Source organism: Bacillus sp. EB106-08-02-XG196 (assembly GCF_013396335.1).
Lineage (GTDB): Bacteria > Bacillota > Bacilli > Bacillales > Cytobacillaceae > Neobacillus.
Window position 1 is genome coordinate 24671 of record NZ_JABWSY010000013.1, and the last position, 57671, is coordinate 82341.

Annotated in this window: 59 protein-coding genes, 1 other RNA gene and 2 other annotated features (1 of these 62 cut by a window edge); of the genes, 11 read left to right on the plus strand and 49 right to left on the minus strand. The window is 39.0% G+C overall.

The genetic code is table 11. The annotated features are described in order from the left end of the window. Window positions 1-119 precede the first annotated feature (119 nt). The gene (locus tag MLOOGBEN_RS19720) at window positions 120-674 is read right to left on the minus strand and encodes a CvpA family protein (RefSeq protein WP_179159990.1); all 555 of its coding nucleotides are present in this window, start codon (window positions 672-674) and stop codon (window positions 120-122) included. 3 nt (window positions 675-677) lie between these two features. Beyond that, entirely contained in the window at window positions 678-941 is a 264-nt protein-coding gene (gene zapA, locus MLOOGBEN_RS19725) for a cell division protein ZapA (protein WP_179159991.1), read from the minus strand. A gap of 259 nt (window positions 942-1200) precedes the next feature. Here zapA and rnhC point away from each other — a divergent pair, with 259 nt between their 5' ends. Continuing rightward, window positions 1201-2139 (plus strand): ribonuclease HIII, encoded by a 939-nt coding sequence (gene rnhC / locus MLOOGBEN_RS19730; RefSeq protein ID WP_179159992.1) that lies wholly within the window; start codon window positions 1201-1203, stop codon window positions 2137-2139. A gap of 823 nt (window positions 2140-2962) precedes the next feature. Here the strand turns inward: rnhC and pheT are convergent. The 3 genes from pheT to MLOOGBEN_RS19745 all read right to left on the minus strand — a co-directional run bounded on the left by pheT (window position 2963) and on the right by MLOOGBEN_RS19745 (window position 7555). Next, window positions 2963-5377, minus strand: coding sequence for a phenylalanine--tRNA ligase subunit beta (gene pheT / locus MLOOGBEN_RS19735; RefSeq protein WP_179159993.1), 2415 nt, complete (start codon window positions 5375-5377; stop codon window positions 2963-2965). 15 nt (window positions 5378-5392) lie between these two features. Continuing rightward, the gene (gene pheS / locus MLOOGBEN_RS19740; protein ID WP_179159994.1) at window positions 5393-6430 is read right to left on the minus strand and encodes a phenylalanine--tRNA ligase subunit alpha; all 1038 of its coding nucleotides are present in this window, start codon (window positions 6428-6430) and stop codon (window positions 5393-5395) included. Between the two features lie 74 nt (window positions 6431-6504). Continuing rightward, window positions 6505-6744 (minus strand) — a binding site (T-box leader). 61 nt (window positions 6745-6805) lie between these two features. Then, window positions 6806-7555, minus strand: a complete 750-nt coding sequence (locus MLOOGBEN_RS19745) for a TrmH family RNA methyltransferase (protein WP_179159995.1) — start codon at window positions 7553-7555, stop codon at window positions 6806-6808. Between the two features lie 111 nt (window positions 7556-7666). Between MLOOGBEN_RS19745 and sspI the strand changes: the two genes are divergently transcribed. Next, window positions 7667-7873, plus strand: a complete 207-nt coding sequence (sspI, locus tag MLOOGBEN_RS19750) for a small acid-soluble spore protein SspI (RefSeq protein WP_179159996.1) — start codon at window positions 7667-7669, stop codon at window positions 7871-7873. 165 nt (window positions 7874-8038) lie between these two features. Here sspI and MLOOGBEN_RS19755 read toward each other — a convergent pair whose 3' ends face one another. Both MLOOGBEN_RS19755 and MLOOGBEN_RS19760 read right to left on the minus strand, forming a co-directional pair. Then, the gene (locus MLOOGBEN_RS19755; RefSeq protein WP_179159997.1) at window positions 8039-9124 is read right to left on the minus strand and encodes a M42 family metallopeptidase; all 1086 of its coding nucleotides are present in this window, start codon (window positions 9122-9124) and stop codon (window positions 8039-8041) included. A gap of 52 nt (window positions 9125-9176) precedes the next feature. Beyond that, a complete protein-coding gene (locus MLOOGBEN_RS19760; RefSeq protein WP_179159998.1) occupies window positions 9177-9668 on the minus strand; it encodes a dUTP diphosphatase in 492 nt (163 codons plus the stop codon). A 103-nt stretch (window positions 9669-9771) separates the two neighbouring features. Here MLOOGBEN_RS19760 and MLOOGBEN_RS19765 point away from each other — a divergent pair, with 103 nt between their 5' ends. Further along, entirely contained in the window at window positions 9772-10152 is a 381-nt protein-coding gene (locus tag MLOOGBEN_RS19765) for a sigma-w pathway protein ysdB (protein ID WP_179159999.1), read from the plus strand. A 4-nt stretch (window positions 10153-10156) separates the two neighbouring features. On the opposite strand, the gene MLOOGBEN_RS19770 is transcribed toward MLOOGBEN_RS19765, so the two are convergent. The 24 genes from MLOOGBEN_RS19770 to MLOOGBEN_RS19885 form a co-directional block, all read right to left on the minus strand. Next, window positions 10157-10744 carry a TVP38/TMEM64 family protein gene (locus MLOOGBEN_RS19770; RefSeq protein ID WP_179160000.1) on the minus strand — a complete coding sequence of 196 codons (588 nt, stop codon included), beginning with the start codon at window positions 10742-10744 and terminating at the stop codon, window positions 10157-10159. Window positions 10745-10942: 198 nt separating this feature from the next. Further along, on the minus strand, window positions 10943-11206 hold the full coding sequence (locus MLOOGBEN_RS19775) for a DUF1294 domain-containing protein (protein WP_179160001.1): 264 nt from the start codon (window positions 11204-11206) through the stop codon (window positions 10943-10945). A gap of 56 nt (window positions 11207-11262) precedes the next feature. Continuing rightward, the gene (rplT, locus tag MLOOGBEN_RS19780; protein ID WP_133367531.1) at window positions 11263-11619 is read right to left on the minus strand and encodes a 50S ribosomal protein L20; all 357 of its coding nucleotides are present in this window, start codon (window positions 11617-11619) and stop codon (window positions 11263-11265) included. A gap of 31 nt (window positions 11620-11650) precedes the next feature. Further along, window positions 11651-11851: a 50S ribosomal protein L35 gene (rpmI, locus tag MLOOGBEN_RS19785; protein ID WP_034676880.1), complete on the minus strand. Its 201-nt coding sequence runs from the start codon at window positions 11849-11851 to the stop codon at window positions 11651-11653. A 17-nt stretch (window positions 11852-11868) separates the two neighbouring features. Further along, on the minus strand, window positions 11869-12387 hold the full coding sequence (gene infC, locus MLOOGBEN_RS19790; RefSeq protein ID WP_179160147.1) for a translation initiation factor IF-3: 519 nt from the start codon (window positions 12385-12387) through the stop codon (window positions 11869-11871). A gap of 100 nt (window positions 12388-12487) precedes the next feature. Beyond that, window positions 12488-12619, minus strand: a sequence feature (ribosomal protein L20 leader region). A 325-nt stretch (window positions 12620-12944) separates the two neighbouring features. Then, window positions 12945-14882: a threonine--tRNA ligase gene (thrS, locus tag MLOOGBEN_RS19795; protein WP_179160002.1), complete on the minus strand. Its 1938-nt coding sequence runs from the start codon at window positions 14880-14882 to the stop codon at window positions 12945-12947. Between the two features lie 399 nt (window positions 14883-15281). Next, the gene (ytxC, locus tag MLOOGBEN_RS19800; RefSeq protein WP_179160003.1) at window positions 15282-16154 is read right to left on the minus strand and encodes a putative sporulation protein YtxC; all 873 of its coding nucleotides are present in this window, start codon (window positions 16152-16154) and stop codon (window positions 15282-15284) included. Between the two features lie 150 nt (window positions 16155-16304). After that, the gene (dnaI, locus tag MLOOGBEN_RS19805; protein WP_179160004.1) at window positions 16305-17234 is read right to left on the minus strand and encodes a primosomal protein DnaI; all 930 of its coding nucleotides are present in this window, start codon (window positions 17232-17234) and stop codon (window positions 16305-16307) included. Between the two features lie 13 nt (window positions 17235-17247). Beyond that, window positions 17248-18636, minus strand: coding sequence for a replication initiation and membrane attachment family protein (locus tag MLOOGBEN_RS19810; RefSeq protein ID WP_179160005.1), 1389 nt, complete (start codon window positions 18634-18636; stop codon window positions 17248-17250). 52 nt (window positions 18637-18688) lie between these two features. After that, window positions 18689-19150 (minus strand): transcriptional regulator NrdR, encoded by a 462-nt coding sequence (gene nrdR, locus MLOOGBEN_RS19815; RefSeq protein ID WP_045523558.1) that lies wholly within the window; start codon window positions 19148-19150, stop codon window positions 18689-18691. An 84-nt stretch (window positions 19151-19234) separates the two neighbouring features. Next, window positions 19235-19633, minus strand: coding sequence for a hypothetical protein (locus MLOOGBEN_RS19820; protein WP_179160006.1), 399 nt, complete (start codon window positions 19631-19633; stop codon window positions 19235-19237). A gap of 105 nt (window positions 19634-19738) precedes the next feature. Then, window positions 19739-20113, minus strand: a complete 375-nt coding sequence (gene speD, locus MLOOGBEN_RS19825) for an adenosylmethionine decarboxylase (RefSeq protein ID WP_095248884.1) — start codon at window positions 20111-20113, stop codon at window positions 19739-19741. A gap of 331 nt (window positions 20114-20444) precedes the next feature. Next, window positions 20445-21476, minus strand: coding sequence for a glyceraldehyde-3-phosphate dehydrogenase (locus MLOOGBEN_RS19830; protein ID WP_179160007.1), 1032 nt, complete (start codon window positions 21474-21476; stop codon window positions 20445-20447). Window positions 21477-21698: 222 nt separating this feature from the next. Beyond that, entirely contained in the window at window positions 21699-22304 is a 606-nt protein-coding gene (coaE, locus tag MLOOGBEN_RS19835) for a dephospho-CoA kinase (RefSeq protein ID WP_179160008.1), read from the minus strand. 19 nt (window positions 22305-22323) lie between these two features. Continuing rightward, the gene (gene ytaF / locus MLOOGBEN_RS19840) at window positions 22324-22965 is read right to left on the minus strand and encodes a sporulation membrane protein YtaF (RefSeq protein ID WP_179160009.1); all 642 of its coding nucleotides are present in this window, start codon (window positions 22963-22965) and stop codon (window positions 22324-22326) included. An 88-nt stretch (window positions 22966-23053) separates the two neighbouring features. Next, window positions 23054-23881, minus strand: coding sequence for a DNA-formamidopyrimidine glycosylase (mutM, locus tag MLOOGBEN_RS19845; RefSeq protein ID WP_179160010.1), 828 nt, complete (start codon window positions 23879-23881; stop codon window positions 23054-23056). A gap of 170 nt (window positions 23882-24051) precedes the next feature. Next, entirely contained in the window at window positions 24052-26685 is a 2634-nt protein-coding gene (gene polA, locus MLOOGBEN_RS19850) for a DNA polymerase I (RefSeq protein ID WP_179160011.1), read from the minus strand. 16 nt (window positions 26686-26701) lie between these two features. Then, window positions 26702-28465 (minus strand): two-component system histidine kinase PnpS, encoded by a 1764-nt coding sequence (gene pnpS / locus MLOOGBEN_RS19855; protein WP_179160012.1) that lies wholly within the window; start codon window positions 28463-28465, stop codon window positions 26702-26704. Then, window positions 28462-29178 (minus strand): response regulator transcription factor, encoded by a 717-nt coding sequence (locus MLOOGBEN_RS19860; RefSeq protein WP_179160013.1) that lies wholly within the window; start codon window positions 29176-29178, stop codon window positions 28462-28464. Before MLOOGBEN_RS19860 ends, pnpS begins: the two co-directional genes overlap by 4 nt. Before the next feature lie 123 nt (window positions 29179-29301). Continuing rightward, the gene (locus MLOOGBEN_RS19865) at window positions 29302-29778 is read right to left on the minus strand and encodes a MaoC/PaaZ C-terminal domain-containing protein (protein WP_179160014.1); all 477 of its coding nucleotides are present in this window, start codon (window positions 29776-29778) and stop codon (window positions 29302-29304) included. Between the two features lie 77 nt (window positions 29779-29855). Beyond that, the gene (mdh, locus tag MLOOGBEN_RS19870) at window positions 29856-30794 is read right to left on the minus strand and encodes a malate dehydrogenase (RefSeq protein WP_179160015.1); all 939 of its coding nucleotides are present in this window, start codon (window positions 30792-30794) and stop codon (window positions 29856-29858) included. A gap of 111 nt (window positions 30795-30905) precedes the next feature. Then, window positions 30906-32174, minus strand: coding sequence for an NADP-dependent isocitrate dehydrogenase (icd, locus tag MLOOGBEN_RS19875; protein WP_179160016.1), 1269 nt, complete (start codon window positions 32172-32174; stop codon window positions 30906-30908). 147 nt (window positions 32175-32321) lie between these two features. After that, complete coding sequence (gene citZ, locus MLOOGBEN_RS19880) at window positions 32322-33440, minus strand: citrate synthase (protein ID WP_179160017.1); 1119 nt, start codon at window positions 33438-33440, stop codon at window positions 32322-32324. Between the two features lie 371 nt (window positions 33441-33811). Then, a complete protein-coding gene (locus tag MLOOGBEN_RS19885) occupies window positions 33812-34273 on the minus strand; it encodes a DUF441 domain-containing protein (protein WP_179160018.1) in 462 nt (153 codons plus the stop codon). A gap of 108 nt (window positions 34274-34381) precedes the next feature. On the opposite strand from MLOOGBEN_RS19885, the gene ytvI reads away from it, so the two are divergent. Beyond that, window positions 34382-35497, plus strand: a complete 1116-nt coding sequence (gene ytvI, locus MLOOGBEN_RS19890) for a sporulation integral membrane protein YtvI (protein WP_179160019.1) — start codon at window positions 34382-34384, stop codon at window positions 35495-35497. A 38-nt stretch (window positions 35498-35535) separates the two neighbouring features. Here the strand turns inward: ytvI and MLOOGBEN_RS19895 are convergent, their stop codons facing one another. The 8 genes from MLOOGBEN_RS19895 to dnaE form a co-directional block, all read right to left on the minus strand. Next, window positions 35536-35922 carry an FxsA family protein gene (locus MLOOGBEN_RS19895; RefSeq protein ID WP_179160020.1) on the minus strand — a complete coding sequence of 129 codons (387 nt, stop codon included), beginning with the start codon at window positions 35920-35922 and terminating at the stop codon, window positions 35536-35538. Between the two features lie 103 nt (window positions 35923-36025). Continuing rightward, complete coding sequence (gene pyk / locus MLOOGBEN_RS19900) at window positions 36026-37789, minus strand: pyruvate kinase (RefSeq protein WP_179160021.1); 1764 nt, start codon at window positions 37787-37789, stop codon at window positions 36026-36028. Window positions 37790-37883: 94 nt separating this feature from the next. Beyond that, complete coding sequence (gene pfkA, locus MLOOGBEN_RS19905) at window positions 37884-38843, minus strand: 6-phosphofructokinase (RefSeq protein ID WP_179160022.1); 960 nt, start codon at window positions 38841-38843, stop codon at window positions 37884-37886. A gap of 298 nt (window positions 38844-39141) precedes the next feature. After that, window positions 39142-40116 carry an acetyl-CoA carboxylase carboxyl transferase subunit alpha gene (gene accA / locus MLOOGBEN_RS19910; protein ID WP_179160023.1) on the minus strand — a complete coding sequence of 325 codons (975 nt, stop codon included), beginning with the start codon at window positions 40114-40116 and terminating at the stop codon, window positions 39142-39144. Next, window positions 40110-40985 carry an acetyl-CoA carboxylase, carboxyltransferase subunit beta gene (gene accD / locus MLOOGBEN_RS19915; protein ID WP_179160024.1) on the minus strand — a complete coding sequence of 292 codons (876 nt, stop codon included), beginning with the start codon at window positions 40983-40985 and terminating at the stop codon, window positions 40110-40112. Before accD ends, accA begins: the two co-directional genes overlap by 7 nt. Window positions 40986-41189: 204 nt before the next feature. Further along, the gene (locus MLOOGBEN_RS19920; protein ID WP_218781264.1) at window positions 41190-41765 is read right to left on the minus strand and encodes a GntR family transcriptional regulator; all 576 of its coding nucleotides are present in this window, start codon (window positions 41763-41765) and stop codon (window positions 41190-41192) included. A gap of 55 nt (window positions 41766-41820) precedes the next feature. Then, complete coding sequence (ystJ, locus tag MLOOGBEN_RS19925; protein ID WP_179160026.1) at window positions 41821-43059, minus strand: NADP-dependent malic enzyme; 1239 nt, start codon at window positions 43057-43059, stop codon at window positions 41821-41823. Between the two features lie 126 nt (window positions 43060-43185). Then, complete coding sequence (dnaE, locus tag MLOOGBEN_RS19930) at window positions 43186-46548, minus strand: DNA polymerase III subunit alpha (protein WP_179160027.1); 3363 nt, start codon at window positions 46546-46548, stop codon at window positions 43186-43188. 155 nt (window positions 46549-46703) lie between these two features. Between dnaE and ytrH the strand changes: the two genes are divergently transcribed. Both ytrH and ytrI read left to right on the plus strand, forming a co-directional pair. After that, on the plus strand, window positions 46704-47039 hold the full coding sequence (gene ytrH, locus MLOOGBEN_RS19935) for a sporulation membrane protein YtrH (RefSeq protein ID WP_045524254.1): 336 nt from the start codon (window positions 46704-46706) through the stop codon (window positions 47037-47039). Continuing rightward, window positions 47036-47539 (plus strand): sporulation membrane protein YtrI, encoded by a 504-nt coding sequence (gene ytrI, locus MLOOGBEN_RS19940; RefSeq protein ID WP_179160028.1) that lies wholly within the window; start codon window positions 47036-47038, stop codon window positions 47537-47539. The genes ytrH and ytrI overlap by 4 nt, the downstream gene beginning before the upstream one ends. Before the next feature lie 36 nt (window positions 47540-47575). Here the strand turns inward: ytrI and MLOOGBEN_RS19945 are convergent, their stop codons facing one another. Continuing rightward, window positions 47576-48520, minus strand: a complete 945-nt coding sequence (locus MLOOGBEN_RS19945; RefSeq protein ID WP_218781261.1) for a DHH family phosphoesterase — start codon at window positions 48518-48520, stop codon at window positions 47576-47578. A 97-nt stretch (window positions 48521-48617) separates the two neighbouring features. Between MLOOGBEN_RS19945 and MLOOGBEN_RS19950 the strand changes: the two genes are divergently transcribed. Next, window positions 48618-48914 carry a YtpI family protein gene (locus MLOOGBEN_RS19950; RefSeq protein WP_179160029.1) on the plus strand — a complete coding sequence of 99 codons (297 nt, stop codon included), beginning with the start codon at window positions 48618-48620 and terminating at the stop codon, window positions 48912-48914. A 57-nt stretch (window positions 48915-48971) separates the two neighbouring features. On the opposite strand, the gene MLOOGBEN_RS19955 is transcribed toward MLOOGBEN_RS19950, so the two are convergent. The 3 genes from MLOOGBEN_RS19955 to MLOOGBEN_RS19965 form a co-directional block, all read right to left on the minus strand. Continuing rightward, window positions 48972-50291, minus strand: coding sequence for a CBS domain-containing protein (locus MLOOGBEN_RS19955; RefSeq protein WP_179160030.1), 1320 nt, complete (start codon window positions 50289-50291; stop codon window positions 48972-48974). 124 nt (window positions 50292-50415) lie between these two features. Then, window positions 50416-50652 (minus strand): hypothetical protein, encoded by a 237-nt coding sequence (locus MLOOGBEN_RS19960; protein WP_179160031.1) that lies wholly within the window; start codon window positions 50650-50652, stop codon window positions 50416-50418. A gap of 65 nt (window positions 50653-50717) precedes the next feature. Further along, on the minus strand, window positions 50718-51398 hold the full coding sequence (locus MLOOGBEN_RS19965) for a metal-dependent hydrolase (protein WP_179160032.1): 681 nt from the start codon (window positions 51396-51398) through the stop codon (window positions 50718-50720). A 174-nt stretch (window positions 51399-51572) separates the two neighbouring features. On the opposite strand from MLOOGBEN_RS19965, the gene MLOOGBEN_RS19970 reads away from it, so the two are divergent. Beyond that, window positions 51573-52670, plus strand: a complete 1098-nt coding sequence (locus MLOOGBEN_RS19970) for a M24 family metallopeptidase (RefSeq protein WP_179160033.1) — start codon at window positions 51573-51575, stop codon at window positions 52668-52670. Between the two features lie 55 nt (window positions 52671-52725). Continuing rightward, a non-coding RNA gene (ssrS, locus tag MLOOGBEN_RS19975) (6S RNA) lies at window positions 52726-52922 on the plus strand. 88 nt (window positions 52923-53010) lie between these two features. Here ssrS and ald read toward each other — a convergent pair. The 3 genes from ald to MLOOGBEN_RS19990 all read right to left on the minus strand — a co-directional run bounded on the left by ald (window position 53011) and on the right by MLOOGBEN_RS19990 (window position 54856). Further along, on the minus strand, window positions 53011-54132 hold the full coding sequence (gene ald, locus MLOOGBEN_RS19980; protein WP_179160034.1) for an alanine dehydrogenase: 1122 nt from the start codon (window positions 54130-54132) through the stop codon (window positions 53011-53013). A 212-nt stretch (window positions 54133-54344) separates the two neighbouring features. Further along, the gene (locus tag MLOOGBEN_RS19985) at window positions 54345-54560 is read right to left on the minus strand and encodes a spore coat protein (protein WP_179160035.1); all 216 of its coding nucleotides are present in this window, start codon (window positions 54558-54560) and stop codon (window positions 54345-54347) included. A 140-nt stretch (window positions 54561-54700) separates the two neighbouring features. Further along, entirely contained in the window at window positions 54701-54856 is a 156-nt protein-coding gene (locus tag MLOOGBEN_RS19990; protein WP_179160036.1) for a hypothetical protein, read from the minus strand. A gap of 102 nt (window positions 54857-54958) precedes the next feature. On the opposite strand from MLOOGBEN_RS19990, the gene MLOOGBEN_RS19995 reads away from it, so the two are divergent. Next, window positions 54959-55408 carry a universal stress protein gene (locus tag MLOOGBEN_RS19995; RefSeq protein WP_179160037.1) on the plus strand — a complete coding sequence of 150 codons (450 nt, stop codon included), beginning with the start codon at window positions 54959-54961 and terminating at the stop codon, window positions 55406-55408. A gap of 55 nt (window positions 55409-55463) precedes the next feature. Further along, window positions 55464-55778, plus strand: a complete 315-nt coding sequence (locus tag MLOOGBEN_RS20000; RefSeq protein WP_179160038.1) for a hypothetical protein — start codon at window positions 55464-55466, stop codon at window positions 55776-55778. 32 nt (window positions 55779-55810) lie between these two features. On the opposite strand, the gene MLOOGBEN_RS20005 is transcribed toward MLOOGBEN_RS20000, so the two are convergent. From MLOOGBEN_RS20005 to MLOOGBEN_RS20015, 3 genes are all read right to left on the minus strand, one after another. Continuing rightward, complete coding sequence (locus tag MLOOGBEN_RS20005) at window positions 55811-56323, minus strand: MogA/MoaB family molybdenum cofactor biosynthesis protein (protein ID WP_179160039.1); 513 nt, start codon at window positions 56321-56323, stop codon at window positions 55811-55813. Window position 56324: 1 nt separating this feature from the next. Beyond that, window positions 56325-57161 carry an EcsC family protein gene (locus MLOOGBEN_RS20010; RefSeq protein ID WP_179160040.1) on the minus strand — a complete coding sequence of 279 codons (837 nt, stop codon included), beginning with the start codon at window positions 57159-57161 and terminating at the stop codon, window positions 56325-56327. Window positions 57162-57388: 227 nt separating this feature from the next. Then, window positions 57389-57671, minus strand: partial view of an acetate kinase gene (locus tag MLOOGBEN_RS20015; RefSeq protein ID WP_179160041.1) — the 3' end only. The gene runs 905 nt beyond the window's last position; the window shows 283 of its 1188 coding nt (coding positions 906-1188); the start codon falls outside the window, past its right edge; its stop codon occupies window positions 57389-57391.

Here is a 57671-nt window from a genome sequence, read left to right on the forward strand (position 1 = left end):
AGAAGTAAGTCATTCTCTCCTAGAGAGAAGTAAGTCATTCTCTCCTAGAGAGAAGTAAGTCATTCTCTCCTAGAGAGAAGTAAGTCATTCTCTCCTAGAGAGAAATAGTTCATTCTCTCCTAGAGAGAAGTTAAAGCAGCAGTATATTCAATCCACATACCTTTTACTTGCTCCGATAGGAATGGTGTATGATTCACAATCAAGTTCGCCATAATGGAATCATCCAAAGGTTTTTGCAAAATTTCCATTGGAACTAGCGCAGCAATATATAATAAAATAAAGATAATTAAATAGACTTCGGCAAAACCAAGGATGCCGCCTGCCCAGACATTTAGTTGCTTAAGAATTGGCAGATGGGCAATAAAGTCAAGCATGGATCCAATTATTTGTAACAGAATCTTTACCGCAAAGAAAATGATGACAAATGCAATGGCACGGTAAAAGGCATCCTCTAAATTACCGTTCTCACTTAATAGTTTTAGAGGAGAAGTTGTGCCAAGATTCGGATATGGAACCCATAGCGTTAGTCTCGGTGCCAGATCATCATAGTATAAATTTGCCACGATGTATGCAATAATAAAACCTGTTAAATGGACTAACTGCAAAATGAAGCCTCTTTTTAAACCGATTAAAAAACCAAAAATTAATAATATAATAATTGCTAAATCCAACATGACTTATTCAGTCCTTTTCCTTTGTAATTCAGATTGAAGCACCTCTAATTGTTCCTTCATTAAAATATAATCATTGACGGCATTTAATGCTGTTAATACAGCAAGCTTACTTACATCTAAAGATGGATTCTTAGAACCAATTTCGCGCAGCTTTTTATCGACTAATGACGCGACATGTCGAACATGACTTTGGGGTTCGGTACCTAAAATAACGTATTGCTGTCCGTATATATCTACGGTTGTTCTGGTTTTATCTGTATTTGACAAATTACTGCCTCCATTCGATTCGAAGAAATCCCTATTTTATAATATAACACGAACGGATATGTGTCGAAAAGAGAAAAGCAAAAGCGCCTGTTCAGCCCCGACAAGCACTGGAGGTCAAACAGGTGAAGTCGCGCTCTTTGACTTCGGCTGTTTGACCGAAGTGACCTCGAGGGGCTAGGCGCTGGAGCTAGACAGCAGAACAGATTGATTTGGTGTATTTTTACTTTTTTCTAGAAATTTGTCGAGGAGTGTTTTTGAATTGGGAAATGTTGTTTTAAATCTAAGTATGTCTGAAATTAATAAAATGAAAAGCTATTATGAAGGTAAATTACTAGATAAAGCGCCTCCTGGCAGTGTGTTTGCTGCCAAGACTTCTGGCTCGACGATTACTGCCTATAAGTCTGGGAAAGTTTTATTCCAAGGGGGCGGCTGTGAAGCAGAAGCGAGCAGATGGGGTGTTGCAGCAGCAAAGAGCACTGCACCTTCTAAAACAAGTACTCCTAAAGGTAATGTACCGAGTGGAATCAGTCAAATGTCGGTAATTGGTTCAGATGAGGTCGGTACTGGTGACTTTTTTGGTCCAATTACTGTCGTTGCCGCATATGTACAAAAAGAGGATATTCCCCTATTAAAGGAATTAGGTGTTAGGGATTCAAAGGATTTAAATGACGATAAAATCATTGCGATAGCAAAGGTAATCAAGGATGTAGTTCCATTTAGCCTAATGACACTAAAAAATGAAAAATACAATCAGCTTCAGCAGGCAGGTATGTCACAGGGGAAAATGAAAGCGATCCTCCATAATCAAGCTATCCTAAATGTGCTGGAGAAAATTTCACCGGTTAAACCGGAAGCGATTCTGATTGACCAATTTGTTCAGGGAAGTACCTATTTTCAGCATGTTAAAAATCAAAAAGGTGTTGCTAAGGAAAATGTTTATTTTAGCACAAAGGCAGAGGGGATCCATCTTGCCGTCGCTGCCGCATCCATCCTCGCCCGGTATGCTTTTGTTCAGTATATTGACAAGCTTAGTGATTCGGCAGGCTTTAAGATTCCAAAAGGAGCAGGAGCCCAAGTGGATGAAGCTGCAGCAAAGCTGATTTTGAAAAAAGGACGAGAGGTATTGCCACAGTTTGTAAAACTGCACTTTGCTAATACCGATAAAGCGATGAATCTGGTGAATAAAAAGAGAGGGTAACGTAATGATCTTTCATGTGACCACATTTTATGCGGGCTTAGGTCAGTCAAGGCTATCTGCAATGACCCAGGCTTTTTATGAATACCTTTCGGTCACTTCAGACTACCTGCATTGACCCAAATAATTTTTATGAATGTTTTCGGTCACTCCAGGCTACCTGCATTGACCCAAATGCTTTTTATGAATGCCTTTCGGTCACTCCAGGCTACCTGCATTGACCCAAATGCTTTTCATGAATGCTTTTCGGTCACTCCAGACTACCTGCATTGACCCAAATGCTTTTCATGAATGCTTCTCGGTCACTCCAGACTACCTGCATTGACCCAAATGCTTTTCATGCATGCTTCTCGGTCACTCCAGACTACCTGCATTGACCCAAATGCTTTTCATGCATGCCTTTCGGTCACTCCAGGCTACCTGCATTGACCCAAATGCTTTTCATGCATGCCTTTCGGTCTCTCCAGACTTCCTGCATTGACCCAAATGCTTTTCATGCATGCCTTTCGGTCTTTTCAGACTACCTGCATTGACCCAAATGTTTTTCATGCATGCTTTTCGGTCACTCCAGACTACCTGCATTGTCCCAAATGCTTTTCATGAATACTTTTCAGTCACTCCAGACTACCTGCATTGACTCAAATGCTTTTCATGAATGCCTCTCGGTCACTCCAGACTACCTGTATTGACCCAAATGCTTTTATGAATGCTTTTCGGTCACTCCAGGCTACCTGCCTAGACCCAAATTTCATTTTTTTAAACTAACAGCCTGCATAAAAAAATGACCTAGTTGATTACTTACTAGGTCATTTTTTCTTAACTATTTTTATCCTCTCAATACTGCTCCAGCTTTTTCTTTTAAAGCTTCGAGTACTTGGGTGTGGACTTTTGTTACTTCTTCATCTGTTAATGTGCGTTCTGGATCCATGTATTTCAATGAATACGCAATGGATTTTTTGCCTTCTTCCATACGTTCACCTTCGTATAGGTCAAAGACATTTACCTCTTTTAGAAGCTTGCCACCGGCAGTTTGGATAATGTCCTTTAATACTCCAGCGACAGTGTCTTTATCCACGACAAGTGCAATGTCTCTTGTAATCGATGGGAAACGTGGAATTCCTGAGTATCTTAGCGGTGCAGTGGCTTCTTCTAGGATAGCCTTTAATGATAACTCAAACACATAGGTGTCTTTTAAATCTAGTTCTTTTTGCATGGTTGGGTGCACTTGGCCGACGAAGCCGATTCTCTCACCATTTAAGTGAATTTCAGCCGTACGTCCAGGGTGCATGTTATCCACTTTAGCTTGCACATATGTGACACTTTCAGTAAGGCCAAGTTTGGCAAACAATCCTTCTAAAATACCTTTTAATACATAGAAGTCAACTGCCTTTTTCTCCCCCTGCCAAGAATGGCTGTGCCAAAGACCAGTAATCGCGCCTGCTAAATGCTCCTGCTCTTCAGGTAGAACTTCATTTCCATTGGCTAAGAATACTGCACCTGTTTCATAAACAGCGAGGCTGTCGTTTTGACGGGCACTATTGTATTTTAAAACTTCCAACAGCTGCGGCATGATGCTTAAGCGTAAAATACTGCGGTCTTCGCTCATCGGCATGGCCAGACGTATGAAGTCGCGCTTCTCAAGTGCGAATTGGGCAGCCTTTTCTTGACTTGTTAATGAATAAGTAACTGCCTGGTACAAGCCAGCACCTTCTAAATATTGGCGGACAATGCGGCGTTTTTCCTGATAGTTAGATAATTTACCTGGTGTTGCTGAACCGATTGGCAATGTTTTAGGAATGTTATCGTAGCCGTAAAGACGCGCCACTTCTTCAATTAAGTCTTCCTCAATTTTGATGTCACCGCGGCGTGTTGGAGCTGTAACCGTAATCGTTTCATCCTCACTGGTTACCGCAAATTGAAGGCGTTCGAAAATGGCTTCAACCTCTGACACAGTCAAGTTTGTGCCGATGACACTATTTATTTTTTCCAAAGTAATTGAAACTACTGCTGGTTCAATGGTAAGTGTATCAACCTCCGAAGCACCTTCTAATACTTCGCCGCCAGCGTATTTTGACATCAAATAAGCAGCACGCTCACCCGCTGCTCGAACGCGGTTTGGATCGACACCCTTTTCGAAACGAGCGCTAGCTTCACTTCTTAACCCGTGGTCTTTCGATGCTTTTCTTACAGTTCCTCCTGTAAAATAAGCCGCCTCTAACAATACGGTTGTTGTATCTGAAGTAACCTCTGAATTAGCTCCGCCCATAACGCCGGCTAATGCAACTGGTTCGGTTCCATTTGTAATGACTAAATGGTCAGAAGTTAACGTACGTTCTGCATCATCTAGCGTTATAAACTTTTCACCATCTTTTGCACGGCGAACAAGGATTTCTTTTGAACCTAAGCGATCATAATCAAATGCATGCAGCGGCTGGCCATACTCTAATAAAATGTAGTTGGTAATATCGACGACATTGTTATGTGGACGAATTCCAGCAGACATAAGTCTTGTTTGCATCCATAGCGGCGCTGGTCCGATTTTTACATTTTTAATCACTTTTGCCGCATATAAAGGATTATCCTCATTTGCGTCTACTTTTACGGTAATATAATCAGTAGCTTTTTCATTCACTGGCTGAAGGTCGATTTCTGGAAGCTTTACATCTCTGCCAAGAATTGCAGCGACTTCATAAGCTACACCTAGCATGCTCAAGCAATCCGCGCGGTTTGGTGTCAGGCCAAGCTCAAGAACTTCATCATCACGGTTTAATAACGCTAGCGCATCAGTTCCAACTTCAGCATCCTGAGGAAAAACAAAAATCCCTTCAGAATATTCCTTTGGTACAATTTTCGCTTCCATACCAAGTTCAGTTAAGGAACAAATCATTCCATTAGACTCTTCACCACGAAGCTTTGCTCGTTTGATTTTAAAATTACCTGGTAGTACTGCACCAACCGTTGCCACTGCTACTTTCTGCCCTTGAGCGACATTTGGTGCGCCGCAGATGATTTGAACAGGTTCGCCCTGACCAATATCCACTTGGCATTTGCTTAATTTATCCGCATTTGGATGCTGTACACGCTCAACCACGTGACCAACGACTACTCCTGTAATTCCTTCGTTAAGGACCTCAACGCCCTCAACCTCAATCCCGCTTTTTGTAATTTTTTCAGCTAACTCGTCAGCCGACACTCCGGATAAATCTACATAATCCTGGAGCCATTTATATGAAACAAACATTTTTAAACTCCTCCCTTATTCATGCTTTGAAAACTGTTTTAAGAAACGTACATCGTTAGTGTAGAAATGACGAATATCATCGACACCGTATTTCAACATCGCAATTCGCTCTGGACCCATACCGAATGCAAATCCTGTGTATTTTTTAGAATCGTAGCCAGCCATTTCAAGAACATTTGGATGAACCATTCCTGCTCCAAGAATTTCAATCCAGCCTGTTTTCTTACAAACATTACAACCGTGTCCACCGCAAATCATACAAGAAATGTCCATTTCAACAGATGGTTCGGTGAATGGGAAGAAACTTGGACGCAATCTGATTTCTCTGTCATCGCCGAACATTTTTTTCGCAAAAACCTCTAATGTTCCCTTTAGGTCACTCATGCGGATATTCTCGCCGACCACAAGGCCTTCAATTTGCATGAACTGGTGGGAGTGCGTCGCATCATCATTATCACGGCGATATACTTTACCCGGACAGATAATTTTAATAGGACCTTTACCCTGATTCTTTTCCATAGTCCGAGCTTGAACGGGTGATGTATGTGTGCGAAGTAAAATTTCATCTGTAATATAGAAGGAATCCTGCATATCGCGGGCAGGGTGACCCTTCGGTAAATTTAATGCTTCAAAGTTATAATAATCCTGCTCTACTTCAGGACCTTCCGCCACCTGATACCCCATACCAATAAATAAATCTTCTATTTCTTCAATGATTCTTGTTAATGGATGGTGGTTTCCAACCAGAACCGGTCTTCCTGGCAGTGTAACATCAATCGATTCAGAAGCTAGTTTTTCTAATACTGCAGCTTCTTCTAAACCTTTCTGTTTTGCCTCTAAAGTGGTAGCTATGGCTTCACGAACCTCATTTGCAAGTGCTCCCATCATTGGGCGCTCCTCTGCTGAAAGCTTACCCATTCCACGCAGCACTTCCGTGATAGGACCTTTTTTTCCTAAATAGGCAACACGGATGTCATTCAATTCTTTTAAGCTTGAAGACCGTTCAATACTTTGAATAGCTTCCTGCTGCAATTCCTTTAATCGTTCTTGCATTTGGAATTCCTCCTTTAATTTTCGATAATTTCCGAGTAGTGCCTGTCACCAAAAACAAAAAAACCCCATCCCTGGAAAGGGACGAGGTTTATAGTCGCGGTACCACCCTTGTAAACACGGTATGTATAAAAACATTGTGTTCGCTTCATTCGGATAACGGCTAGGCCGGTGCATCTTTACACGAAATAATCGTGGTCCCGATGCCAACTCAGGAGGTGAACTTCTCCTATCCTTCCCATAAAAGTGCTTTCAGTCACGGCACTTTCTCCCTAAATGGTCGCTGATAAGATACTTTTCTCCGTCATCGTCTTTTGTATTTTTCAATAATGTAAATTATTATATAATACTTTACTTGATGATTCAAACTAGTATCGTCTATTTTTTTAAAAAATATAACAGGATGCCTGTTGCTACCGCGACATTGAGTGATTCACTTTTGCCGTAGATGGGAATATACAGGTTTGCTGACGTTTTTTCAAGCAGCTCTTTGTTAACCCCGCTGCCTTCATTGCCAACAAGCAGTGCAAAGGTATCATCTGTTGAAATATCAGTATATGCAGAAGCCCCTTCAAGTGCTGTACCATAAACAGAAATATTTTTTGTTTTCAACTCTTCGACCCACTCATCGAGATCTCCTCTTAAGATAGGCAGGTGGAAATGACTGCCTTGCGCCGAGCGAAGTACCTTTGAATTATAAACATCCACGCTTCCCTTTCCTACGACTACTGCGTCAATGCCAGCTGCGTCAGCCGTTCGAATCATCGTACCTAGATTTCCTGGATCTTGTACTGCATCAATTAGCAGATACGTCTTTGCATTTGGTACTTCTAACTGAACCTGACGGCAAACAGCATAAATCCCCTGAGGTGCCTCCGTGTCAGATAATGAATTTGAAATCTCTTCAGTAACTAGGGTGACCGGTACTTCTCCGGAATCCCAGCGCGGCGGCAGACCTGTCTTATCAGAAACGACAATTTCGATTACACTCTCATGTTGTTTTAATGCTTCTTCGACTAAATGGAAGCCCTCGACTAAAAAGGTTCCGGATTTATCCCGCTCCTTTTTCGTTAACAGCTTTTTCCATTGTTTTACTTTAGGGTTTTGTATGGATTCAATATGCTTCAAGTTTGTGCTCCTCTAGTGTTTTTTCTCATTATATCCCAAAAAAAATACATAATAAAATCAAATATAGAAATCATATTAAAGAAATGTATGATGAAAAAGGAGTGTGTGATGATGAATTTAAATTTGCGAAATGCTATTATTCACAATGTTACTGGTAACTCACAAGATCAATTAGAAGATACAATTGTTGATGCCATTCAAAATGGTGAAGAAAAAATGCTCCCAGGCTTAGGTGTGTTATTTGAAGTGATTTGGAAAAACTCTTCTGAGGATGATAAGAAAGAAATGCTTTCAACACTTGAAAATGGTTTAAAGTGATTAAGTATTTGCTGCTGCCGATTCGAACTCGGCAGCTATTTTTATGCTTATCCGCCAGTATTTCTTGCCATCCGCCAGTATTTCACGCTATCCGCAAGTATTCTCCGCTATCCGCAAGTATCGTACTAAAAAAAATCCCCGACATAATATCGAGGACAGCACACTTTATTCGTACGTAATTTTATCAACCGTATCACGGTCTAGTCGCTTGATGACTTCAACAATCAGTTTAACAGCATTTTCGTAGTCATCACGGTGCAGCATTGCCGCATGTGAATGGATATATCGTGTTGCGATGGTAATCGCTAACGATGGAACACCATTATGAGAGAGATGGATCGGACCAGCGTCAGTACCTCCACCAGGAATGGCATCAAATTGATACGGGATATTCAATTCATCTGCTAAATTGGTGATAAAGTCGCGCAAGCCTTTATGTGCCACAAGGGTTGCGTCGTATAAAATAATTTGTGGACCATTTCCCATTTTGCTCATGGCTTCTTTTTCAGAAATTCCAGGTGTATCACCTGCAATACCAACATCTACAGCAATACCGATATCAGGATTAATTTTCTCAGCAGAAGTTTTCGCACCACGAGCGCCAATCTCTTCTTGAGTTGTTCCGAGACCATAAACCTCGTTGGGATGGTCGGTACCTTTTAATTGCTTCAATACATCAATCGCAATCGCGCAGCCAATTCGATTATCCCACGCTTTTGCCAAAAGCATTTTTTCATTATTCATCACCGTAAATTCAAAATAGGGAACAGCCATATCTCCTGGGAGAACTCCCCATTCCATTGCTTCTTCACGGCTTGATGCCCCGATATCAATAAACATATCTTTTATTTCTACTGGCTTCTTACGAGCTTCTACTGATAAAATGTGCGGAGGCTTGGACCCGATGACACCAATGATATCCCCTTTTTTTGTAACGATCGTTACGCGCTGTGCCAGCATGACCTGTGACCACCAGCCGCCAACTGTTTGAAAACGAAGGAAGCCTTTATCATCAATTTGGGTAATCATAAACCCAACTTCGTCTAAGTGGCCGGCAACAATAATTTTCGGACCGCCCTCTTTCCCAACCTTCTTAGCAATCAGACTGCCAAGTCCGTCAGTTGTTACTTCATCCGCATATGGAGCTATGTATTTCGTCATTACATCGCGAACTTCCCTCTCGTTACCGGGAATTCCTTTGGCGTCGGTCAAATCCTTTAACATCGTTAAAGTTTCATCTAATTTAGCCATTATTTCGCCCCCTTATATGTATGTTCGAACATCATTATACAATAATTTTCAGCTAATAGTTATTCTGCTGTCTTTGATAATTTACTTCATTTTTCGTAAAATATGCCTTTTCCATTTCTTCATAGCTTATTCCCAGCAGTGCACCCAGCTGTAAATAAGATTGAAGCAATGATTTGAAATCAAGGTCGTTTTTGCTGTTTTTAAAATCATTTATTTTTTCATAAATGAAAAGAAATTGGTCTGAGACATTTAAAGCAGTTGGTTCTGTTTGAATAGAGTACTGAAGTTTCTCAAACCCGCATTCAATGCCAAGTGACAAGATGAAATGGACTCCATCGACAAACTCCTCAAGTACCACACTTTTTTCCGATGATGGTTTCACACTCCAAAACTTGAAGCAGCGGGTTTCATTCGCTAATTCCCCAAGTTCCACAAGCAATGCGAGTACCTTCCTGTTAAATAAATCTTCATCCTGCAGGCCATGTTTTTCTTCAATGTGCTGATCCAGTGCTTGCTGCATGTTAAATAATTTTTCTAGCTGCATTTTATTGAACACTCCCTTTGCAAAATTATATCAAATTGTGGATAGAATGAAACCTTTCAGTTTCCAATTCGTATAGTAGGTAAAAGTACTAGGAGGAAAAACTATGGTTTGGCTGCTGCGCTTACTGTTAGTATTCTTGTTCAGCTTCATTCTTTTTGTAACCATTAAATATCTTCTTAAACCAACTCGTAAATTAGAAGCAGCGCGAAAACACAAACGTTTCTTACTAATAGATAATGAAGAGGTTATCAAGAATTTTCAACTCACCTATAATGGCGCTGTGTTTACGGGAGAAAAATATCTAGGGGCCACCAAAAACACAATAGATGTTGTTTCCATCTCGCTTTGGCCGAATCAGACTACTTCCATTCAGGGAATGGCTAAGGAAGACTTTTATTTTATCGAAAAAAAAATACGCGAACGATATCCAGTTGCCCAAATCAATTGGAAAAGTCCAATTGATGAATTTCTGCATCAAAAATAGCCGCTTAGCCAGCGGCTTTTTCTTTTGTTCTTTTAAAAAACACCTTCCATTTGATTACATTTTGTCTCTCTCTCAGTAGATAAACGAGAATCGTTAACCCCAGTAAAATTAATGCGATTAGAGAAGGCGTAAAGGTTGAGATATACTCTCCGAAAATTGTACAAAAAAAGGCGATTGGGAAATTTGTTAAGAAAGAGGCTTTTAGAAACTCTTTAAATTTAGGTTTTCTTTGTTTTAAGCAAAAGCTTAATAGGTGGTAATGAACAAATGGAATAAGTCTTAAAATGGCAATTTGACCAACGGTAAGATTTCGATATTCCCCAAACCAGCGATTTTTTATTTTTATAAGGCGCTCTTGTGTTTTCGGCATTCTATCAATGAAGGCATAGAAAAAGACGCTAACCCCCATTAAACCAATAACCGAATAAATCGTACCCCACACCGTTCCAAAAAGAACCCCTCCAGCAATGACGACAACCGATACAGGAATAAATAAGAAGGATCTTAGCAGATGAAATAGAACAAAAGCCAATGGAGCAAAAATCCCCCCGGCTTCCACCATGATTAACAGCAAAGACAAGTCCTCATTCATAAAACAAAGCCCCCTAGGTGTTAATCTATCTTATAATCCAGCTCCAGCGCCTAGCCCCTCGGGGTCAAATAACCTTCGGGGCTGAGCACAAAGGAAACCTCCTTGAATACTCTTCGCAGGAACAAGCTGTGCTTGTTCCGAAGGCGCTTCCGCTTTTTGTTGCTAGTTTAGCATATAGAAAGGGCCATGCTGTTATGTCTACAACGTGAAAAAATAGCCTAAAAGAATGATTTCTGTAACAGCTAGTAATGGAAAGACAACTTTAAAGGACAAGTGCTTTGTTTTATGTCGAAAGAGCTGCATTCCTGCTGTTGTACCAACGGCTCCTCCAAATATAGCCACTAGCCACAAGGTGTTTTCACTAATCCTGTACTGATGTTTTTTTGCTCGTTCTTTATCTACTTTCATCACAATCAAACCAATTATATTCATTATGAGATATGCACCTAAAATGGTACTCATTTTTCTCATCTCCCCAATATAAAAAGCCATTCTCGTTGTGAGAATGGCTCAAGAAATTATTTTTGTTGTTGTTTTGCAACGTTTGCTAATTCAGTAAATGCTGCTGCATCGCTTACTGCTAATTCAGCAAGCATTTTGCGGTTTACTTCGATACCAGCAAGCTTTAAGCCATGCATTAAACGGCTGTAAGAAAGACCGTTCATACGAGCTGCTGCGTTGATACGAGTAATCCAAAGTTTACGGAAGTCGCGCTTTTTCTGGCGACGATCGCGGAATGCATACATTAAAGATTTCATAACCTGTTGGTTTGCTACTTTATATAATGTATGTTTTGAACCATAATAACCTTTTGCTAATTTAATGACTTTTTTACGACGCTTGCGCGTCACTGTACCGCCTTTAACACGTGGCATGAATTTTTCCTCCTATATCAATCGTTAACGATTATTTAAGATTTGTTAATAAGAAACGGATGCGTTTGAAATCTCCTTTAGAAACAAGAGACGCTTTGCGAAGCTTACGCTTAGCTTTTGTAGATTTGTTTGCAAATAAGTGGCTAGTATATGCGTGAGAACGCTTCAGTTTACCAGAACCAGTTTTCTTGAAACGCTTTGCAGCCCCACGGTGAGTTTTCATTTTTGGCATTGGGATAGTCCTCCTTATTACTTTTCGATTTTAGGTGCTAGAACGAGGAACATACTCCGTCCATCCATTTTCGGATGTGACTCGATAGTCGAAACTTCCTTGCACTCTTGTGAGAAACGGTCTAACACACGCTGACCGATTTCTTTATGGGTAATCGCCCGGCCCTTGAAACGGATTGAAGCTTTTACCTTGTCGCCTTTTTCCAAAAACTTAATCGCATTGCGAAGTTTTGTATTAAAGTCATGCTCATCAATTGTTGGGCTTAGACGAACTTCTTTTGTAACGATAATCTTTTGATTCTTTCGAGCTTCTTTTTCTTTCTTTTGATTCTCGAATTTAAATTTGCCATAGTCCATAATTCGGGCTACCGGAGGCTTCGCATTTGGTGCAACTAGTACCAAATCAAGATTCACTCGTCCGGCAATCTCCAGCGCTTCAAATTTGGTTTTAATCCCCAATTGCTCGCCGTTTTGATCAATTAAGCGAACTTCGCGAGCGCGAATACCCTCATTTAACAACATGTCTTTGCTAATAATTAGCCACCTCCAAGGTTTTCACGAATACAACATCCAGGTCAAGATAATCTGACTTTTGCTGCATCGGCAAGTACTGAACAACTTTAGATTCTTTGTTTAAGCAAACAAAAAAGTGCGGATGAATACACCCACACTTTACGAAACAAAAGTAATAAACTAAAAAGTTCACGTAAAACCTGCCAACTGCCAATTGCGTCAATCAGGTGAGAAGCGGGTGCTTCTTCTTTTCCCAAATCAAGTATTCAATTTTCCTTAGTTACTATAACATAAGCAAAGACGTAATGTCAAACATGCATTTCATATGGCAACGAAATTTATTCTATCAAGAAACGAAAAATTATTCAATAGAAATTTTTTCTTTTTTTTGCCGTGCTATAATTGGCTGTTGATTTCCACTCCAGGCACTTCGCTTTCCGCAGGCGGTTCGGGAAGCCTCCTCGACGCTAAAGCGCCTGCGGGGTCTCCCCTGTCCCGTCCTCCTGCAGGAGTCTCGTGCCTTCCATTCCAATCAACAGGTGCAAAAATCAAAAATTAGTTCCACACAACTTTTTTGTGAATTATCCTCTTTTCACTTCTGCAAGTAATGATTCGAGGAATTGTGCGAATGGCTCTGTTGCTGAATTTTGCTCGCCATATTTGCGGACGTTAACGGCATTTTCTTCTACTTCCTTGTCTCCGACAACGAGCATATATGGAATTTTTTGCATTTGGGCTTCACGGATTTTGTAGCCGATTTTTTCATTACGGGCATCTAATTCCACGCGGAAGCCTTCATTTTGAAGCTGTTCCTGTACCTGTTTTGCAAAATCAAAGTGTGCCTCTGGTGATACAGGTATTACTTGAACCTGTACTGGAGCTAACCAAGTCGGGAAAGCACCTTTGTATTCTTCGATTAAGAAGGCAATGAAGCGTTCCATTGTTGATACAACTCCACGGTGGATAACAACTGGGCGGTGCTGCTTGCCATCTTCACCCACATAAGTTAAATCAAAACGTTCCGGAAGTAAGAAATCTAATTGAACTGTAGAAAGAGTTTCCTCTTTACCTAAAGCTGTTTTTACTTGAACATCAAGTTTAGGACCGTAGAATGCAGCTTCACCCTCAGCTTCATAATAATCAAGACCAAGGTCATCCATTGCTTCCTTCAGCATACCTTGCGCTTTTTCCCACATCGCATCATCATCAAAATACTTTTCAGTATCTTGCGGATCGCGATAGGAAAGACGGAAGGAATAGTCATTAATGTTAAAGTCTTTATATACCGCTAAAACAAGATTAACAACTCGTTTAAATTCGTCTTTAATTTGGTCCGGACGAACAAAAATATGAGCATCATTTAAAGTCATTCCGCGAACACGCTGAAGTCCTGATAAAGCTCCTGACATTTCGTAGCGGTGCATTGTCCCCAGCTCAGCAATACGGATAGGCAGCTCACGATAACTGTGGATTGCATTTTTGTACACCATCATATGGTGCGGGCAGTTCATTGGACGAAGAACCAATTGCTCGTTATCCATATCCATTACCGGGAACATATCCTCCTGGTAATGATCCCAGTGGCCTGAAGTTTTATATAAATCCACACTCCCCATGATTGGAGTATATACATGGTCATATCCAAGGCGCTGCTCTTTATCAACAATGTATCGTTCAACAACACGGCGAATTGTTGCACCTTTTGGAAGCCATAATGGCAAGCCTTGACCTACTAATTGTGAACTTGTAAACAGGTTCAATTCTTTTCCGATTTTACGGTGGTCACGCTCTTTTGCTTCTTCTAATAAACGAAGATGCTCTTTTAAATCTTCTTTCTTGAAAAAAGCTGTTCCGTAAATACGCTGAAGCATTTTATTCTTGCTGTCACCGCGCCAGTATGCTCCGGCAATGCTCAACAATTTAAATTCTTTTATTTTCCCAGTTGAAGGAACATGAACACCACGGCAAAGGTCAGCGAAATCACCCTGCTCATAAATGGTTACTGTCTCATCATCAGGAATTGCTTCAATTAATTCTAGCTTGTATGGGTCACCCTCAGCTTTGAAATGCTGTACGGCTTCCGCACGACTTACTGCTTTACGAACGATCTCAATATTTTCATTGACGATTTTCGCCATTTCTTTTTCAATCTTCGGAAGGTCTTCTGGAGTAATCGATTCTTCAAGGTCGATATCATAATAAAAACCGCCTTCAATTACTGGTCCTACTCCAAGATTTACTTCTTTTCCGTACAGCCTTTTAACCGCTTGAGCCATTAAGTGAGCTGTACTATGACGCAAAATCTCCAACGCGTCTTTTGACTCAGGGACAACGATTTCTATCGATCCGTCTTCTTCGATTGGACGGCGAAGATCAAATAATTGACCATTCCATTTTCCGGCAATTGCTTTTTTCTTCAATCCCGGGCTGATGGAAAAGGCAATATCTTCCGTTGTTGTTCCACGAGGGAACTCCTTCACTGCTCCATCTGGAAACGAAATCTTAACAACGTCTGACATGGTAACTCCTCCTTTTGAATGTAGCGTCTTATTAAAAAAAAACGCTCTAAATAATAAAAAAACCCGTCCCTGGAAAAGGGACGAGTTTAATAAACACGTGGTTCCACCCAATTTTTCATTTTTAAAAAAATCTTTAAAAAATGACTTTAGGACAGGGTAACGGGCTGTTTCCCGTCAGGCGATTACTCACTTCAAAGAAGCGTTCACCGCTGAAGTTTAAAGGTGGTAAGCATTCAATCCGTGCTAGGAGGCTTTCAGCCGGGTCCTCCCTCTCTGGTAACCGTGAATAAATACTGTTGTCCTTATCATTACTTTTTGCTGCATATTTTACTATGTAGGTTATTATAATGATTAATTTTTGAAAAATCAATACAGCAAACACACAATTTTACAAATCTTTTAAGCCCCGTTTTCATTTGCATTGTTTTTCTGCTGAATCCATTCCTTTGTATGACGCAAACCCTTGAATGATTTTACTAAAACTCTTTCTTCAAAAATGTTTTTGATGGTCCTTACCAGCGGTTCCTCTGGATTTTTCGTATAGAGCAGTATGCTTTTAGGAGCAATCGATAATAAGGGTGCAATTGAAGCAGAATCTACATAGACTGGATGATTAAATAAAAGCTTCCGGTCTATCATTCTCATCAGCTCACCTCTTTTTATCTCTTCAAATTTTTCATCAAAGAAGGTAATTTCTTCATCAAACAAAAGATGCAGCGTGTCCATTTTTGGCTCACGTCCTGTTAAAAAATCTCTTAATGTTTGGATAAACATTTGATATTCCTGCTCCATTTTATACTCGTCGATTGATATTTCCACGTAACTCTCTAATACTTTTAAATAAGGACGCAACCGAAATTTAAGGAAGGAATCAAAAGAAAAGGAGACATTATCCTGAAAGATTTCCTCAACTGCTTCTCTAATGTTTGGTTCTTCCCCATTTTCCCTAATTAAAACAGACAGGTCTTCCCGCTGGCCTTCAAGAACAGAATAAATAATCTCCATGATATGCTGCAGTTCCTCAGGATCCTCGAAAAAATATTGATCTTGTAAAATAGCTCTAAACCAATCATCACGCTTTATTTTTACGATAAATTCATAAAATGCATGTTTAACCTTCTCAAAATTTACCTTTCTGTCTAAAACCTTTACTATATATCGATCTTCTAAAAGAAGAATATCTTGATTATTTGGATTACCTCGTAAGCACTTCAGCAAGTGATCATAAAATCTCTTCGCATCCATCTTGCTTCGGAAGATGATTTCAGCCAACCAAATCCCCCCTCTCACCCATACTCTGTTTTACTATTTATATGGGGGACTTGGCCAAAATAGAAGTTAAGACATCAGAGATACACCTATATTGTGAAAAAAAATAAAAAGATTACCGAAACTAAATCGGTAATCCTTTATATATTTCAATTAATCGCGCCGATTTGGCCCTTCAACCAGCACTGGTTCACTTAAACTTCGAATTCTTTCCATGATTCTCCGTGCTTTCATCTTTTCCTCTTCACCACGTTGACTGTAGGTTAAATGGTGCTCAAGTCCTTGAAAGTCAAAATTAGAGGTGAAAAAGGTTGGCAGCTTTTCAAGCATTCTGAATTGAAGGATGGGGCCTAATACTTCATCCCGTGTCCAGCTGGAAACAGCTTCAGCCCCGATATCATCCAGCATGAGAATCGATTCTTTCTTCAGAGCTTCTATTTTTTCATTCAAGGTATTATCACCAATTGCACTTTTCATTTCGCGCAGCAGCTCAGGAACATAAACAATCATTGACGAAATCTGCTTCTTAGCAAGCTCGTTGGCTATAGCTCCTAACAAATAGGACTTCCCCACTCCAAACATCCCATAGAGATACAGCCCCTTTGGCTTTTGACCTGCCTCGTAATTCATTAAAAAGGTGGCAGCCTTATCTCCTGCATCTAGACGGCCTTCGTCACCTTCGAAGTCCTCAAACGTCGCTTCCAATATGTCTCTTGGAACGTATAAACTTTTAATAAGCTTTTGATTTTTCTTGTGTTCATCTGCCATCACTTTTCGAGGACAGCGCTTATACACCACATCAATAGAGTTTCGTACCACTACCAACTCTGGGTGATACCCTTTCATGAAATTAATACAGCCATCAAGACTCTCACAGCGATTACATTCTTTACTTTGCTGGGTATACTCATAAAGCTTGCTCATGCTTTTCTCAATCGTTGCCTGATTGAGCTCATTTTGGTGCTCTGTTAACAAGGCTTGAATATCAGGGTGATTTAGGACTTGCTTCCTCTGCTCTTCATATCGCTTCTGAAAACTTTCATTTGAGGCTAAACGCTTAAGTGTCCGATTAATTTTTTCCATTTACTCTCACCCCCTATTTACGAAAGGCTTTTAGCTTTTCTTCAATGGCACGTTTTCTTGCTTCAAGCTCTGTGTTATTTTCTTTAGCAGGCTCTTTAACACTTTCTTTTCCTTTATCGTCAAACCAATCAGGTAATACTTCAGTCCGGATAGGTTTTTGTTTCGTAGATTTCCCTGTCTTTTTACTGTCTTTGAAGCTGCGTTCTTCTTTCCTGGCCGCTTCCATCGCTTCCTTCACGGTCTTTATTTTAAGCCGGGCCCAATGGCTTGCAATTGATTCAACAAATCCCTTTGTAAACTTCATGTCTGTTTTTCTCAGGACAACCTCGATCAATACATTGACAACGCCAGGGGGAAGTTTATATTTTATCATGACTTCTTCTAATATTTTTAGATTCGAAACAGAAGGTTCCACACCTCCCGAGAGTTCTTTAAAAATGACAATTGGCGGTGTGGTTTCATAATAGCGAATTAAAGTTTCTTCCTGCGTTTTCGGCTCCGTCAACTGGACCAGGTGAACAGCCGGCTGGGTTCTATTTATCAAACTCGGAAGCTGATCATAATTTTCAAATTGATACCAATCTCGTGCCCCTTTTCTAAGGTCCTCGATATCAATTTCATCCTTTTCATTAATGGCCCCTAATATAAAGTTTTTCATTTCGATTGGGCTGATTCCATATAGAAAGGCAAGGTTACTAATAACCTCTTTTACCTTTTTGGTGAGTGATTTCTGAGGAACCAGCGATTCATTTAGACCCGCCATTAACATTTCAAAGTCAAAGGCGCTGGTATCAATTTGAATGGGCTTCTGGTCCTGCCTGCCAATAAATTCTTGAGCAGGTTCTGCCTCCAATTCCTCAGAATGCTCCTGCATATACTGAAGACTGCCAGGAGTTGCCGAAGCAAACACATCCTGAAACGCTCTTGTCACCTCTACATAGTCCTCTTCCAATGACTTTTGCTTATCACTAAAAAACCGTTTTAACCTAGAAAAATGGTTTTTCCCAATTTTACGATATAAATAAATGTTTAGCATTCCATCAAGGAAGAATTGCTCTGGATTTAACGGTGGATGAAGTTCATAAATAAAAGATCGTCCACTTTCATCACTTTTCACATATGTTTTTAATAACCCGATCCCCTCAAGGTTCAACCTTGCTTCGTATATATCCTTTAAATTGACACTTAACAAATTCATCAATAAATGATGGGTGGAGGATTCAGACCACAGTCTATTTTCTTCAAGCTCAGCCCAGAGAGTCATATATAAGCTTAAACATGTTGAGCCGATTAAGGGCTGATACAAAAAAGTCAACACTTTGCGATCATATTCATGCAGCAATCCATTTGACGTAACAAGATAACGGTCAATCGGAATCAATTCCTGCCAATGCTGCGCCATTTCATTCACCCTTTAATAAAAGTAATAAAGAGCCAAAGACCTCTTTAGCTCCTTAGGATTTCTCCTTGTTTATCAATTCCTTTAATTCTTGAATAAAAACGTTTATATCCTTAAATTGACGGTAAACGGAGGCAAAGCGCACATATGCCACTTCATCCACATGCGCAAGCCTGTCCATGACCATTTCACCAATCAATTCACTTTTTATTTCTGATATTCCTTGACTGCGCAGTTCTTTTTCAACCCCTTGGGTAATATCCTCTAATTCTTTTAAAGCAACGGGGCGTTTTTCACAAGCTTTAATTAAGCCTCGTAAAATTTTATCACGGCTGAATTCTTCCCTTGTACCTTCCTTTTTGACGACAATAAGTGGAATTTCTTCAATCTTCTCGAATGTCGTAAAACGATAACCACATTCCTCACACTCACGTCTTCTTCGGGTTGCACGACCCTCATCTACCGGCCGGGAATCAAGCACACGTGTACCATAATTTTGACATGAAGGGCACTTCATTTGATCAACTCCCAAATCAATCACTACATAAGTATAATATCTACTATTTATCTTATTAGAAAGAAAACGGTAACACAAGAAGTATTATGAGCTTTTTCCGATTCTAACAAGAGTATGTAATTTGTTCATTTTCTCGTAATAGGAAATGAGCCTTTTTCTTAAAATTGGATACAGGCCAATCGGTGAAAACTTTTCGGAAGAGATGTTAAAGTCTACAGCCGTTTCCATTCCTCTCACAGTAACCACCGTTACGATTAGAAAACAAGGTATCGGTTTATTAATTTCTACGGCAATTTCACCATGATCTTTGGATACCGTAACAATTCTACAATCTGCATCCTGCCTAAATAACTCCTCAACAGAATTAAACACCTGGTTAAATGTAGCTTTGTAATAATGAGTGGTTAGTGAGCTGTCTTTTTGTTGATCGGATGTTTCGATTTGTTTGCTAAAACGAATAAATAAATTGCGAATGACTGACATTGTACCCTCCAAAAATATTCTTTTCTCTTAGTTTACAATACTTTACGAAAAAAATAAAAAGAGGTGTACTATAAATACACCTCTCGCTGTTTTTAATTTATAAAGTTAAAGAGCTTTTGCCTGTTTTACATGAACAGGACCCATACCACGTGGAATTTCGATATTTTCACGTGTTTGTGCATTCAATGCTTCTGCAATATAATCCGCTGCAACATTGGGATTTAAATCGCCGCATGTATACACATCAATACTTGCATACCCGTGCTCAGGGAAGCTGTGGATCGTTAAGTGAGATTCAGAAATAATGACAACACCGCTTACGCCTTGTGGTGCAAATTTATGAAATGCTACTTCGCGAATTTCCGCACCAGATTTAAGAGCTGCTTCGACAAAAGTTTGTTCAATAAAATTCATATCATTCAATTTTTCAAAATCGCATCCCCATAATTCAGAGATAACGTGACGTCCCATTGTTTCCATATTCATTTTTCCCCCTCTAAACATTTTCGCTTCATTCTTGAAATCCTTATATTGACGGTACCAAAGTAATTACCACGGGGGAAAGTTAGTCCAGAGAGGTCCTAACCCTTTAAGTAATTAATAGCTACCTAATTTCAAGAAGTTCACGATGACTAGTATACTAAGTTTATATTTTTTTTGCAACCTATCAATCTAAAATTTTTTACAACTTTTTAGTAACTTTGTTTAAAGGGCCAATCTCCTCAGAAAAAAAACCAAATTTCAAACTATATTATGCGAGGTCCATTGAAAAATCTACAAAAAAATGCTGTCAAATGACAGCATTTTTGTTTTATCCGACTTTCACTGAATTTGAATTCGCCATTAAGTGTGCGACATGTAAGGTAAGATCAACAACGCGGGAAGAATAGCCCCATTCGTTATCATACCATGCCAGCACTTTCACTTTCCTAGTACCCATAACCATTGTTGATAATCCATCAATGATAGCAGAGTATGGATTTGTATTGAAATCAACGGATACAAGCGGTTCCATTGTAAAATCGATAATCCCCTTTAATGGACCATTTTTAGCTTCCACAAAGGCCTGATTGATATCATCCACCGTAACATCTTGTTTCAAATCGACTACTAAATCTACTAGAGAAACGTTTGGTGTAGGCACACGAAGTGACATTCCATGCAGCTTCCCCTTTAACTGAGGTAATACCAATGATAACGCTTTAGCCGCCCCAGTCGTGGTTGGGATGATAGATTGTCCACACGCTCTAGCTCTTCGTAAATCTTTATGTGGATTATCGATGTTACGCTGGTCATTTGTATACGAGTGAATCGTTGTCATCAAACCATTTTCAATTCCAAACTTTTCTTCCAGCACTTTTGCAACAGGTGCCAGACAGTTTGTTGTACATGATGCGTTGGAAATCACATCATGTTGAGTCATATCAAGTTTTTCCTCATTTACTCCCATAACAATCGTAATATCCTCGTCCTTGCCCGGTGCAGTAATGATTACCTTTTTTGCCCCTGCGTCAAGGTGCAGACTCGCCTTGTCTCGTGAGTTAAATTTTCCAGTCGCTTCAATAACCACATCAATATTTAACTCTTTCCATGGAAGCTGCTCAGGATTCCGATTGTTTAATAGCTTCACTCTTTTTCCATTTACGATTAGCTCTTCATCCAGAGCTATGATATCCCCTTGAAATGGTCCATGAACCGTATCATATTTTACTAAATGAGCTAATGTCTCTGCTGGATAGCTCGCATTAATAGCAATTATATCAAGCTTATTTTCAAGGATCGCTTTTCTAAAAACCATCCTTCCAATTCTCCCAAAACCATTAATTGCAATTCTCGCCTTCATTGTACGGCCCCTTCCGTAATATGTTATACTCATTAACTTGTTTTGATGTAATTAGTATAACATATTTAACCGAATAAGTGATATATAAAGTGCGGAATTTTAAAAATGTTTTACAATTCAGACATATTGCAAACCATTATGTTTGAAAGTTTCTTTGTCTAGTCAGTATATCTGATTCAAAAGCATAAAAAAAAGAAGGGCTGGCCCCTTCTTTTAATTGTATTATGGAGTTGTTATTCCCCAGCCTGTCAAAATCTCAATGAGCTGTTTTTTTGATTCGGTGATAGACCCATTATTGTTGATGACGGCGTCGGCTAGTGCTACTTTATCTGAAAGCGGCATTTGGGATTTTATTCTTGCCTCTGCGTCTTCTAATGACAGGTCATTGCGTTCCATCAGCCTTTTTAGCTGGATATCTCTATCTACATAGACAAGAATTGTTTTTTCCACCATATATGTTAGCTTACTTTCAAACAGGAGCGGAATATCGAGGACGATTATTTGTTCCTCGCGCATCCTCGCTGCTTCCACTTGATTGTTCATCCTTTTTCTAACCTCAGGATGAACGATGCCATTTAAGAGCTGTCGTTTTTCAGCGTTATGAAAAATTAGCGAACCAAGCTTCTGCCTATCAATGTCTCCGCTAGGCAATAAAATATCATCACCAAATTCAGCAATGATTTTTTGATAGGCTGGTTCTCCTTTTTCAACGGCAAGGCGGGCTTCTACGTCTGCATCAATGACAGTAATGGCCATTTCTTTTATCATATTTGAAACAGTACTTTTTCCACTGGCTATTCCGCCTGTTAATCCGATTACTAGTGACATCCTCTTTTCCTTTCCCTGCTCATAATTTCAAAATACCAATAATAATTAATAAAACCCCTGGTAAAAAAGCGAACTTTTGGACCAAATTAATTTTATGAAAAAAAGCACCGCTTTTTATTCCTAAAAGTAGAAATAAAGAACTCATTACTGCAACACTTACGGCTAAATAAAAGGGAGAGAATCCAAGCATCGCAGCTCCAATTCCAGCACCAAATGCATCGATGGATAAGGCGAAGCCCAGCATGAAAGCTTCGATTCCAGTAATCGTACCCGAACGGTCAAAGTCCGCTGACATTGGTTTTCTTAAAATATTTATTGCTATCCCCAACGAGCGGATTTCAAAATTAATAATCAGCTTTTCATGTTCGAGCAGATCAGACTCCTTATCTTTTTCCGGCCTGAAAAATTGATACAATACCCAAGCTCCTAGAGCAATTAAAATAAAACCGCCAAGGCTTGCTGTGATATTAGGGGATAGGATATTTTCTAGGGCATGACCGATTGAAACAGCAATCATTAATGAAATGGCTGAACAGGTTGCAATAATGAGCAATGATTTTAGCGGCAGTACCATTTTTCTAAGTCCATACGTAAACCCTACGCTAAAGCTATCAAGACTGAGAGCAAAAGCCAGCAGGAGAAGTGAGAACAATTGAAACATGTATCTAGGGCTCCTTCCGTCAATCACTACGATAGTATATGGGAGGAGCCTATCCTTTGTTATTAAAATGTCATTACACTTCTACTACTTAAAGCTTTTGGCAGCTAGGACAAAAATGCGTTCCACGACCGCCAACAGTCGTTTTTTCGAGCGGTGTTCCACAGTTTTTACATTCTTCCCCTTTACGTCCGTAGGCAAATAATTCAAGCTGGAACATACCAATTTCCCCTTGTGAGTTTACATAGGAACGAATGGTGCTTCCTCCTTTTTTAACCGCTTCATCTAAGGTCTTAATAATTTCTTGATGCAGTAAGGTTAATTCAGCCTCACTCAAAGAATTAGCGAGCCTTTCAGGATGGATTCCTGACCGGAACAGAGCTTCATCTACATAGATGTTACCTAGTCCGACAAAGAACTTTTGATCTAGGAGTGCTGGTTTCAGCTTTCTGGTTGTCTTTTTCAGCTTCTCAGATAAATATTCCTTTGTGAACTCTTTTGAAAACGGCTCTGGTCCGAGGTCAATAAGCGGAGGTTTTAGAAATTCCTCCCCTTTTTTATACAGGTGCATGGTTCCAAATTTACGAACATCTCGATACCGTAGTTCAGTTCCATCGGTAAAATGAAAAATGACATGAGTATGTTTGTCATACGGTTCTTCTTTTGGATATAGTCCGTACTTTCCTTCCATCCTTAAATGGGAAACAAGAGCAAAGGTGTTCGTATAGATGATTAAAAACTTTCCTCTTCTGCCAACGTCCTCAATGGTTTCTCCTTTAAGGGCGTCAATAAATTGTTCAACTTCAACTGGGCTTTTAATAATTTTCGCCCAGTGAACAGTTATATTCTCAATTTGTTTATATGAAACAAGCTGTTTTAACGTCTTTCTTACGGTTTCTACTTCAGGTAGTTCTGGCATATTAACAACTCCACCTTATCGCTGTCCAGCTGCAGCGCCTAGGGGCTCGGGGTCATAAGCCAATCCGACAAGAAGGTTAAAGAGCAACCTTCTTGCCGGCTCGTCTTATGCCTGTCGCCCCTGGGAAAAAATGAACTGCTTTTTTCCTTGGACAAGGCGCTTCCGCTTTTCTATTTCGCGTCAAACCACGTTGGGCCATATGAGTAGTCTACTTTCAATGGCACTTTTAATTCGAGGGCATTTTCCATAACATCAGGAACTAATTTCTTCAGTGTTTCGATTTCCTCTTCTGGTGCTTCAAAAATGAGTTCATCGTGCACTTGGAGAAGCAGTCTAGTTTTCAACCCATAATCCTTCAGCGCATCAGCCATATCGATCATCGCTTTTTTGATAATATCTGCTGCACTTCCCTGAATCGGAGTGTTCATCGCCGTTCTTTCAGCAAAGCTTCTAATGTTAAAATTCCGATGGGTGATTTCAGGAATATATCTTCTTCTTTGCAGCAGGGTAGAGACATAGCCTTTTTGTTTAGCGGAATGAATGATATCGTCCATATACTCTTTCACCCCAGGGTAGCTGGCTAAATACCGGTCAATAAACAGACCCGCTTCCTTTCGTGTAATCCCGAGGCTCTGTGAAAGACCATAATCACTAATTCCATAGACAATCCCAAAGTTAACTGCCTTTGCCTGCCTTCTCATATTGGAGGTTACCTCGTCTGCATTCACATGGAATACGTCCATCGCCGTTTTTGTGTGAATGTCAAGGTCATCCTTAAATGCCTGAATCAATTTTTCATCACCAGCAATATCAGCCAATACCCTTAGCTCGATTTGCGAATAATCGGCTGCAAATATAATCCATCCTGGCTCTGACGGCACAAATGCCTGGCGGATTTTCCGTCCTTCCTCTAATCGAATCGGAATGTTCTGCAGGTTCGGATCAATCGAGCTTAATCTGCCCGTTGATGTTAAGGTCTGTTGGTACCGTGTATGAATTTTACCCGTTTTTGAATTTATCACCTTTAAGAGTCCTTCAATATAGGTAGACTGTAGCTTGCCTAACTGTCTGTAATGAAGAATATGGTCAATGATTTCATGATCATTTGCTAATTTTTCCAAAACATCAGCAGAAGTAGAATAACCTGTTTTCGTTTTCTTAAAGGATGGCAGGTTTAATTTTTCAAATAAAATCACACCCAATTGCTTGGTTGAATTAATATTGAACTTTTCCCCAGCCAAATCATAAATATTTCCTTCGATATCTATCAGCCTGTCATGAATTTCGCTGCCCATCCTTTGGAGGCGTTCACTGTCAACCTTGATTCCGCAAGATTCCATATCCGCTAAAATAAGTGATAATGGCATTTCGAGCTGCGTAAACAATTCATATTGTTCATTTGTTTTTAACTCGTCTTCCAGTTTTTGTTTCAAATCAAACATTGCAAGGCTTTTTCGAACAAGGTGCTCAGCTGTTAGCGTTGCTTCAGGTATTTTCCTCTTAGCCCCTTTTCCATAAAACGACTCATCTGATTGGATTTGAATCCCATACTTTTTTGCAATAGTTGAAATATCATCAATGGTATCAGAGGGATTAATAATATAGGAAGCCATTAATGTATCAAAATTAACTCCTTTTAAATGGATATCAAACCTCCTTAAAGAAACCTCTGTCCGCTTTGCGTCATAGACGTTTTTCCTTTTTGTTTCATCTTCCGCCCATTTTTTAAAGCTCTCGGACTGTGTGGCTAACTCTGTTGGAAAGTAATAATATCCATTTTCATTTACAAGTGAAAAACCAATAATATCGGCATAATGATAATTATCATCAAGCATTTCAACATAAAAGTGATTATCATTAGCAAACAAATCATCGGTTATCACATCTGGTGTCACAAACTCAATATCTTCAAGTTCAAGCTGTTCATTGCTTGATGTGTCTCCACCTAACTTTTCTAATAAGGTATGAAATCCAAGCTCTTTATATAAAGCTACAAGTTTTTCTCTTTCAAATCCCTCGTAAAGAGCATTTTCTACAGAAACTTCTACTGGCGCCTGCTTCTCAATCGTAGCAAGCTCCTTGCTCATCTTTGCTTGTTCCTTAAATTCTTCTAGCTTTTCTTTCAACTTATTTCCCGTCACCTGATCGATGGATTCTAATAAATTCTCTAAACTTGAAAATTCCTTTAGCAGCTTAATCGCTGTTTTTTCTCCAACACCTGGTACACCTGGTATATTATCTGAGGGATCACCCATCAACCCCTTCATATCGATAATTTGCTCAGGGATTAAGCCATACTTTTCCATCACATGCTGAGGCGTGTATTCCTCGATATCAGTAATTCCTTTACGAGTAATACCAACCGTCGTATGTTCAGAGGAAAGCTGCGTTAAATCTTTATCTCCTGAAATAACTTTGATTTCATAGCCTTCCTTTTCAGCAGATAAGACAAGCGTTCCAATAATGTCATCAGCCTCATAATTTTCAAGCTCATAGCGTTTTATTCCATAAACGTCGAGAAGCTCACGAATATATGGGAATTGTTCGGATAATTCTGGCGGTGTTTTTTGTCTGCCGCCCTTATAGTCACCAAAAGTCTTATGCCGGAATGTTGTTTTCCCCGCATCAAATGCCACTAGTATATGGGTTGGCTTTTCATCCTCCATTATCTTATTAAGCATCATGGTAAAACCATATACAGCATTTGTGTGTATGCCTTTATCGTTATTTAGCAGGGGCAGTGCAAAAAACGCACGGTAAGCAATACTATTCCCGTCTATTAATACTAATTTCTTCTTTTCCATCCATTTACCCCTTTCATTAATTTATATATTTATGTAATTCGATGATAAACTCACTGCCTTCGCCAGGGGCGCTTTTCACCTTAATGTTCCCATGATGTGCTTCAACTAGATGTTTTACGATCGCTAATCCAAGTCCTGTCCCCCCAGAGTCCCGGCTTCTCGCACGGTCAACACGATAAAACCGTTCGAATATACGAGGAATTTCCTCCTGCTTGATTCCAACACCTGTGTCCTTTATATGGACTTTCACAGTCTTCTCGTAATCAAAAAGTGATACTTTTACATAACCGTTTGGCGGGGTATATAAGATTGCATTGGTTATGATATTAATAAATACCTGCTTTAAGCGGTCATGATCGCCTTGTATATATAATTCTTCCCTATTAAACTCATGTTCTAGACGAATATCTTTGGATTTTGCTTTTTTATTAAGCATCATGATAACCTCTTTAATTAATTCGTAGAGGTCAAAGTTCTGAATGTTCAACTTAAATTCCTGCTGCTCAATTTTAGAAAAATCAAGTAGATCCTGAATCAGTGACTGCATCCGATTGCTTTCTTTATTGATAATGGATAAAAAGGCTTCCAGCGTATCAGGATTATTCATCGCACCATCTATTAATGTTTCAGAAAAACCTTTAATGGAGGTAACAGGTGTTTTCAACTCATGTGAAACATTCGCTACAAAATCTTTTCTCATTTGCTCAAGCTTTTTAATTTCCGTAATGTCATGGAAAACCAGTAGAACTCCTTTCCAAGCATTATTTATGCCGATAATGGGGATTCCATAAACATCAAAGTATCTTCTCTCGATTCCCAATGGAAGAAGAAGATGTTTACTGACTTTTTGTTCCGTACGGAAAACCTCGGCTATGACATGACAGATTTCTTCCTGCTCAATGACTTCATAATATATTTTATTTAAGGAATCCTCTAAGTCCACTTTGAAGATTTCGACGTATCCCTTATTAATTAAATTGATGAAGCCTCTGCTATCAATTAATAGCAGTCCGGCTCCCATATTTTCAATCAGTGCACTTAAACGATCTTGCTGCATTTCTTGAGCTTTACTCATTTCCTCTAGGTTTTGCGCTAAAATGTTAAGGGAAGAGGTTAACCTGCTCGTTTCGTTTAATTCATTACTTTCTATCCTTGTGCGGTAATTTCTATTCGCCAATTCTATGGCTACATTCGTGGCTGCTTCTATTGGCTTCATATATCTCGCTGTTATTCGATATCCAAGATAAACAAAGACGATCAGCACCATAACTAAACTAATGGATAGTATCCACCAAATTTGCCCGTAAGCTTTTTTGAGCTCGTCCGTTTTTGTGATAACGAACAGGTAACCTTCTTTCTCCCCTGCTTTTGAAACGGGTTTCCATGAATAGTGTAAGTCATAATCATCATGCTCCACTAGCTTGGTTTCATTATTTGGTTTTTCTTCTATTACTTCATTAATATTTTCTTTTATCCCGTTTTTATTGGATGTCTCCATTTCTCCGCTGTCAAAAAGGAGGACCCCTTTGGTGTCTGTGATTGCAAGTCTCACATTAAGTATTTTACTTATTTTCAATACTTCGTCATGATCGATTGAATTCACTCCACCGTTATTTTCAATATACATACTTAGAAAATTGCTTTCTTTATTTAAGCGTTCATTGTATGTATCCAAGTAGTTACTTTTAAATAACTGACCTAACAAAATTTCCAAACCAACTAAGCCAATAATGATTAGTGTTATTAGTGCAAAAAGAAGTTTTGTGTGGAATTTACTCATTCAATCTTCGGCTCCTCGAGTTTATAACCTAGTCCCCGTACCGTTTTAATATAAGAAGGTTTCTTCGTATCCTCTTCAATTTTTTCACGAAGATGTGAAATATGAACATCTACAATACGAGTATCTCCAGCAAACTCATAATTCCAAACTGCACTTAATAATTGGTCGCGAGTTAAAACACGATTTTTATTTTGAGCTAAATAATGCAGCAATTCGTATTCCTTTAGGGTTAATTCTAATTGCTGATTTCTAAAATACGCTTCGTATTTCTCAGGGAAGATTTGAAGGTTCCCGATGATGATAGTTGAGCCCTCATTTTGGTCTACTTCATTCGTTTTTGGCTGCATTTGAACTCTTCTTAGGATTGCTTTCACCCTGGCAACCACTTCTCTTGGACTGAATGGCTTGATCATATAATCGTCAGCACCTAACTCTAGACCCAAGATTTTATCAAACTCATCATCCTTCGCTGTTAACATCAGAATCGGAGTCATAATCTTTTGTTGTCGAAGATCCTTACATACTTCGATTCCATCCATATTCGGAAGCATCAAATCTAAAACAATAATATCAGGTGCCATCGTTTCAGCTAATTGTTTGCCTGCTAATCCATCCATTGCCGTGATTACGTCAAAACCGGCTTGTTCTAAATTATATTGGAGCAATGTTACAATTGACTGTTCATCGTCTACAACTAGTACCTTATTTTTCATAATAACCTCCGAGAGTTTTATCTATTTCGCCACCTCACTCCATTATAATATAGAAATAAAAAGAATACCCTCTATCAACCTTGAAACGAAAAAAAGGAATGTGGATAACATTCCTTGTTGATTTTAAAAATTATCTAACACGTCAGCATCCATTCCACCTAAGCGATAAGGAGGACAAACCTTAAGTTTTCCATTAATTACCACTTCGTCTTTTTCATTTGTTCCAACTACCGTCATCATCACTGTGTGATCATCTCGATTAACTTCGACAATTTCCAACAGCAAGTGGACTGTACCGTAATGATAAACCGGTTTGGGAAAGTGGATATCCTGGCTTAAGATATGACTCCCTGGTCCTGGTAAGTACTTAGAAACAGCCGAGGTAATCATTCCTGTCAGCATAATGCTTGGAACAATCGGTTTTTTATGGGGTGTCTGGGATGCGTAATCATGCTGAATATATAGAGGATTGGCATCATCCGTTAAACCTAAATAAAGAAGGATGTCTTTATCTTCTATTTTTTCAGTTAAAGCTAATTTCTCTCCGACTGAAATTTCTTTAATTTCTCTGCCTAGTTTTCTTTTTTTCCCTAAAAGCATTTCTTTACGCTCCTTTGTAAACGGTTTCATTAATAGTAGAAAAAATTCGGGGAAGGTTTTCCCCGAATTTTTATATCTTACACTAAAACTTTCATAACATTTTGAACTGATTCAACCGATTTATCAAGAGCTGCTTTTTCTTCAGCAGTAAGATCAAGCTCGATTACTTTTTCAATTCCGTTTGCACCAAGGATTGTTGGTACACCAAGATAGATACCTTCGTAACCAAATTCTCCTTCAAGGTAAGCAATTGAAGGAAGAACGCGGCGCTGATCTTTTAGGATAGCCTCGCACATTTCAACTAGTGATGCTGCTGGAGCGTAATAAGCACTGCCATTTCCTAGAAGGTTAACGATTTCGCCGCCGCCTTTTCTAGTACGCTCGACAATAGCTTCTAAACGATCTTTAGGGATTAACGTTTCTAGTGGAATACCACCAGCATAAGAATAACGTACAAGTGGAACCATATCATCACCGTGGCCGCCTAAAACAAAACCGGTAATATCTTTAACAGAAAAATTTAATTCCTGCGCCACGAATGTACGGAAACGGGCTGTATCAAGGACACCAGATTGACCAATTACACGATTCTTAGGGAATCCAGATGTTTTGAAAACAGTGTAAGTCATGGCATCTACTGGGTTTGTTAATACTAGAATTGTACAGTTTGGAGAGTACTTCACAATTTGCTCCGTTACACTCTTCATTACTTTTTGGTTTGTTTGAACTAAATCATCACGGCTCATTCCTGGTTTACGAGCAATACCTGCCGTAATAACAACGATATCTGAATCACGAGTATCTTCGTAATTAGATGTACCCGTGATATTCGCATCAAAACCTTGAACAGGACTTGCTTCAAGCATATCTAATGCTTTTCCTTTTGTAGGGTTTTCCATTTGTGGGATATCAACTAAAACGACATCGCCTAATTCTTTTTGTGCAAGCAAGAATGCAGTTGTAGCACCAGTGAAACCTCCACCAATTACGGAAACCTTTTTACGCTTTAAAGACATTTTAAACTCTCCCCTTTGAAAGTATTATTGTCGATAGTCGAATGGGGCTGTTCGAAAACAGCCCTGATTATCCTTGTTAAGATTCAGCCTCTAGGTGCGTAATGCTTACTATTATTCCATATTCTTAATTAATTCATCCGCAAACTCAGATGTTTTAACTTCTGTTGCTCCGTCCATTAAACGCGCGAAGTCATACGTTACTACTTTAGAAGCAATCGTATTTTCTACTGATTTAATGACCATTTTCGCTGCTTCATTCCAGCCTAAGTGCTCAAGCAGTAATACACCTGATAGAATAACGGATGAAGGATTTACTTTATCAAGTCCTGCATATTTAGGTGCAGTACCATGTGTTGCTTCGAAAATAGCATGTCCTGTTTCATAGTTGATGTTTGCTCCAGGAGCAATTCCAATTCCCCCTACTTGTGCTGCAAGAGCATCAGAAATGAAGTCTCCGTTTAAGTTCATCGTTGCAACAACATCAAACTCACGAGGACGTGTAAGGATTTGCTGTAAGAAGATATCAGCAATTGCATCTTTAACTACAATTTTGCCAGCTGCTTCTGCTTCTGCCTGTGCTTTGTTTGCAGCATCAGATCCTTGTTCATCTTTAATGCGGTCATATTGAGCCCAAGTAAATACTTTATCGCCAAATTCCTTTTCAGCAAGCTCATAACCCCAGTTTTTGAATGCGCCTTCTGTGAACTTCATGATATTTCCTTTGTGAACAAGTGTAACAGATTTACGGCCTTCTTTAATCGCATAATTAATAGCTGCACGTACTAGACGACTTGTTCCTTCTTCAGAAACTGGTTTAATACCGATACCTGAAGTTTCTGGGAATCTAATTTTGTTTACGCCCATTTCGTTTTGAAGGAAGTCGATTACTTTCTTAACTGCTTCTGTGCCTTTTTCATATTCGATTCCAGCATAAATATCTTCAGTATTTTCACGGAAGATAACCATATCAGTATCTTGTGGACGCTTTACTGGTGAAGGAACACCTTCAAACCATCTTACTGGACGCAAGCATACAAATAAATCTAACTCTTGACGAAGTGCAACGTTCAATGAACGAATTCCACCGCCAACAGGAGTAGTAAGTGGACCTTTGATCGCAATCAAATATTCGTTGATTACATCAAGAGTTTCTTTTGGCAGCCATTCACCAGTTTGGTTAAATGCCTTTTCTCCGGCTAGAACTTCTTTCCATACTAATTTGCGCTCGCCTTTATAAGCTTTTTCAACTGCAGCATTTAAAACTCTCTCAGAAGCTGCCCAGATATCTGGACCGATACCGTCACCCTCGATAAATGGGATAATTGGATTGTTTGGTACATTTAGAACCCCGTTTGTTACTGTGATTTTTTCGCCTTGCATAGTTGTTCTCCCTCCCGTTATGTATCCATCGTAATAATTTTGCCAATATCCAGTAAAGATTGAATCCAAGGTTAAAGATTTGCAATCTTTAACCTTTTCATACAATCCTATTAGAACAATTTTTAGGCAAAAAGTAAAATATTTTTATTAACCTCTTTGAGTAATTGGTACATATGTCTGCATGCCAGGACCTGTATATTCAGCACGTGGACGAATTAGACGATTGTTTTCATACTGTTCTAGGATGTGAGCAAGCCATCCAGAAACCCTGCTTACTGCAAAGATTGGTGTAAATAGGTCATGGTCAATACCTAAGCTGTGGTACATGGAAGCTGAGTAGAAATCTACGTTTGGCGGTAATTTCTTTTCGCCAGTAACGATGCTTTCGATTTTTTCAGACATTTCATACCAATGTGGTTCGCCTGTTAACTCAGTTAATTTTTTGGACATTGCTCTTAAATGCTTGGCACGAGGATCACCTAAGCGATAAACTCGGTGGCCAAATCCCATGATTTTTTCTTTTTTCGCGAGCTTTTCGCGAACATATGGCTCAACATTTTCAATTGTACCAATTTCTTTAAGCATTTTCATTACGGCTTCATTTGCGCCACCGTGCAGTGGTCCTTTAAGTGCTCCAATTGCAGCGGTTACACCAGAATAAACATCTGATAAAGTAGCCACACAAACCCTTGCCGTAAATGTAGATGCGTTAAGTTCATGATCTGCATGTAAAACAAGTGCTTTGTCTAAAGCTTTTACTGCAATCTCGTCAGGCTCCTGACCAGACAACATGTAAAGGAAGTTAGCAGCAAAGCTTAAATCTGTTCTAGGCGCAATTGGCTCAAGACCTTTTCTAACGCGTGCAAAAGTCGTTACAATTGCAGGCATTTTCGCTTGAAGTCGAATCGCCTTCTGATAGTTTGACTCTGAATCCATTAAGTCTGCTTCTTCATCATAAAGACCTAATAATGAAACAGCTGAACGGAGCGCAGCCATAGGATGAACCTTATCAATTGGATACATCTTAAAATGCTCAATCACTTCCTGAGGTAGTGCGGCATTCACAGAAAGCTGCTTTTTTAATTCTGCTAGTTCAGGCTCTGTTGGCAATTTGCGGTGCCACAATAAATAAATTACTTCTTCAAAGCTTGCATTTTCAGCTAAATCATCAATGTCATACCCAACATACGTTAACGTATCATCAATAATTGAGCTGATAGAAGAAGTTGTTGCCACTACCCCTTCAAGACCACGTGTTACTGTCATAGAAAATCTCTCCTTCTCATTATAAATTCCCCATTACCCATTACCCATTTGTAAAAAAGAAGTATTTTATTAGCTAAAACCGTTATCGGCCACAGCTATGTTGAAAGAAATTCTTCATTTCAAACATTGTCTAAGAATTACTATTACGCGCCTCTTTTTAACAAATATCTAGATTGAGCGCTTGCTCGGGATTGGTCCAACAAGCAAAGTAACTTTTCTTTAATAAAAAAGTTATATTACAAGTAATCTAGCATATTTATGTGACTTATGTAAAAAAGGATGCGCTTTCAAGTCCTATTATAAACAATTATCAGATTTTTGTGAACGAAAAGGAGCTGAAAAGTTCAAAAAAATATTATTTTACAAAATTGCTAACTAAAAAAATCAATCATTTTCATGGCTGTATAGGCTATTCCAGCGCCAATTAGAGGCCCAACTGCCACCCCTTTGAAAATAGATACAGATAGAATGGTCCCTAAAACAAGTGCTGTTGTAATATGCGGATCATGCTCCAATAAAGAAACTCCACCCTTGGCTAATAGAGCAACAAGCATGCCAGAAATAAGAGCCACCCAAGCAAGAGGTGATTTAAAAGCACTGGATAAATCCTTAAATCCAATTTCACCGGAAGCAATTGGAGCTAAAACAGCAATCGTTATTACGGTAACTCCCCAATTAATTCCTTTACTCTGGATAAAGCTGAAGGTTTTTGAATCTAGTCCACCCAATTTTAATACGATTAATACAATAATAGCAATCAGCAATGAGTTGTTTTTTACGATAAGTCCAATTATTAATAGCAGTAACAAGAACAATAATGACCCATTAATCATATTATTTCATCCTTTCTATTTCTAAAACCAAATATGGAAAATCATGCAGGTTTGTACAAAAAATGTTAAACTAGAGCTACCAATACTATAAGTGAAGGAGGCATGTTATTGGAGAAAAAGTACTTATTTCGAACGATAAGGTTCATTTTGGTGATCGCCATCGTTGTCCTGGCATTTCTATCATTTTATTATTTGTCAAAAGTGACTTATCCATTTCTAATTGCCTTAGTAATTGCATTTTTCATCAATCCAATTGTTAACATATTTGAAAAAAAACTTCGCATGCCTAGGGGATTAGCTGTTTTTGTAGCATTAATCAGCATTTTTGCCTTTGCTGCTGGCTTAATCACGCTATTAGTGGCTGAAATTGTTTCCGGAGCGAACTACCTGGCTAGAGTTGTTCCACAGCATTTGGATACTTTAATAAGCTACATTGAGAAGTTTATTACTGCTCAAATAATCCCTCTTTATAATCAATTAACTAGTATGTTTAACCAACTAAAAGATGGGCAGCAAAATACAATCATAACGAATATTGAAAATGTAGGCACGACCATTGGAACAACTGTTGGCAGCTTCCTGCAAAATCTATTTGGCAACATTCCAATGATATTATCATGGTTCCCTAATGCTGCAACGGTTTTAATTTTCTCCTTCTTAGCAACCTTCTTTATTAGTAAGGATTGGGACAGATTTTCACGTCTTGGCAGTCGCATTTTACCTGAAAAGGCTAAATCAAGTGGTAAAACTGTATTTGTTGATTTGCAGAAGGCTTTATTCGGTTTTCTAAAGGCACAATTGACCCTCATTTCAATTACAACCGTCATTATCTTAATCGGCCTTTTAATCCTCCGGGTTGATTATGCGATTACAATCGCTTTAATAACGGGTATCGTTGATATTATTCCCTACCTTGGTACCGGAGCCGTTTTTGTACCATGGATTATTTTTGAGATTATTACAGGGGACATGGCACTTGCAATAGGTTTAGGTGTTCTCTATTTACTTGTTATTGTTCAAAGACAAATAATGGAGCCCAAAATACTTTCATCTAATATTGGACTAGATCCATTAGCAACCTTAATTGCCTTGTTTGTCGGATTTAAATTAATCGGTTTCCTAGGGTTAATTGTTGGTCCGGTTACATTGGTTATCCTAAGCACCCTCTATCGAGCAAATGTCTTTCACGACCTTTGGACATTTATTAAAGGGAAAGAAATTTGATATAAAAAACGTCAACTCCGATTTGGAAGTTGACGTTTTTATTTAATAATTTTTTTATTTCCTTTTTCGATTCTCTTCCTTAGTGCATTAATCATAAGAAACTTAAAAGGCTTCCTAGACGGCGGAAACAACAATAAAAATCCGAATAAATCGGTAATAAACCCAGGTGTTAAAAGGAGCGTTCCGCCAATTAATATACAAATGCCATCTAGAAGAGATTCACCAGGAATTTGACCATATGAAAGCTGCTCCTGTACTCTTTTTATCGTCTGCAGTCCTTCTCTTTTTGCCAAATAAGCTCCGACGACACCTGTAAAAATAATAAAAGCAATCGTTGGAAAAAGTCCAATCGTTTTACCTGATAACAGCAGGACTCCAATATCTATTGCGGGTATAACTATAATTAATAGTGCTAAATAGCGCATTTTTCTGTCTCCTTCAAACCAGCTTGTATTCATTATATAACGAATCAATGAAATCATGCTGAAATAAAGAAAAAAGAAGGGAAAGTCCCTTCTTTCTCAGTTTTTAAAGGACACTGGCATGCCCGTTATAAATGACACCTCTTGTCGCGTCAACTGTGATCTCTTGACCATCTCTAAACAGCTCTATAGCGTTCTCGACACCCACAATAACTGGAATTCCAAGGTTTAGCCCTACAACTGCAGCATGGCTGGTTAACCCGCCTTCCTGTGTAATCAAGGCAGCACATTTTTCAATTGCCGGCATCATATCACGGTCTGAGCCTAATGTGATCAAAATAGAACCTGGCTTTACTTTTTCAATAGCTTCTTTCGCATCATGTGCAATGACCACTCTGCCAAAAGCAGATTTACGGCCGATTCCTTGCGCTCTTGTAATGATATCACCAACAACATGAATCTTCATCAGGTTCGTTGTACCTGCTTCACCAACCGGAACCCCGGCTGTAATAACCACTAAATCACCATGTTTGACGATACCGCTATTCACACTGGCTTCAACAGCATTATCAAGCATTTCGTCTGTAGAACTGCAGATTTTTCCTAGCTGAGGATATACACCCCATACAAGTGCTAAACGACGGAAAACCTGCTCGTTTGCTGTAACAGCCACAATTGGTGCCTTTGTACGGTATTTTGATATCATTCTAGCAGTGTGACCACTTTCAGTTGGTGTAATAATGGCATTTACATCAAGATTTAATGCCGTATGTGCAACAGACTGTCCAATGGCATCTGTAAGATTGTGTTCCGAATCTTTACTGCGGGTAGATAAAATTTCTTTGTGATCTAAAGCTTGTTCGGCTCTTGAAGCTATATTGTGCATGGTTTGCACTGCTTCAACAGGGTATACACCTGCCGCTGTCTCACCAGATAGCATAATAGCATCCGTACCATCAAATATCGCATTAGCGACATCACTGGCTTCTGCACGTGTCGGACGTGGATTACGCTGCATAGAGTCAAGCATTTGTGTAGCTGTAATAACAGGTTTACCTTGTGTATTACATTTCTTAATTAACATTTTTTGTACAAGTGGTACTTCTTCCGCTGGGATTTCTACACCTAGATCTCCACGAGCGACCATTAGACCATCAGAAACCTCAAGGATTTCATCAATATTATCGACGCCTTCTTGGTTTTCAATCTTAGGAATAATATGGATATGTGTAGCCTGCTTTTCTTCTAACAGCTGGCGAATTTCCAACACGTCGCTGGCACGGCGTACAAAGGAAGCAGCAATAAAATCAACACCCTGCTCAATTCCAAAAATGATATCTTGCGTATCTTTTTCTGTAATGCCTGGAAGTTTTACTGATACTCCTGGAACATTGACACCTTTTTTGTTCTTTAATGTTCCACTGTTAAGTATTTTTGTCTGAATTTCATTTTGTTCCTTATCAATGTGAAGGACTTCTAGTCCAATTAGACCGTCATCTAATAAAATTTTAGAGCCCACATGAACATCATCAATCAATCCAGGGTATGTAATTGAGAACTTTTCTGTGGTACCTTCTACTTCAGTCATCGAAATAATAATATTATCCCCTGATGTAAGTTCAATTGCTCCATTTACCATATTATTAGTACGGATTTCCGGGCCTTTTGTATCAAGTAGAATAGCAACAGTCTTACCTGTTAATTTTGAGGCTTCACGAATATTTTGGATCCGCTGTCCATGCTCCTCAAAGTCACCATGGGAAAAATTCAAGCGGGAAACATTCATTCCAGCTTCTATTAATTGAGTTAACTTTTCTACACTTTCACTTGCAGGACCAATCGTACATACGATTTTCGTTTTACGTAACATTCTTTGTTTCCTCCTAAATTAAAAAGCGCAGGGCGCCCGTTCATCGGCGACGAGCCAATGGCGCCCGGAGCTAGATTATTATATTAAATACAGATTAGATAGATAATTCTTTAGAAAGTTTAACAAGGTCTAGGTCTAGTATATGCTTTCTTTCTAAAGCTTCGACGATATCATAATCAACAAGGGTATTTTTTTCAATCCCTACTGCTCGTCCGCCCTTTCCTTCGATTAATAACTCTACAGCTCTTGCACCTAGACGGCTTGCCAATACTCGGTCAGAGGCTGTTGGCGATCCACCGCGTTGAATATGACCAAGTACAGATACTCTTGTATCAAAGTTGGTTGCTTCTTTAAGCTGCTTGGCAAAATCATTTCCGCTGCAAACTCCCTCAGCAACAATAATAATGCTATGCTTTTTCCCACGTTCCTGTCCATTGCGAAGTCTGTCAGCAACTTCAGCCATATCAAAGTCTTCTTCAGGAATAAGAATGGTTTCTGCCCCACCAGCTAATCCAGCATACAATGCTAAATCACCCGCGTCTCTACCCATTACTTCAATCACAAAAGTTCTTTCATGTGAGGTAGCGGTATCACGAATTTTATCCAGAGCATCAATAACTGTATTTAATGCCGTATCAAAACCAATGGTTATCTCTGTACCTGGAATATCATTATCAATTGTTCCTGGTACACCAACACATGGATAACCCTGCTGTGTCAAAGCTCTAGCACCACGATATGAACCATCGCCGCCGATGACAACAAGCCCTTCAATTCCATGTGCTTTTAACTGTTCGATTCCTTTTTGCTGTCCCTCTGGTGTTTTAAATTCTGGGCAGCGTGCAGTATGCAGCATGGTACCTCCACGATGAATAATATCACCTACGGATCCAAGCTCAAGTTTTTTAATATTTCCTGAAATTAATCCAGTATATCCCCCATAAATCCCATAAACCTCTACGTTATGGTATATCGCTTTTCGAACAACAGCCCTTATAGCGGGATTCATCCCTGGTGAGTCTCCTCCACTTGTTAAAACGCCAATTTTTTTCATTTATACCACCCCATGTGATTTTCTAAAAATCGTATGTATATTTTAATGTGAGTTTCAGTATGCGTGTACTGCATTTATTATTTACATAAACGCAGGGAATATTTATAAAATACCATTAAAGACACACCTATAACAACTCAATCACATTAGTAAATTTAATAGACGGAATAGTGTGTTAATTGGAACCGCTTAACCATAAAATGGGAACGCCATCATTTACAGATATTGGCTAAATTTTGACACAAATGTGAAATGGAGAAAAATCCTAAAAATAAAAACGTGCTCCGAAAGCACGTTTTTAGATACTAATAAAATCCTTTAAAAATGAATATTCACCGATCGTTCTAAATCGATTATAGCGATCATCAACAAGTTCCTCTTTTGAAAGTTCTAAAAGTTCCTTGAGAGATTTCTTTAAGATCAAGTCTATCGCTTCTGCTTGCCCCTTGACATCTTTATGTGCACCACCCTTGATTTCTGGGATGATATCATCTATGATGCCAAGTTCCTTTAAATCTGGCGCTGTTATTTTCATGGACTCTGCCGCTTTTTTGGCAAGTGAAGAATCCTTCCATAAAATCGCAGCAGCACCTTCAGGCGAAATAACTGAATAAGTTGAGTTTTCAAGCATATACATACGATTCCCAACTCCTAGCGCAAGCGCACCACCACTTCCGCCTTCACCAATAACAATGCATATCACTGGCACATTAAGACCTGCCATTTCAAATAGGTTACGAGCGATGGCTTCGCTTTGTCCACGTTCTTCTGCAGCTTTCCCCGGATACGCTCCTTTTGTATCAATAAAGCAAAGAATCGGGCGATTAAATTTATCCGCCTGCTTCATTAAGCGAAGAGCTTTTCTATAGCCTTCAGGGTGTGGCATTCCAAAGTTCCTGCGAATATTTTCTTTTGTATCTTTTCCTCTTTGATGTCCAATGACCGTTACTGGCAGCCCTCTAAACTTAGCAACCCCGCCTACAATCGCTTCATCGTCCCCAAATGCTCTGTCTCCATGACATTCAAAGAACCCGTCAAAAAGGTGAGCAATATAATCCAAGGTAGTCGGCCTATTTGGGTGCCTTGCAATTTGAACACGATCCCAAGGCTTGATATTGTCATAAATGTCTTTTTCAAGTTTTTCAAGTCGCAATTCTAATTTCTCAATCTCGGAAGATAAATCAACGTCTGTACTTTTTGTAAACTCTTTTAGTTCAGCAATTTTATTTCTTAATTGTACGACAGGGCGTTCAAATTCTAATTCTCCTACCATTCGAGCTCACCCCCGGGTTGATGAATTTCAAGTAAGTTTGTGATTTTATCAATTAAATCAAGGCGGGAAATGATCGCATCAAGCTGACCATGCTTCAATAGAAATTCTGCTGTTTGAAAATCTTCAGGCAGTTCCTCACGAATCGATTGTTCGATTACTCTGCGACCGGCAAAACCGATTAATGCACCTGGTTCTGCAAAGTTATAATCACCTAGAGATGCGAAGCTTGCTGATACACCACCCGTTGTTGGATGGGTCATAATCGAAATAATTAACCCGCCATTATCACTAAATCGTTTTAATGCAACGCTGGTTTTTGCCATTTGCATTAAGCTTAGGACCCCTTCTTGCATTCTGGCACCGCCAGATGCGGTGAAAATAATAAACGGTATTGACAATTCATCCGCTTTTTCAATCGCACGGGTTATCTTTTCCCCTACAACGGACCCCATGCTTCCCATTCTAAAAGTAGAATCCATAATAGCAAAGGCAATCTTATTTCCATTAACGCTTCCACAGCCGGTTACAACGGCCTCATTAATCTTTGTCTTTTGACGGTCTTTTTCTACCTTTTCAAGGTAATCTGGGAAGTTCAATGGGTTTTCAGAAACCATATTTTCATTTATTTCTTCCAAGCTGCCTTCATCTAAAAAGCTGACGATACGCTCTTTTGCATTCATAGCAAAGTGAAATCCACAATGTAAACAAACTTTTAAATTCTTATTTAGCTCTTTTGTATACATAATGGTTTTGCATGAAGGACATTTTGTCATAATTCCTTCAGGTACATCATTTTTCGCAGCCTCGGTAGGAATCGTTGCATACTTTTTCTTTTTATGAGTATTTTTTGTAAAAAGTTCTTTAAGCAATTTGCCCAAACCTCCCTCGTTGGAAAAAAATCAAGCCAAATGGCAAGTTTTTATCATCTTATATAGAAGTCTTTCCTTAAATAATGACAATTCAAACCTAGCCCATCGAAAATTGGTCAGACCACCTAAACAGTAAAAATGCCCATATCAAATAGGGCTTGATTGCTTGTCTATCACTATAAAGGATAAATACTTCAAATTCTGTTAGTATTTGTCGGTTAAAATAGACAAATTTCTTAATTCCCGATAAGCAGCTAATGTCTTTTCCTCATCTTTTTCAATCAAAGCTTCTATTAACATGATATAGCTGTTCTTATTATACTCCACAATTCTTAAATTCAAAGAATTATAATAATCCTTTAATATTAGCCAGATTCTCGAAAACAGATAGTTATCAGCCATTTCAATCAGTTGATAAAAGAATTGATCATCATTTAATTGATCCTCTTCGACCAAGCTTTTTAGGGTAAATAACCTATTTTCATCCGCTCTGTTCAGAACCAAACGAAGAAAATCCATTTCTATGAGGTTCTTTGTTTCTATCACATCTAATTTTGCCTTTTCATCTTGGAGAATAAAAGTTCCGAGCAGCTGTACCAGCTGATTTCCTCGAAAATCTCTTATGAACGTCCCTTCACCACGTCTAGTTTCAATTAAACCGAGCAGTTCTAACGCTCTTAAAGCTTCCCGAACGGAAGAGCGCCCGACATTCAGGCGCTCAGACAATTCCCGTTCAGATGGTATTTTATCTCCAGATTGCAAATTATCAGCTGAGATCATTTCTCTTAGCTGTTTAACAATCTCTAAGTAAACTTTATTATTGGTCACTTACTAATCACTCACTTTTACCGATAATAGCGAGCCTCATTGTTTTTTCTTTCACATCTTCAGGGTCAACCTTTATCCGGGCAACACCCGTTTCCATTGCAGCTTTGGCAACCGCCGCAGCAACTGCTGGTGCAACTCTAGGATCAAAAGGTGCAGGGATGACATAATCCTCAGATAGCTCTGATTCATTAATTAAACTGGCAATTGCCTCAACAGCTGCCACCTTCATTTTTTCATTAATATGTGTCGCACGAACGTCTAGGGCGCCACGGAAAATTCCTGGGAAGGCTAGTACATTATTTACTTGATTTGGAAAATCTGATCTCCCAGTTCCCACCACTCTTGCTCCAGCTTCTCTTGCCACATCCGGCATGATTTCTGGATTAGGGTTAGCCATTGCGAAGATGACAGAATCTTTATTCATTGAAGCAACCATTTCTTTTGTCAAGGCACCTTCAACAGAGACGCCAATAAATACATCGGCACCTTTTATTACATCTTCAAGACTTCCAGTAAGATTATCACGATTGGTGAATTTAGCTACTTCAGCCTTGACGTTATTCATTCCTGCCGGGCGGCCTTCATAGATGGCACCCTTTGTATCACACATAATAATATCTCTTACACCAAAGCTGTGTAATAATTTAATAATGGCAATTCCAGCCGCTCCAGCTCCATTAGCAACCACTTTAATTTCAGTTATTTTCTTGCCAATCAGCTTTAATGCATTTACAAGACCCGCAGCCGTAACAATCGCAGTCCCATGTTGATCATCATGGAAAACAGGAATATTCGCTTCTTTTTTCAATCTTTCTTCAATGACAAAGCAATTTGGCGCAGCGATATCTTCAAGATTCACACCGCCAAATGTTGGCTCAAGCAACTTAACAGTTTCAATGATTTTTTCGACATCGGTTGTGTTTAAGCAGATTGGGAAGGCATCCACGCCAGCAAAGCTTTTGAATAATACTGCTTTACCTTCCATAACTGGAAGTGCAGCTTCTGGTCCAATATTTCCTAGTCCCAGGACCGCGGTGCCATCTGTAACGACAGCAACCATATTGCCTTTCATTGTGTATTCGTAAACCGTTTCTGGTTTTTCATAGATGTCTTTACACGGTTCGGCAACCCCAGGCGAATACGCTAAACTTAAATCCTTTGCATTTCTTACAGGTACTTTTGATTTCGACTCAAGCTTTCCTTTGTTAATTCGATGCATGTGTAATGCTTCTTCCCGTAATGTCAAGATATGTCACCCCTTAAATTAGTACAACAAGAAATCGATAATTAGAATAATAGCTAGTCTGTATTTAGTGGTCAGACCACACCCATTTCAATACCACTATATCATATCTTGAAGAGTTGTAAAGAATTATTCTTTCAAAACAACATTATTATTTCCTAAAAATTCACTCAATAATTTTAATAGTGTACTGCTAGGTTCAATCATAAATTCATCCCCCAGCCTGATGGTTTTTTTGCTTGTCTCATAGTGTAAAACAACTTTTGTTTTTCCAGTATTGCCCTTAAATAATTGTTTTAATTGATTTAACGAATGTTCGTCTTGTTTTCCCTGTACTATTTTTAGATATAAAATAGACTCCTTCTTCGTTTTTGTGCTTAACCAAGGTTCAATTTCAGATACTTGCTGGATAATAAATTGAAGCTTACCATCTCGTTCTTCTACTTTCCCTTCCATCACAACAAATTTCCCATGGTCCAGCAAGTGGGAGTATTTTTTGTATACAATTGGAAAGGTGACGGCTTCCATTTCACCGCTAGAATCACTTACATTCAAAAAGGCCATTGAATCCCCTTTTTTTGTACGGATTTTTCTTAGAGATACGATATATACACCCGCAGCTGCTCGTTTATGGTCCGCAGATAATTCAAACAGTACAGATGCTCCAGCTTGTTTTAGACTTTTTTCATAAATCGATACTGGGTGGTCCGAAAGGTAGAAACCAAGAGCCTCTTTTTCAAAAGAAAGCTTATCCTCTAGTCTTATAGGATCAACTTGAACGTATTTTGGCTTAAGTTGAAATTCATCAAGAAATAACTCCACTTGGCTTGATTCATCAACCTTAAATATTTGAGCATGCTCTAGCGCAACATCCAAACTTGCAAGCAAGACAGCACGGTCTTCCTTAAATTCATCGAAACTTCCAGAATGAACGAGAACCTCCAGCGTTTTTCGATTGATTGCTTTTGAGGAAACCCTTGTGCAAAAATCGAATAAATCCTCAAACTTTTTACTTTTCCTTGCCTGAAAAATTTCTCTTAATGCTGCTGCACCAACACTTTTAATGGCTGCAAGGCTGTAACGGATACTTGTCTTCTCTACCTGAAAGGAAAAACCGCTGTAGTTGATGGAAGGAGGCAGTATCTCCATTTCCTTTTGTTTTGATTCCATGATATATTGGGCTATTTTTGTTTCATTCCCAATCGCTGATGTGAGCAGTCCAGCCATGAAATAGAGGGGATGATTCGCTTTTAAATAGGCAAGCTGGTACGCAATCATACTATAAGCAACTGCATGACTTCTATTAAAGCCATAATTCGCAAATCGAACAATTAAATCATAAATCTCATTTGCAAGTGCTTGTTCATACCCCTTCTTTAAAGCACCTTGGACAAAGTGGTTTCGCTCCCTATCCAAAACCTCCTTTTGCTTTTTCCCCACTGCTCTCCGCAAAAGGTCTGCTTCACCGAGAGAAAAACCAGCCATGGTTGAGGCAATTTGCATGATTTGTTCCTGGTATACAATGACTCCATAGGTATTTTCCAGTATGGGTTCCAAATCTTTATGAAGGTATTCCACTGCTTGCCTTCCATGTTTCCGATCAATAAATAGGGGGATATTCTCCATTGGACCAGGTCGATATAGTGCATTAACGGCAACAATATCTTCGAACCGTGAAGGTTTTAAACGCAATAATACCTTCCTCATTCCCTCTGATTCCAGCTGAAAAATACCTGTTGTCTCTCCCCTTGCTAACAATTCGAACGTTTTTTCATCATTTAATGGGATGGTTTTAATATCTACTTTTCTTCCCGTTTTCTTATGAATAGACGATACGATTGATTCGAGCAGGGTTAAATTTCTCAAACCAAGAAAATCCATCTTTAGTAACCCTATTTCTTCAAGATGCTCCATAGAATACTGTGTTAAGTAAACTTGATTATGCCCCTGTTGAATTGGAATTAGTTCAATCAGCTGCTTCTCACTAATAATCACTCCTGCGGCATGTGTAGAAGTGTGACGAGGTAACCCCTCTAGCTTTAAAGCTGTTTCATAAAGCTTACGATTTACCGGGTTTTCATCAACAAAGGCTCGAAGGTGCTGCGATTCTTTATAGGCGTCTTTAAGATTGATACCTAAACGTGCAGGGATACGTCTTGACAGCTGTTCTAATTCCTTCGTATTTAACCCAAAGGCCCTGCCAACATCTCTTATTGCTGCCTTGGCGGCAAGCGTTCCAAAGGTTACAATTTGGGCTACGTGTAATTCGCCGTATTTCTTTGCAACGTATTCTATCACTTCATCCCGGCGGTGGTCTGGAAAATCAATATCAATATCCGGCATCGATATCCGCTCTGGATTTAGGAATCGCTCAAATAGTAATTGATGTGACAGTGGGTCGACATCGGTAATATACAATACGTACGCAACAAGTGAACCTGCAGCAGATCCCCTGCCCGGACCTGTCAAAATACCATTCTCACGTGCATATCTCATAAAGTCCCAAACAATTAAAAAGTAGTTGCTAAATTTCATGGAGTTAATGACCGATAATTCATAAGCCAAACGCTCAAAGTGTTCCTGAGAAGGTGCAGAAAAGCGCTCCATTAACCCTTTTTGGCAGAGCATTTCTAAGTATTTCTCTGCAGGTTGTCCATCCGCTGTTGGATATTCAGGTAAATAGGTTTTGTTCAGTTCAATATTTACCATGCATCTTTTAGCAATACTAATACTGTTTTCTAATGCCTCAGGTATTTCAGAAAATACTTCCACCATTTCCTGTGCAGTTTTTAGGTAAAATTGATTACTTTCTAATCTTTCTCTATGCTCATCCTGAAGTTTGTCACCGTTTTTTATCGCTAGTAAACATTCATGTGCGAACATATCCTCTTGTTCAAGGTAATGAACTCTATTCGTTGCGACTAATGGAATAGTTTGGTCTTCGGCAATACTTTGAATCTTCTTTGTTACAATACCTTCCTGCTCTATTTGATGGTTTTGAACAGCAAGGTAAAAAGACTCTCTTCCAAAGATGGACTGAAGTTTTTTGATGATTTCAATTGCCTGTTCTTGCTTATCATTTAAAAGATTTTGTTCTATCTCTCCTTCTATTCCTGGAGAAATGGCAATAAGACCTTCCGCGTAATGCTTCAACCATTTAAAAGGGATACCATTTGTCGCTTTTGTTTGTACCGCACTAGATATTTTTAAAAGGTTTTTAAATCCCTTTTCATTTTCAGCAAGTAAGACTAGCGGATATGATACTTCCTTCTCTATTTCACTTTCTACATCTACAGTCAGCCCAATAATCGGCTGTATATTATTTTTTATGCAAAGCTTATAGAATTCAATGGTTCCATACATAACATTCCTATCGGTTAATGCGATCGCACGGAATCCCTTTTTCTTTGCGTTATCAATCAATTCATGAACCGATGCTGTGCTGGTTAATAAGCTGTATGCACTATATACATGAAGGTGAATAAAAGACATTTTTGTCACCTCTTTCAATAAAAAATTCCTATCTTCATTATAGAGCCAAACTAAAAAAAAGGAAAATATGTTCTTATTTTAAAAAACATAATCAAGGATGTTTGTCCATATAAATGATATAAGGGTATTTATACTTTGTAAGGGCGGTTGAGGTTATGAAAGAAATTGGCTTTTTTCCTACTTTTATTGAAAGTTATTTTATTGCATTAGGTGTTATATTAGGTGGTTCCCTGATTGGTGGAATCGCTGCCTTTCTAACTGGACAACCACCGCTCACGGCTGTTTACCGGCTGTCTACAGACTTAAGAATATGGGCAATTGTCGCTGCTATTGGCGGGACATTTGATGCCGTGTACACCTTTGAGAGGGGGTTATTTAATGCAGAAACCAGGGACATATTTAAGCAGCTCCTCATTATCCTTTCTGCATTAGGCGGCGCACAGACAGGTGCACTGATAATTAATTGGTTAACACAGGAGTATATATCGTGAGAATTCCTCCTTATTATCGAAACCCTGCATGGCAGCGTTTTTTTGCAGGAATGGTCATTGGCGGTGCGATTAGCTGGTGTATTTTCATTTATATATTTGGTGTGTGGCAGGAGCAGCATACTGCATTAATTGATAAACAAAGGGAAGAAATTGTTGACTTAAAAGATGAAAAAAAGATCTGGCAGGAAGAGTATAAAGAGATTAATAAACGGACGATTGAGCAGCTGACGATTCAAAAAATCAATATTAAAATAACAAATTGGGAGAAATACAAGCTAGACATGCTAAGTGTTTCAGAAATTGAAGATTCGGTAAAAGATGACATTAGTTTGATGATCGCAAAGGACATCGATACAGTCTATAAAAGCAAGGAATTAATCAAAAAAATCATTCATAATAAACCTGTTAAAATAAATGACAAAAGGTATAAACTGCAAGTCAAGGAAATGGTCATTTTCACCACATTGTCCATTCAACTTGAAATTGAATTCGAACAATAAAAAGAATCGGCCCGAAATTTGAGGCCGATTCTTTCATTATGGTTGAAACTTGTCACAAACTTCACTAAGCTCTTTCATTACATGATCCACTTCATCCCATGAATAGATAGAGGCACCTGAGGCAAGTGGATGTCCTCCACCTTTAAACTTCCTGGCAACCCCATTGATTACTGGACCCTTTGAACGCAGACGTACCCTGATTTGATCGTCCTCTTCAATAAAAAAGACCCATGCCTTAATCCCTTTTACATCTCCTAATGTTCCTACAAGTAATGAAGCCTCTGATGGCACTGCATCATACTCTTCCAATAGTTTCTTTGTAAGTAGAACCGAAGCTACGCCGTTACTCTGCATTTCAAAGTTTTGCAGGATGTAGCCGTTTAATTTAATTATATTGGTGTCACGCTCGTACATTTTGTCAAAGAGTTCGGTACGGGAAAAATTATAATGAATCAGTTCACCTGCATATGCAAAGGTTTTATCTGTAGTACTTGGAAATAGAAATCTTCCTGTATCTCCAACAATCCCGCCAAATAAAAGCCTGGCTGCCTCATCGTTTAATTTTAATCCTCGGTCTTTACCAAATAGATAGAATTCATAAATCATCTCACTGCAGGAACTTGCCGTCGTATCCACCCACAATAAATCACCATAAGGATCCTCGTTTGGATGATGGTCTATTTTGATTAATTTTTCACCTAATGAATATCTTCTATCACAAATCCGTTCTTCATTCGCAGTGTCACAAACAATAACTAAGGCTCCTCTATACACTTCATCTTCAATGGAATCTAGACGACGCATAAAATGAAGCGACCTTTCTTCTTTTCCAACAGCGAACACCTTTTTATTGGGATAAGATGCCTTTAGGATCTCAACTAATCCACATTGTGAACCATACGCATCCGGATCTGGACGGACATGTCGATGGACGATGATGGTTTCATATTGTTCGATCATTTCTAAGATTTTTTCATTCAATGTGATCACCTCTCTATTGTTTTCTTAAGCAAGGGTAGAATTTTGGTAAAATAATATGTACAATGAACAAGAGAATTTTAGACTTGGAGGAAATTTAATGTCTGTTCTAGTTTTTCTGATTGTCATTCTATTTGCTTTCTATTTATTCTATAAAACCAAATACTTTAGAAGCAGCCGTCCGGTTGAAAAGAAATGGCTTGCTGCCAAATCCAATATTGCACTAGGGCTGTTTGTCTGCTTATTTGGGTTAAACCATTTATTCTTCATTTCGCAAACGACTGTCACCATTATTGTTTCAGTAATCTTTATTGTTTATGGAGCAGTGTTTACTTTGGTGGGAATTAAGAAATATAAACATTACCTGCCGTTTGCGGCGGAAGAAGCTAAAAGCTAGACCACCTTTAATGTTCAATAAAGAATGAGCCGCTTACCCTTTGGTAGCGGCCTTTTTTTACGTCCTATCAATCAACTGACACATCATCATTGCTTTTCCGACTAGGATGCCATCATTAAAGACCTCGACATCGACCTTTCCAAACTTTCGGCCAACTTCAAGTACCTTTGGAAAGATTTCGATAACACTTTCCATCTGAACAGGCTTGAGAAAGTAAATGGTCATATTTTCAACAACAAGATCACCTTTTTTATAGCTTCTTAGGATACGATTCGCTGCCTCCGTAACAATGGTTGTGAAAACTCCATAGGAAATGGTTCCAAGATGGTTGGTCATTTGCGGAGTAACTTCACTGGTGTATACTTCTTCACCTTTTGCTCTTCCGCGCATTAACACCATTTGGTTGGTGACAATATCATCCAGCGTTTCTCCTACCTGTGGCTGGCGTTGGTTCATTTGCAGTGCTTTTAATACATCCTGCCTGCTAATAATTCCTTCAAGACGGTTGTTATCATCCACAACTGGAAGGACTTCAATACCTTCCCAAACCATCATATGTGCGGTAGAGGCAACACTTGTCTTGCCAGATACTGTCATCGGCTGTTTTGTCATGATTTTATCAATGGAAGTATCAGCATCCTGACCCATAACGTCCTTTGCCGTTACCATCCCTTGAATCTTCATGTTTTGATCAACAACAGGATAACGGCTGTGAGTGGTTTCATGATTCAGGTTATGCCACACTGAAACCTTATCAGAGGTCTTCAGGAAATAAGTCTCTGAAAGAGCGGTTAGGATATCCTCCACCAGAATAATTTCCTTTTTTATTAACTGGTCATAAATGGCGCGGTTTATCATCGTTGCCACTGTAAAAGTATCATAACTGGTCGATATGATTGGCATTTCCAAGCTGTCTGCTAATTTTTTTATATAGTCTTCGGTATCAAATCCTCCGGTAATTAATACAGCTGCCCCAGCCTTTAATGCCAGCTCCTGTGCTTGTGTACGATTTCCTACGATCAATAGGTTATCTGGACCTGTATAGCGCATCATTGCCTCTAGTTTCATTGCACCGATAACAAATTTATTTAGTGTTTTATGCAATCCAGTCTTGCCGCCTAAAACCTGACCTTCCACAATATTAACCACTTCCGCGAAGGTGAGCTTTTCAATATTCTCTTTTTTCTTTCGTTCAATCCTAATCGTACCTACACGCTCAATTGTACTGACATATCCTTTATTTTCTGCTTCTTTAATTGCTCTGTAGGCTGTCCCTTCACTTACTGTCATCGCCTTGGCGATTTGACGTACAGATATTTTTTCCCCTACTGGAAGTTCATCAATATATTGCAGAATCTGTTCATGCTTTGTAGCCAAGACCTTCACCCTCTTCTATAGCCCTTTAATTATAAATTAATCGATATATTATTTATACCATTATTTCGAATAATAAACCAACGCAAAAAGAGCCTTTATACGGGCTCCCCTTGCAGTGAGGTGATTAATAATAAGATCTTGATTTTTTGTTGATTCGAAGGTTTTGGCGTTTTTTTTCTGCCTTTTTTGGACTATATAATAAGGCGGTCAGATTTCCTGCTAAAACAATTAAGGCAAGCGCAAGCCAAGATAGAGCAAAGACCCCTTCTAGACCATCTGCAAATACCGAGAGCCTTGGAACAGCAAAATAAAGCATGAATCCACAAAGTAAAAGGCATAGTAAATATCGATTTTTTTTCAATTCTTCTGTCCCCCTTCAAAACGAACTGCTTGTTTCACTTTATGCAAAGAAGGGATAAAAAAGTATTATAATTCTATATATTCTCCGGGCTCCATCACTTTTCCATTTTTATTTTCAAGCATTTCAATAAATTGCTTAGGATCCTGCTTAATTGGCGGAAATGTATTGTAGTGGACCGGAACAATGGTTTTTGCTCCTAATAATTTTGCTGCGTATGCTGCATCTTCTGGACCCATTGTGAAATTATCACCGATTGGCAAGAAAGCTAAATCAATCGGGTGTCTTTCTCCAATTAGCTTCATATCTGAAAATAACGCTGTATCACCAGCATGATAAACGGTCTTACCTTCTGCCATTAAAAGAATTCCTGCTGGCATTCCGCAATAGATTATTTCATTATTTTCCGTCGTATAGCTTGACCCATGAAAAGCTTGTGTTAATTTGACTTTCCCAAAATCAAATTGATGTGCACCGCCGATATGCATGCCATGGGTATTGACACCCTGCCAGCTTAAGAATGTTGAAATTTCATGATTGGCGATTACCAGTGCATTGTTTCTTTTGGCTAACTCTACCGTATCTCCGACGTGGTCATTGTGACCATGAGTTATGATAATTACATCTGGATTAAGAGTTTCCACTTTTAAATCAGTTAATTGGTTACCGTTAATAAATGGATCAATCACTATTCTTTTTCCATTGAGCTCAATTTTAACAACCGAATGTCCATGATAAGATACTTTCATCTTCCATCTCCTCCAAAAACTTTTATAGTATGTATTTCAATAATAATTTCTAAATTCCTTCCTCATTTATATCCATAAATGGGGTGATTTAGCACATCCTAAAGTAAGATTGTTTACACATGGATTTAAAATTGATACCCTCAAGAAGGATGTTTATTTTAGGAGGCGTAAGTTATGAACCAACGATTACAAAAGCTTCAAGCATGGATGAAGGAAAATGGGATTGAAGTAAGCTTCATCACTTCTTCTGAAAATGTATTTTATTTAAGCGGGTTTTTCTCAAATCCCCATGAGCGTTTACTTGCCTTAGCTGTTTTCCAAGAGCAAGAGCCGTTCCTTGTATGTCCTGGGATGGAAGTCCATGATGTCAAAAGCTCCGGCTGGAACCAGGAAATCCTTGGCTACAGTGATATCGAAAATCCATGGGAATTAGTACATACTTCGATCAATAAAAGACTTAATGGAGTACAAAAAGTCGCGATTGAAAAGGAACATATGAATGTGGAACGATATGAACAGCTAACGGCTTTATTCCCTAGCGCAGCGTTTGTTTCCGCAGAAGAAAAATTAAGAAAGCTGCGGATGATTAAAGATGCCAAGGAATTAAAGGTTATTGAAGAGGCTTGTGCCTTAGCTGACTATGCCATTGAGGTGGGCTGCAGTGAAATAAAAGAAGGAAGAACGGAATTAGATGTCCTTAATGCAGTTGAGTATGCACTTAAGCAAAAGGGTGTAACGGAAATGTCATTTACAACTATGGTTTTGACGGGTGCAAATGCTGCGTCCCCTCACGGTAATCCAGGCAGGACAAAAATTCAAAAGGGAGATTTGGTCTTATTTGATTTAGGTGTAGTAGTAGAACGCTATTGTTCAGATATTACAAGGACTGTAGCCTATGGTGATATTAATGATAAACAAAAAGAAATCTATGATACCGTGCTTAAAGCACAATTAGCGGCAATAGAGGCAAGTACACCTGGTGCAACTGCAGCTGAAGTTGACCTAACGGCACGAAGAATCATTGCTGAAGCTGGCTATGGGGAATACTTCCCGCACCGACTTGGACATGGATTAGGGATCAGTGTTCACGAGTATCCTTCCATGACAGAAACCAATCAACTGGTAATCGAAGAAGGTATGGTTTATACCATTGAACCAGGTATTTACGTTCCTAATGTAGCAGGAGTACGTATTGAGGATGATATTTATATTACTGCTGACGGAGCTAAAGTCTTAACTAAATTCCCTAAAGAACTACAAATCATTCGATAAGCGATTTAGATTTTTTTACCATTGAAGTGTTGAAGAATTTGAAGTAATATACAAATACAAGCTGCGTTGCTCGTAGTGATAATAAAGTTTTAACCTTTAAGCTGTAAAAGGGAGTTTTACTATCGAAGCTGTAATGACACGCCTCTGTCTATACGACATGGAGGACATGCAGGAGGGCTTTTGCGAACACCCACTTTGAGGAGTGGTGGTTTAAAACTTTCTTATATGAGGTACGGCAAATGCGGCTATATAATCTATGAAATAACCAAGCCAGCTTCGTAAAGAAGCTGGCTTTATTTTTTTGTCTAGCTACAGCCCCTAGGGGCTGTAGCTTTTCTATTTACATTTGTCCTAGTAATGTTTTTGTATCTGAGTAGTGAAGACCATGTGCTTCTGCTACTGCTTCGTATGTTACAAAGCCGCCAAGGGTATTGATACCTTTTAGCAGTGCTTCATTTTCGAGGCATGCTTGTCGATAACCCTTATTAGCAATTTGGATTGCATATGGGACGGTTACGTTGGTTAAGCCAAGAGTTGAAGTTCTTGGAACCGCCCCTGGCATATTTGCAACGGCATAATGAACTACTCCATGTTTAATATATGTAGGGTTATCGTGTGTTGTAATTCGATCAGTTGTTTCAAAGATACCACCCTGATCAATTGCAATATCCACTACGACGCTTCCTGGTGTCATTGATTGAATCATTGCTTCGGAGACTAACTTAGGAGCTTTTGCACCTGGAATTAGGACCGCACCAATCACTAAGTCAGATTCTTTAACAGCTTCCGCAATATTATAAGGATTAGACATTAATGTGGTGATGTCAGAACCAAAGATATCATCCAGTTGACGAAGACGGTCTGGATTAAGATCGATAATTGTAACTTTTGCTCCAAGTCCAATTGCCATTTTAGCTGCATTTGTTCCCGCAACTCCACCGCCAATAATGGTTACTGTTCCTCTTTGTACACCCGGAACCCCAGATAAGAGAATTCCTTTCCCGCCATGAACTTTTTCAAGGAACTGAGCACCAATTTGTGCAGCCATTCTTCCTGCCACTTCACTCATTGGGGTTAATAACGGCAAAGAGTTATTTGGTAACTGAACTGTCTCATAAGCAATTCCAACCACTTTATTATCAATTAAGGCCTTTGTTAGCTCTGGTTCAGGAGCTAAATGTAAGTATGTAAATAAAATTAATCCTTCACGAAAATATTGATATTCACTTGGGAGAGGTTCTTTAACCTTCATAACCATTTCCATTGACCAAGCTTCTGAAGCAGTTTCTACTATTTTTGCACCTGCAGTTATATAATCTTCATCAGTAAAAGCCGAACCAAGTCCTGCCCCTTTTTCAATATATACCTCATGACCAAATTTCAAAAGATTGAAGACCCCTGCTGGTGTCATCGCAACACGATTTTCATTATTTTTTATTTCTTTCGGTACGCCGATCTGCATGTGCTTACCCCCAATTAATATTTTCATAGCAAAAGAACCAAAAATGATTTTATTATAACCATTACTCTAAGTAAAGATTTGACTATGAAAGCACTTTCATTTTACCAAATATATAGTGGAATCCCAACTTATTTATTATAAAAATTAAGTTTAGTCACAATGATTTTGGTAAAAAAGCCTTGCAGATGATGGACCTGACAAGGCTATGATGGTTAATAGTAAGGGTAGTAAGGATATGGATATGGTGGATAGTATGGATACGGGTATGGATACGGGTATGGATAATAGTAAGGACGTGGACTTAATGCTGCCCCTAGTGCTAATCCCCCTAAGAATCCAAATGGAAATCCAAATCGACGGCGGCCAAACCCAAAGCCCGGACGACCAAAGCCGAGGCCAAATCTCATGTCATTTTGATTCATGTGCATAATCTTTTCCTCCTCAATTTATACTTCTTACACTAAAGAATATGCACATAAGAAATTGGTTTCTTGGGTATATGTCCCTGAGTATAAAAATTTAAGTAGACATTTGCATAGAAAAACTCGCTTGGAAGCGAGTTTTTCTGTTATTCCTCATTATTTTGATAAGTCTCACTGCTGATTTGTTCCATCTCTTGTCCAATATATCCGCTATTATAGGAATCCATAATTTGCTCGCTAACTTCATTTGTACCACTTTCATCAAATTCAAATGTAAATTTATTTGGGTCTTGTTTAAACATCTTTTAATCTCCTTTCCATGTATGGTTACTCTTTTATTTTTCGAAAAATTGAAACATTTATTCCTAGAAATTATTGTATAATTTAGGTGAGGAGGGATTATCATGGGAGTTCGATATGGCCATATTTTAGTTGCTATAGATGGCTCGAAAGAATCAGAGTGGGCACTAGAAAAGTCGATTGAAATTGCTAAGAGGAACAACGCTAAATTGTTATTAGCACATGTGATAGACACAAGGTCATTTTTGTTAATTGATTCATATGATCCAGATATTGCTGATCGTGCAAACAAACTTGCCATAGACATGCTGGAAAAATACCAAACCCAAGCAATAGAATCAGGCGTTCCGCATGTTCAATTTGAAATCGAATACGGCTCACCTAAAGTTAAAATCCCTAAGGAAATAGCTAAAAAGCACAATATTGACTTAATTGTTTGCGGTGCTACTGGCATGAATGCAGTTGAGAGATTTTTGATTGGCAGTGTTTCTGAACACATTACCCGTTACTCCCCATGTGATGTCCTCATTGTCCGCGCAGAAATAAAATCGTGAATGCTTTCCGGATGTGTAGTAAAATAGAAGAATAACTCGTCTTGGAGGCTGTCACATGAAAGAACATTTTTCCTTTGATCTACGGCTTGGCATTTCGATTCCCAATCTAGAAATGGAATGGGCACATAATAGTGAGGAAACACAGGAAGCTATCCTGTTTCATTGGGAAAAAATTCGAGGTTCCATTCCTGATCGAATTGCTGAACTTGAAAATACGATTAATCATAAGCAAGCACAGCTTTCTAATGAAAATAACTTTAAAAAGTCATGTGAATTAAACAGCGAGATAGCTGAACTTGCTTCTATCATTAATGATTTATGGCTGTGGTACAGAGCTAATCAAACAATGGCAGATAAAATGCATCAATAAGAAGAGCTCCCTTTTGCTGGGAGCTCTTTTAACTATAAATCTTTTTTAATTTCTCTTACTACATGACCAATCTCCGGTAGTATTAACTTATTCATTGCAAGTTTTACCGCTCCTGTAGAACCAGGCGTAGAAAAGACTGCTTTATTCTTAACTACTCCTGCAATAGCCCGTGAAAGAATAGCAGCTGAGCCGATATCCTCCTGGTAGCTTAACATCCTAAACAATTCTCCAAAACCAACGATCTCTTTATTTAACATTCCCTGAACGGTTTCAATGGTTACATCACGTTTGGCTATTCCCGTACCGCCATTTGTCAGGATGACATCAATATCTTCCCGCTCACAGCCATTTAAAATGGCCTCTTTTATAGGAGCTGCTTCATCCTTGACGATCACATAATCAACAATAGCATGCCCAGCTTGCTCTAGCATTTCCACCATTACCTTGCCACTTTTATCGGTATCCTTATTTCTTGTATCACTTACAGTAATCACTTTGCAATTAACTTTCTTTGGTGCCCCTTGCTTGTGTTCAGTAGTACTCATCTCAAATTTCCTCTTTCTGATTTAGGTATCTCAGTTTGTAATAGTTATGGGCGAATTCTGTAACTTTTCTTGTTAATTGATAATTTGTTCCTGCACCAATGGCCATACTCACGACTGGTATTCCCTGGATAAGCCTTTTGCGGAATATGGTTATCACCATGGCTTTGAGTAATTGTTGTATGGGCTGCTCGAGCCAGGTCACATCTGTGATTTCTTCATTTCCCTCATAAAAATAATGGTCATCGTTCGAGCTCATCTCATTCCTCAAGCTAGACCAACCCTCTTTTTGAAGACGGGGGGGCAAGGTTGCTGTATGAAATACCTTCAGAGAACTCATCATCTCGTAAGGAGTATTTACCTCAAAACCATATGTCATGGCAATGAGTTGGACGACTCTTAAATTAATGACGGCCATTGACGGAATGTCTGTCCCTAACAGCAGCGGTCCACCCGTTCCCGCTAAACCACCCTGCGCAAAGGAGTATAGACGGTGCCTTGCAATTTGCTGCATGGCTATGTACTCTAACTGATCAATATTCAATTTCCTTAAATCCTCAATTTGGTGCAATTCCTTATTAAAAACACGCCCTGAAGATAGGATTCTTTCCTTCGCATCCATCTGTATCTGAGAACCTTGAATCATTCCGTGCAAATGGAACAACCAGGTATCAATAACCGAAAAAAACTGGTGTTGAACATTTTCAGGTAATATAGAGAAAGAACGCTCTAAATATTTTTCATACGTAAGCTGTAAATCATTTGCCTCGTAATTTATTAAATGCGTTTCCCACTCTCTAATTTCATTCAATACCTCTGTTTCCCGGTCAGTTAATGGCATTGGCAATCCCTCCTCACTTCCATGTCTAGCTACAGCGTCTAGGGGCTCGGGGTCATAAGCCAATCTGTCAAGAAGGTTAAAGAACAACCTTCTAGCCAGCTCGTCTTATGCCTGTCGCCCCTGTGCAAGACGCTTCCGCTTTTCTTCCAGTATATCACAAAGAAATATAACTAAAAAATGCAAAAAGGCAAACCGTCTAATATGGACAGTTTGCCTTTTAATATGAATTATTGTGCTAAACGTACAACGTCACGCGCAATCATTACTTCTTCATTTGTCGGAATAACAATTACTTTTACAGGTGAGTGCGGATAGTTAATAAATCTTTCCTCACCTCTGATTTTATTTAATGCCGGATCCCAATAAACACCCATAAATTCTAGACCCTTTAAGACTTGTTCACGAACTACATCGCTATTCTCGCCAATACCTGCTGTAAAGATAATGGCATCAACCCCATACATACGTGAGGCATATGAACCAATATATTTATGAATACGATTAGCAAAA

What these genes read in the sequence shown, in the direction of transcription:
- MLOOGBEN_RS19865 (WP_179160014.1), bottom strand. Translation starts at nt 29,778, where the DNA reads ATGCTTTTAGGGAAAAAAAGAAAACTAGGCAGAGAAATTAAAGAAATT.
- ytaF (WP_179160009.1), bottom strand. Translation starts at nt 22,965, where the DNA reads ATGTTTCAATTGTTCTCACTTCTCCTGCTGGCTTTTGCTCTCAGTCTT.
- MLOOGBEN_RS20010 (WP_179160040.1), bottom strand. Translation starts at nt 57,161, where the DNA reads ATGCCATTAACTGACCGGGAAACAGAGGTATTGAATGAAATTAGAGAG.
- pheT (WP_179159993.1), bottom strand. Translation starts at nt 5,377, where the DNA reads ATGTTTGTTTCATATAAATGGCTCCAGGATTATGTAGATTTATCCGGA.
- nrdR (WP_045523558.1), bottom strand. Translation starts at nt 19,150, where the DNA reads ATGAAGTGCCCTTCATGTCAAAATTATGGTACACGTGTGCTTGATTCC.
- citZ (WP_179160017.1), bottom strand. Translation starts at nt 33,440, where the DNA reads ATGACAGTAACACGTGGTCTTGAAGGGGTAGTGGCAACAACTTCTTCT.
- ald (WP_179160034.1), bottom strand. Translation starts at nt 54,132, where the DNA reads ATGCAGATCGGCGTACCGAAAGAAATAAAAAATAATGAAAATCGTGTT.
- dnaI (WP_179160004.1), bottom strand. Translation starts at nt 17,234, where the DNA reads ATGGAAAAAATTAATCGGACACTTAAGCGTTTAGCCTCAAATGAAAGT.
- MLOOGBEN_RS19920 (WP_218781264.1), bottom strand. Translation starts at nt 41,765, where the DNA reads ATGATCTCAGCTGATAATTTGCAATCTGGAGATAAAATACCATCTGAA.
- MLOOGBEN_RS19895 (WP_179160020.1), bottom strand. Translation starts at nt 35,922, where the DNA reads ATGCGCTATTTAGCACTATTAATTATAGTTATACCCGCAATAGATATT.
- polA (WP_179160011.1), bottom strand. Translation starts at nt 26,685, where the DNA reads ATGGAAAAGAAGAAATTAGTATTAATAGACGGGAATAGTATTGCTTAC.
- pyk (WP_179160021.1), bottom strand. Translation starts at nt 37,789, where the DNA reads ATGTTACGTAAAACGAAAATCGTATGTACGATTGGTCCTGCAAGTGAA.
- coaE (WP_179160008.1), bottom strand. Translation starts at nt 22,304, where the DNA reads ATGTCACTAGTAATCGGATTAACAGGCGGAATAGCCAGTGGAAAAAGT.
- pheS (WP_179159994.1), bottom strand. Translation starts at nt 6,430, where the DNA reads ATGCAAGAACGATTAAAGGAATTGCAGCAGGAAGCTATTCAAAGTATT.
- icd (WP_179160016.1), bottom strand. Translation starts at nt 32,174, where the DNA reads ATGCAAGGCGAAAAAATCACAGTAACAAACGGGGTTCTAAATGTACCA.
- MLOOGBEN_RS19720 (WP_179159990.1), bottom strand. Translation starts at nt 674, where the DNA reads ATGTTGGATTTAGCAATTATTATATTATTAATTTTTGGTTTTTTAATC.
- mdh (WP_179160015.1), bottom strand. Translation starts at nt 30,794, where the DNA reads ATGTCTTTAAAGCGTAAAAAGGTTTCCGTAATTGGTGGAGGTTTCACT.
- MLOOGBEN_RS19765 (WP_179159999.1), top strand. Translation starts at nt 9,772, where the DNA reads ATGGTTTGGCTGCTGCGCTTACTGTTAGTATTCTTGTTCAGCTTCATT.
- speD (WP_095248884.1), bottom strand. Translation starts at nt 20,113, where the DNA reads ATGGAAACAATGGGACGTCACGTTATCTCTGAATTATGGGGATGCGAT.
- MLOOGBEN_RS19950 (WP_179160029.1), top strand. Translation starts at nt 48,618, where the DNA reads ATGTCTGTTCTAGTTTTTCTGATTGTCATTCTATTTGCTTTCTATTTA.
- dnaE (WP_179160027.1), bottom strand. Translation starts at nt 46,548, where the DNA reads ATGTCTTTTATTCACCTTCATGTATATAGTGCATACAGCTTATTAACC.
- rpmI (WP_034676880.1), bottom strand. Translation starts at nt 11,851, where the DNA reads ATGCCAAAAATGAAAACTCACCGTGGGGCTGCAAAGCGTTTCAAGAAA.
- MLOOGBEN_RS19755 (WP_179159997.1), bottom strand. Translation starts at nt 9,124, where the DNA reads ATGGCTAAATTAGATGAAACTTTAACGATGTTAAAGGATTTGACCGAC.
- rplT (WP_133367531.1), bottom strand. Translation starts at nt 11,619, where the DNA reads ATGCCACGTGTTAAAGGCGGTACAGTGACGCGCAAGCGTCGTAAAAAA.
- MLOOGBEN_RS20000 (WP_179160038.1), top strand. Translation starts at nt 55,464, where the DNA reads ATGAAAGAACATTTTTCCTTTGATCTACGGCTTGGCATTTCGATTCCC.
- MLOOGBEN_RS19770 (WP_179160000.1), bottom strand. Translation starts at nt 10,744, where the DNA reads ATGAATGAGGACTTGTCTTTGCTGTTAATCATGGTGGAAGCCGGGGGG.
- MLOOGBEN_RS19860 (WP_179160013.1), bottom strand. Translation starts at nt 29,178, where the DNA reads ATGAAAAATAAGGTACTAGTTGTAGACGATGAACAGTCAATTGTAACA.
- MLOOGBEN_RS19820 (WP_179160006.1), bottom strand. Translation starts at nt 19,633, where the DNA reads ATGTCAGTCATTCGCAATTTATTTATTCGTTTTAGCAAACAAATCGAA.
- MLOOGBEN_RS19810 (WP_179160005.1), bottom strand. Translation starts at nt 18,636, where the DNA reads ATGGCGCAGCATTGGCAGGAATTGATTCCGATTGACCGTTATCTTGTT.
- MLOOGBEN_RS19885 (WP_179160018.1), bottom strand. Translation starts at nt 34,273, where the DNA reads ATGATTAATGGGTCATTATTGTTCTTGTTACTGCTATTAATAATTGGA.
- MLOOGBEN_RS19760 (WP_179159998.1), bottom strand. Translation starts at nt 9,668, where the DNA reads ATGCAGCTAGAAAAATTATTTAACATGCAGCAAGCACTGGATCAGCAC.
- thrS (WP_179160002.1), bottom strand. Translation starts at nt 14,882, where the DNA reads ATGTCAGACGTTGTTAAGATTTCGTTTCCAGATGGAGCAGTGAAGGAG.
- MLOOGBEN_RS19990 (WP_179160036.1), bottom strand. Translation starts at nt 54,856, where the DNA reads ATGTTTAAACAAGACCCAAATAAATTTACATTTGAATTTGATGAAAGT.
- pnpS (WP_179160012.1), bottom strand. Translation starts at nt 28,465, where the DNA reads ATGAGTAAATTCCACACAAAACTTCTTTTTGCACTAATAACACTAATC.
- MLOOGBEN_RS19985 (WP_179160035.1), bottom strand. Translation starts at nt 54,560, where the DNA reads ATGCACATGAATCAAAATGACATGAGATTTGGCCTCGGCTTTGGTCGT.
- MLOOGBEN_RS20005 (WP_179160039.1), bottom strand. Translation starts at nt 56,323, where the DNA reads ATGAGTACTACTGAACACAAGCAAGGGGCACCAAAGAAAGTTAATTGC.
- MLOOGBEN_RS19965 (WP_179160032.1), bottom strand. Translation starts at nt 51,398, where the DNA reads ATGAAAGTATCTTATCATGGACATTCGGTTGTTAAAATTGAGCTCAAT.
- MLOOGBEN_RS19775 (WP_179160001.1), bottom strand. Translation starts at nt 11,206, where the DNA reads ATGAGTACCATTTTAGGTGCATATCTCATAATGAATATAATTGGTTTG.
- pfkA (WP_179160022.1), bottom strand. Translation starts at nt 38,843, where the DNA reads ATGAAAAAAATTGGCGTTTTAACAAGTGGAGGAGACTCACCAGGGATG.
- MLOOGBEN_RS19995 (WP_179160037.1), top strand. Translation starts at nt 54,959, where the DNA reads ATGGGAGTTCGATATGGCCATATTTTAGTTGCTATAGATGGCTCGAAA.
- MLOOGBEN_RS19830 (WP_179160007.1), bottom strand. Translation starts at nt 21,476, where the DNA reads ATGAAGGCGAGAATTGCAATTAATGGTTTTGGGAGAATTGGAAGGATG.
- mutM (WP_179160010.1), bottom strand. Translation starts at nt 23,881, where the DNA reads ATGCCAGAACTACCTGAAGTAGAAACCGTAAGAAAGACGTTAAAACAG.
- accA (WP_179160023.1), bottom strand. Translation starts at nt 40,116, where the DNA reads ATGGTAGGAGAATTAGAATTTGAACGCCCTGTCGTACAATTAAGAAAT.
- ytrH (WP_045524254.1), top strand. Translation starts at nt 46,704, where the DNA reads ATGAAAGAAATTGGCTTTTTTCCTACTTTTATTGAAAGTTATTTTATT.
- sspI (WP_179159996.1), top strand. Translation starts at nt 7,667, where the DNA reads ATGAATTTAAATTTGCGAAATGCTATTATTCACAATGTTACTGGTAAC.
- MLOOGBEN_RS19970 (WP_179160033.1), top strand. Translation starts at nt 51,573, where the DNA reads ATGAACCAACGATTACAAAAGCTTCAAGCATGGATGAAGGAAAATGGG.